This window comes from Mycobacterium simulans (assembly GCF_900232995.1).
Classification (GTDB): Bacteria; Actinomycetota; Actinomycetes; order Mycobacteriales; family Mycobacteriaceae; genus Mycobacterium; species Mycobacterium simulans.
In genome coordinates, this window is sequence record NZ_OCVX01000007.1 from 576230 (window position 1) to 620300 (window position 44071).

41 protein-coding genes and 2 pseudogenes are annotated in these 44071 nt (G+C 64.6%); 32 read left to right on the top strand and 11 right to left on the bottom strand.

The window, feature by feature from the left end; genetic code table 11:
* A partial coding sequence (locus MSIMFI_RS29845; RefSeq protein ID WP_224770449.1) for a transposase occupies positions 1 to 407 on the bottom strand: 407 nt, incomplete at its 3' end.
* A 38-nt stretch (positions 408 to 445) separates the two neighbouring features.
* Between MSIMFI_RS29845 and MSIMFI_RS24740 the strand changes: the two genes are divergently transcribed.
* Positions 446 to 3487 (top strand): acyl-CoA synthetase, encoded by a 3042-nt coding sequence (locus MSIMFI_RS24740; protein WP_191499563.1) that lies wholly within the window; start codon positions 446 to 448, stop codon positions 3485 to 3487.
* Positions 3480 to 3704, top strand: coding sequence for a Trm112 family protein (locus MSIMFI_RS24745; RefSeq protein ID WP_191499564.1), 225 nt, complete (start codon positions 3480 to 3482; stop codon positions 3702 to 3704). The genes MSIMFI_RS24740 and MSIMFI_RS24745 overlap by 8 nt, the downstream gene beginning before the upstream one ends.
* Here MSIMFI_RS24745 and MSIMFI_RS24750 read toward each other — a convergent pair.
* From MSIMFI_RS24750 to MSIMFI_RS24760, 3 genes are all read right to left on the bottom strand, one after another.
* Positions 3673 to 4293, bottom strand: coding sequence for a TetR/AcrR family transcriptional regulator (locus MSIMFI_RS24750; RefSeq protein WP_191499565.1), 621 nt, complete (start codon positions 4291 to 4293; stop codon positions 3673 to 3675). The genes MSIMFI_RS24745 and MSIMFI_RS24750 overlap by 32 nt on opposite strands.
* 169 nt (positions 4294 to 4462) lie before the next feature.
* Positions 4463 to 5293, bottom strand: a complete 831-nt coding sequence (locus tag MSIMFI_RS24755; protein WP_191499566.1) for an ABC transporter permease — start codon at positions 5291 to 5293, stop codon at positions 4463 to 4465.
* Entirely contained in the window at positions 5215 to 5991 is a 777-nt protein-coding gene (locus MSIMFI_RS24760; RefSeq protein ID WP_191499567.1) for an ABC transporter ATP-binding protein, read from the bottom strand. The genes MSIMFI_RS24755 and MSIMFI_RS24760 overlap by 79 nt, the downstream gene beginning before the upstream one ends.
* Before the next feature lie 57 nt (positions 5992 to 6048).
* On the opposite strand from MSIMFI_RS24760, the gene MSIMFI_RS24765 reads away from it, so the two are divergent.
* Both MSIMFI_RS24765 and tyrS read left to right on the top strand, forming a co-directional pair.
* Positions 6049 to 6660: a DNA-3-methyladenine glycosylase gene (locus MSIMFI_RS24765; RefSeq protein WP_191499568.1), complete on the top strand. Its 612-nt coding sequence runs from the start codon at positions 6049 to 6051 to the stop codon at positions 6658 to 6660.
* An 11-nt stretch (positions 6661 to 6671) separates the two neighbouring features.
* Positions 6672 to 7943 (top strand): tyrosine--tRNA ligase, encoded by a 1272-nt coding sequence (gene tyrS / locus MSIMFI_RS24770; protein WP_191499569.1) that lies wholly within the window; start codon positions 6672 to 6674, stop codon positions 7941 to 7943.
* Here tyrS and MSIMFI_RS24775 read toward each other — a convergent pair.
* From MSIMFI_RS24775 to MSIMFI_RS24785, 3 genes are all read right to left on the bottom strand, one after another.
* Positions 7940 to 9214 (bottom strand): YcaO-like family protein, encoded by a 1275-nt coding sequence (locus MSIMFI_RS24775; protein ID WP_191499838.1) that lies wholly within the window; start codon positions 9212 to 9214, stop codon positions 7940 to 7942. The genes tyrS and MSIMFI_RS24775 overlap by 4 nt on opposite strands.
* Positions 9215 to 9456: 242 nt before the next feature.
* A complete protein-coding gene (locus tag MSIMFI_RS24780) occupies positions 9457 to 10902 on the bottom strand; it encodes a TfuA-like protein (protein ID WP_191499570.1) in 1446 nt (481 codons plus the stop codon).
* Positions 10899 to 12161 carry a YcaO-like family protein gene (locus tag MSIMFI_RS24785; protein ID WP_191499571.1) on the bottom strand — a complete coding sequence of 421 codons (1263 nt, stop codon included), beginning with the start codon at positions 12159 to 12161 and terminating at the stop codon, positions 10899 to 10901. The genes MSIMFI_RS24780 and MSIMFI_RS24785 overlap by 4 nt, the downstream gene beginning before the upstream one ends.
* A 791-nt stretch (positions 12162 to 12952) precedes the next feature.
* On the opposite strand from MSIMFI_RS24785, the gene MSIMFI_RS24790 reads away from it, so the two are divergent.
* The 3 genes from MSIMFI_RS24790 to MSIMFI_RS29850 all read left to right on the top strand — a co-directional run bounded on the left by MSIMFI_RS24790 (position 12953) and on the right by MSIMFI_RS29850 (position 14955).
* Complete coding sequence (locus tag MSIMFI_RS24790) at positions 12953 to 13336, top strand: DUF732 domain-containing protein (protein WP_191499572.1); 384 nt, start codon at positions 12953 to 12955, stop codon at positions 13334 to 13336.
* A 371-nt stretch (positions 13337 to 13707) separates the two neighbouring features.
* Positions 13708 to 14538 (top strand): tetratricopeptide repeat protein, encoded by an 831-nt coding sequence (locus MSIMFI_RS24800; RefSeq protein WP_191499573.1) that lies wholly within the window; start codon positions 13708 to 13710, stop codon positions 14536 to 14538.
* A gap of 216 nt (positions 14539 to 14754) precedes the next feature.
* Positions 14755 to 14955: a lytic polysaccharide monooxygenase gene (locus tag MSIMFI_RS29850; RefSeq protein ID WP_396820574.1), complete on the top strand. Its 201-nt coding sequence runs from the start codon at positions 14755 to 14757 to the stop codon at positions 14953 to 14955.
* A gap of 140 nt (positions 14956 to 15095) precedes the next feature.
* Here MSIMFI_RS29850 and MSIMFI_RS28600 read toward each other — a convergent pair whose 3' ends face one another.
* Positions 15096 to 15236 carry a hypothetical protein gene (locus MSIMFI_RS28600; protein ID WP_224770456.1) on the bottom strand — a complete coding sequence of 47 codons (141 nt, stop codon included), beginning with the start codon at positions 15234 to 15236 and terminating at the stop codon, positions 15096 to 15098.
* A gap of 22 nt (positions 15237 to 15258) precedes the next feature.
* Here MSIMFI_RS28600 and MSIMFI_RS29855 point away from each other — a divergent pair.
* The 11 genes and pseudogenes from MSIMFI_RS29855 to xerD all read left to right on the top strand — a co-directional run.
* A pseudogene (locus MSIMFI_RS29855) lies at positions 15259 to 15339 on the top strand (carbohydrate-binding protein); the annotation flags it as partial.
* A 118-nt stretch (positions 15340 to 15457) separates the two neighbouring features.
* Positions 15458 to 16477, top strand: coding sequence for an HAD-IIA family hydrolase (locus tag MSIMFI_RS24810; protein WP_191499574.1), 1020 nt, complete (start codon positions 15458 to 15460; stop codon positions 16475 to 16477).
* 24 nt (positions 16478 to 16501) lie between these two features.
* Positions 16502 to 16690, top strand: coding sequence for a hypothetical protein (locus MSIMFI_RS24815; protein ID WP_186243055.1), 189 nt, complete (start codon positions 16502 to 16504; stop codon positions 16688 to 16690).
* Between the two features lie 4 nt (positions 16691 to 16694).
* The gene (locus MSIMFI_RS24820) at positions 16695 to 17504 is read left to right on the top strand and encodes a TlyA family RNA methyltransferase (RefSeq protein ID WP_191499575.1); all 810 of its coding nucleotides are present in this window, start codon (positions 16695 to 16697) and stop codon (positions 17502 to 17504) included.
* Positions 17501 to 18424 (top strand): NAD kinase, encoded by a 924-nt coding sequence (locus MSIMFI_RS24825; protein ID WP_191499576.1) that lies wholly within the window; start codon positions 17501 to 17503, stop codon positions 18422 to 18424. Before MSIMFI_RS24820 ends, MSIMFI_RS24825 begins: the two co-directional genes overlap by 4 nt.
* A gap of 14 nt (positions 18425 to 18438) precedes the next feature.
* Positions 18439 to 20196 carry a DNA repair protein RecN gene (gene recN, locus MSIMFI_RS24830; RefSeq protein ID WP_191499577.1) on the top strand — a complete coding sequence of 586 codons (1758 nt, stop codon included), beginning with the start codon at positions 18439 to 18441 and terminating at the stop codon, positions 20194 to 20196.
* Between the two features lie 163 nt (positions 20197 to 20359).
* Positions 20360 to 21541 carry a putative cytokinetic ring protein SteA gene (steA, locus tag MSIMFI_RS24835; RefSeq protein ID WP_191499578.1) on the top strand — a complete coding sequence of 394 codons (1182 nt, stop codon included), beginning with the start codon at positions 20360 to 20362 and terminating at the stop codon, positions 21539 to 21541.
* A 12-nt stretch (positions 21542 to 21553) separates the two neighbouring features.
* On the top strand, positions 21554 to 22498 hold the full coding sequence (locus MSIMFI_RS24840; RefSeq protein ID WP_191499579.1) for a copper transporter: 945 nt from the start codon (positions 21554 to 21556) through the stop codon (positions 22496 to 22498).
* A gap of 117 nt (positions 22499 to 22615) precedes the next feature.
* Positions 22616 to 24379, top strand: coding sequence for a CTP synthase (locus MSIMFI_RS24845; protein ID WP_191499580.1), 1764 nt, complete (start codon positions 22616 to 22618; stop codon positions 24377 to 24379).
* Positions 24372 to 24995 (top strand): NUDIX domain-containing protein, encoded by a 624-nt coding sequence (locus MSIMFI_RS24850; protein WP_191499581.1) that lies wholly within the window; start codon positions 24372 to 24374, stop codon positions 24993 to 24995. The genes MSIMFI_RS24845 and MSIMFI_RS24850 overlap by 8 nt, the downstream gene beginning before the upstream one ends.
* On the top strand, positions 24992 to 25933 hold the full coding sequence (xerD, locus tag MSIMFI_RS24855; protein ID WP_186243063.1) for a site-specific tyrosine recombinase XerD: 942 nt from the start codon (positions 24992 to 24994) through the stop codon (positions 25931 to 25933). The genes MSIMFI_RS24850 and xerD overlap by 4 nt, the downstream gene beginning before the upstream one ends.
* Before the next feature lie 6 nt (positions 25934 to 25939).
* On the opposite strand, the gene MSIMFI_RS24860 is transcribed toward xerD, so the two are convergent.
* A complete protein-coding gene (locus MSIMFI_RS24860) occupies positions 25940 to 26698 on the bottom strand; it encodes an O-methyltransferase (protein ID WP_191499582.1) in 759 nt (252 codons plus the stop codon).
* Positions 26699 to 26806: 108 nt separating this feature from the next.
* Between MSIMFI_RS24860 and MSIMFI_RS24865 the strand changes: the two genes are divergently transcribed.
* Genes MSIMFI_RS24865 through MSIMFI_RS24895 form a run of 7 tightly spaced genes read left to right on the top strand, consistent with a single transcriptional unit; the run spans position 26807 to position 34899 of the window.
* Positions 26807 to 28027, top strand: a complete 1221-nt coding sequence (locus tag MSIMFI_RS24865) for an inositol-3-phosphate synthase (RefSeq protein ID WP_224770421.1) — start codon at positions 26807 to 26809, stop codon at positions 28025 to 28027.
* A complete protein-coding gene (locus tag MSIMFI_RS24870) occupies positions 28024 to 28869 on the top strand; it encodes an SCO3242 family prenyltransferase (RefSeq protein ID WP_191499583.1) in 846 nt (281 codons plus the stop codon). Before MSIMFI_RS24865 ends, MSIMFI_RS24870 begins: the two co-directional genes overlap by 4 nt.
* The gene (locus tag MSIMFI_RS24875) at positions 28869 to 30311 is read left to right on the top strand and encodes a TIM barrel protein (RefSeq protein WP_191499584.1); all 1443 of its coding nucleotides are present in this window, start codon (positions 28869 to 28871) and stop codon (positions 30309 to 30311) included. The genes MSIMFI_RS24870 and MSIMFI_RS24875 overlap by 1 nt, the downstream gene beginning before the upstream one ends.
* The gene (locus MSIMFI_RS24880; protein WP_191499585.1) at positions 30308 to 31159 is read left to right on the top strand and encodes a TatD family hydrolase; all 852 of its coding nucleotides are present in this window, start codon (positions 30308 to 30310) and stop codon (positions 31157 to 31159) included. The genes MSIMFI_RS24875 and MSIMFI_RS24880 overlap by 4 nt, the downstream gene beginning before the upstream one ends.
* Complete coding sequence (eboE, locus tag MSIMFI_RS24885) at positions 31159 to 32289, top strand: metabolite traffic protein EboE (protein ID WP_191499586.1); 1131 nt, start codon at positions 31159 to 31161, stop codon at positions 32287 to 32289. The genes MSIMFI_RS24880 and eboE overlap by 1 nt, the downstream gene beginning before the upstream one ends.
* On the top strand, positions 32286 to 33671 hold the full coding sequence (locus MSIMFI_RS24890) for a nucleotide pyrophosphatase/phosphodiesterase family protein (protein WP_191499587.1): 1386 nt from the start codon (positions 32286 to 32288) through the stop codon (positions 33669 to 33671). The genes eboE and MSIMFI_RS24890 overlap by 4 nt, the downstream gene beginning before the upstream one ends.
* Before the next feature lie 10 nt (positions 33672 to 33681).
* The gene (locus tag MSIMFI_RS24895; RefSeq protein WP_191499588.1) at positions 33682 to 34899 is read left to right on the top strand and encodes a cytochrome P450; all 1218 of its coding nucleotides are present in this window, start codon (positions 33682 to 33684) and stop codon (positions 34897 to 34899) included.
* On the opposite strand, the gene MSIMFI_RS24900 is transcribed toward MSIMFI_RS24895, so the two are convergent.
* A complete protein-coding gene (locus MSIMFI_RS24900) occupies positions 34896 to 36461 on the bottom strand; it encodes a DHA2 family efflux MFS transporter permease subunit (RefSeq protein WP_191499589.1) in 1566 nt (521 codons plus the stop codon). The two genes, MSIMFI_RS24895 and MSIMFI_RS24900, sit on opposite strands and share 4 nt — an antisense overlap.
* Positions 36462 to 36917: 456 nt before the next feature.
* Between MSIMFI_RS24900 and MSIMFI_RS24905 the strand changes: the two genes are divergently transcribed.
* The 7 genes from MSIMFI_RS24905 (at position 36918) to der (ending at position 43682) form a co-directional block, all read left to right on the top strand.
* The gene (locus tag MSIMFI_RS24905) at positions 36918 to 38378 is read left to right on the top strand and encodes a SulP family inorganic anion transporter (RefSeq protein WP_191499840.1); all 1461 of its coding nucleotides are present in this window, start codon (positions 36918 to 36920) and stop codon (positions 38376 to 38378) included.
* 110 nt (positions 38379 to 38488) lie between these two features.
* Positions 38489 to 39352, top strand: coding sequence for a ParA family protein (locus MSIMFI_RS24910; protein WP_186243073.1), 864 nt, complete (start codon positions 38489 to 38491; stop codon positions 39350 to 39352).
* Positions 39349 to 40167 (top strand): segregation/condensation protein A, encoded by an 819-nt coding sequence (locus tag MSIMFI_RS24915; protein WP_224770422.1) that lies wholly within the window; start codon positions 39349 to 39351, stop codon positions 40165 to 40167. The genes MSIMFI_RS24910 and MSIMFI_RS24915 overlap by 4 nt, the downstream gene beginning before the upstream one ends.
* Positions 40164 to 40853: an SMC-Scp complex subunit ScpB gene (gene scpB / locus MSIMFI_RS24920; protein ID WP_191499591.1), complete on the top strand. Its 690-nt coding sequence runs from the start codon at positions 40164 to 40166 to the stop codon at positions 40851 to 40853. Before MSIMFI_RS24915 ends, scpB begins: the two co-directional genes overlap by 4 nt.
* Entirely contained in the window at positions 40853 to 41596 is a 744-nt protein-coding gene (locus MSIMFI_RS24925; protein WP_191499592.1) for a pseudouridine synthase, read from the top strand. Before scpB ends, MSIMFI_RS24925 begins: the two co-directional genes overlap by 1 nt.
* Positions 41593 to 42276 carry a (d)CMP kinase gene (gene cmk, locus MSIMFI_RS24930; protein WP_186243077.1) on the top strand — a complete coding sequence of 228 codons (684 nt, stop codon included), beginning with the start codon at positions 41593 to 41595 and terminating at the stop codon, positions 42274 to 42276. Before MSIMFI_RS24925 ends, cmk begins: the two co-directional genes overlap by 4 nt.
* On the top strand, positions 42276 to 43682 hold the full coding sequence (gene der / locus MSIMFI_RS24935) for a ribosome biogenesis GTPase Der (RefSeq protein ID WP_191499841.1): 1407 nt from the start codon (positions 42276 to 42278) through the stop codon (positions 43680 to 43682). Before cmk ends, der begins: the two co-directional genes overlap by 1 nt.
* Before the next feature lie 2 nt (positions 43683 to 43684).
* Here the strand turns inward: der and MSIMFI_RS24940 are convergent.
* Positions 43685 to 44071, bottom strand: a pseudogene (locus tag MSIMFI_RS24940) (hypothetical protein); the annotation flags it as partial.

A 44071-nucleotide genomic window follows, 5' to 3' on the forward strand; every position in this document is an offset into this window, starting at 1 on the left:
GCCGCCGTACCCGCGCCCAAGACCGCGCCTACCGCGTCGCCGCCGAACGCCGTCAAAACCACGCCGCTCGCATGGCCGCCCGCGCCACCCGGCGAGCCGAACTCACCAGCTACACCGGGCCCGCCCCGCCGGATCCCGACGACGACCCACCGCCATTTTGATGTGGGACGGCATGTCAGTGACAACTGAAAGTTGTTGCAAAGGGACTTGTTTAGGTTTCGGTCCTTCCCGATCCGTGCCGCCCAGGACCGCGTCACGGTGCGGACCACGGAGCTGCCCGCCTTGGTGATATGACCACGGCGGATCCTGTCGCCTGAGGATCGCTCGCTGCGCACCAGGCCGGTGAATGCCATAAAAGCTTGCGCTCGCCCGCACCGGCGCCAAACCTGATGGCACGCTTCGGCCATCAGCGGAAACGGCGTGACCAGGAATCGCCGCGAGGAGCATGTGCCATGATATCCACGCTGGTCAAGGCCAAGTCAGGGAGCATTCAGGAGCATTCGTGGATCTAAGTTTGTCGGTGGTGACACGCCCGGTCGAGCGTCTGGTGGCCACAGCCCAGAATGGTTTGGAAGTCCTCCGACTTGGGGGCCTGGAAACCGGCAGCGTCCCGTCGCCGTCTCAGGTCGTCGAGAGCGTACCGATGTACAAGCTGCGGCGGTACTTTCCACCGGACAATCGTCCTGGACAGCCGCCGGTGGGCCCGCCGGTGCTGATGGTGCACCCGATGATGATGTCGGCGGACATGTGGGACGTCACCCGTGAGGAGGGTGCGGTCGGCATCCTGCACGCCCGCGGGCTGGATGCCTGGGTCATCGACTTCGGCTCACCCGACAAGGTAGAGGGCGGAATGCGTCGCAACCTGGCTGACCACATTGTGGCCCTCAGCCAAGCCATCGACACGGTGAAGGACACCACTGGTCAGGACGTGCATATCGTCGGGTATTCGCAGGGCGGCATGTTCTGCTACCAGGCCGCCGCCTACCGGCGTTCCAAGAACATCGCCAGCGTCGTGGCGTTCGGCTCCCCGGTGGACACCCTGGCCGCGTTACCCATGGGCATCCCGGCGAACTACGGTGCCGCCATTGCCGATTTCATGGCCGATCATGTCTTCAACCGGTTGGACATCCCAAGCTGGTTGGCGCGCATGGGCTTTCAGATGATGGATCCACTCAAAACCGCCAAGGCCCGGGTCGATTTCGTGCGTCAGCTGCACGACCGTGAGGCTCTGTTGCCGCGGGAGCAGCAGCGTAGATTCCTCGAGCGCGAAGGCTGGATCGCCTGGTCCGGCCCGGCGATCTCCGAGCTGCTCAAGCAGTTCATCGCCCACAATCGAATGATGACCGGCGGCTTCGCCATCAACGGCCAGATGGTGACGCTCACCGATATCACCTGCCCGATACTGGCGTTCGTCGGCGAGGTTGACGACATCGGCCAGCCGGCCTCGGTGCGCGGCATCAGGCGGGCCGCGCCCAACACCGAAGTCTACGAATGCTTAATCCGGACAGGCCATTTCGGTCTGGTGGTGGGATCCAGGGCGGCGCAGCAAAGCTGGCCGACCGTCGCCGATTGGGTGCGCTGGATCTCCAGCGGCGCCGACAAGCCGGGAAACATCGGCCTGATGGTCGAGCAGCCGGCCGAACACACCGACAGCGGTGTGGTGTGGAGCTCCCGGGTCGCGCACGGCCTCGGAGAAGTGTCCGAGGCGGCGCTGGCACTGGCCCGTGGCGCCGCAGACGCCGTCTTCATGGCTAACAAATCCATGCGCACCCTGGCCGTCGAAACCGTCCGCACGCTGCCGCGTCTGGCCCGGCTGGGACAACTGAACGACCACACCCGGATCTCGCTCGGCCGCATCATCGACGAACAGGCACGCGATGCCCCCCAAGGCGAATTCTTGTTGTTCGACGGACGCGTGCACACCTATGAGGCCGTCAACCGGCGCATCAACAACGTGGTTCGTGGCCTGATCGAGGTCGGGGTGCGGCAGGGCGACCGGGTTGGTGTGCTGATGGAGACGCGGCCCAGTGCGCTGGTCGCCATTGCCGCGCTGTCGCGCCTTGGGGCGGTTGCCGTGTTGATGCGGGCAGGCGCCGATCTGGCCGCACAGGTGCGGCTCGGGGGAGCGACCGAGATCCTGACCGATCCCACCAACCTCGATGCGGCGCGTCAATTGCCCGGACAGGTCCTAGTTCTGGGCGGCGGTGAGTCGCGCGACCTACATCTGCCGGAGGACAGCGATGTCATCGACATGGAACAAATCGATCCGGACGCCGTCGAGTTGCCCGCCTGGTACCGGCAAAACCCGGGACTGGCGCGCGACCTTGCCTTCATCGCCTTCAGCGCGGTCGGCGGCGAGCTGGTCGCCAAGCAGATCACCAACTACCGCTGGGCGCTGTCGGCCTTCGGAACCGCCTCGACGGCCGCCCTGGACCGCAAAGACACTGTCTACTGCCTGACCCCGCTGCACCACGAGTCCGCACTGCTGGTCAGCTTGGGTGGTGCCGTCGTCGGCGGCACCCGGATCGCGCTGTCCCGCGGACTAAAGCCCGAGCGATTCGTCTCCGAGGTTCGGCAGTACGGCGTCACCGTCGTCTCCTACACCTGGGCCATGCTGCGTGACGTCCTTGACGATCCCGCTTTTGTGCTGCACGGCAACCATCCGGTGCGGCTGTTCATCGGCTCGGGTATGCCCACCGGATTATGGGAGCGCGTCGTCGACGCGTTCGCGCCCGCGCACGTCGTCGAGTTCTTCGCCACCACCGACGGACAGGCGGTGCTGGCCAACGTCTCAGGCGCCAAGATCGGCAGCAAGGGCCGTCCATTACCCGGTGCCGGCCGTGTCGAACTCGGCGCCTATGACGCGCAACACGACCTGATCCTGGAGAACGACAAGGGCTTCGTACAGGTCGCCGATGTCAACCAGATCGGAGTGTTGCTTGCGCAATCGCGCGGGCCGATCGATCCCACCGCATCGGTCAAGCGCGGTGTCTTCGCTCCCGCCGACACCTGGATATCCACCGAGTACCTGTTCCGCCGCGACGAGGACGGCGATTATTGGCTGGCGGGCAGGCGCGGATCGGAGGTCCGCACCGCGCGCGGGATGGTCTACGCCGAGCCGGTCAACGACGCGCTCGGCCTGATCAACGGTGTCGACCTCGCCGTGACGTACGGCGTCGCGGTGAAAGGTCGACAGGTGGCAGTGTCTGCGGTGACTTTGCGCCCGGGAGCCACGATCACCGCTGCCGACCTCATGGAAGCCGTTGCGGGCATGCCGGTGGGGCTGGGACCTGACGTCGTGCACGTGGTGCCGCAGCTGACGCTCAGCGCGAGCTACCGACCCACCGTGAGTGCCCTGCGGGCAGCCGGTATCCCCAAGGCGGGGCGTAACGCATGGTATTTCGATGCCGTCAGCAACGAATTCCGGCGTTTGACTCCGGCGGTACGCACCGAGCTGAGCGGCAAGCCGAAGCCCGCCGATGCTTGACGACACGCTGCTGAGCATTCTGGTGTGCCCGGCCGACCGGGGTCCGCTGCTGCTGGTCAGCGACAGCACCGGCGGTCAATCTCCTTACAACCCGCGGCTGCGCCGGGCCTATCGCATCGAGGATGGCATCCCGGTCCTGCTGATCGACGAGGCCCGTGACGTCGACGACGAGGAGCACGCACGGCTCATGGCGTCAGGCCCGGCAGATCCCCAGTGAGGTAGCGCTGCAGGTTCGGCGCGATGGTTTGCGCGATCTGTTCGGAGGGCAGCGACGCGAACGGCTCGATTTTGACGATGTAGCGCGCCATAACCACACCCATTAACTGAGACGCGACGAACTGCGTGCGGATTTTGCCCGATCCTGGGGGGGTGTCGACGCGCGAACCCACTTCCACACTGATTACCTCCTGCAGGAATGAGCGCGCCAAACTCACCTCGGAGCCCGAGATCAGCGAACGCAACGTGGCGATCAACCCGGCGCCCAATTCGGAATCCCATAGCGGCAGCAATAAAGACGGCAGCTTGTATCCGAGTTCCTCGACTGGCGTTTCCCGCATGGGCGTGATCACTTCCATCGGATCGATCGGAAGGTGAATCGCGGCGGCGAACAGCTGTTGCTTGGTGCCGAAGTAGTGGTGCACCAACGCAGCGTCCACTCCGGCCTTTGCCGCCACAGCCCGTATTGATGTGCGGTCAATGCCATTGTGCGCAAACAGCTCTCGGGCACTGGCCAGGATCCGCTCTCGGCTGTCGGAGCTTCCAACGGGTCGGCCGGGCCGCCTGCGTTCGCCGTTTACCGTCGCCACTAGAACCCTCCGTGGCGACCCGCTGCGCCCGGCTGCGCCGCGCTTGCGATCGCCACTAGGGACTCTCCGTGGCGACCCGCTGCGCCCGGCTGCGCCGCGCTTGCGATCGCCACTAGGGACTCTCCGTGGCGACCCGCTGCGCCCGGCTGCGCCGCGCTTGCGATCGCCACTAGGGCGTCCGCCGCCGTAGGGTCGCTGCGGCCAGGCAAAGCGCGGCGATCGCGAACACCAGCACGACGACGATGTCGCGCAGAGCGATGTAGGTCAGCTCTGGATGCGCACCGACTTGCTGTAAGGCCTCCAGCGCGTAGCTGGCCGGCATTACGTTGCTTATCCATTCCAGCCAGTTTGGCATCAATGGGCGCGGGACGATGATGCCGGCCAGCAGGAGCTGCGGCACCATCACCAACGGTATGAACTGGACGGCCTGAAACTCCGTGCGGGCGAACGCACTACACAGCAGGCCCAGGCCAACGCCCAACACGGCGTTGACGATTGCTATCACGAACACCCATACCGGGCTGCCCGCGGTATTGAAGCCGAGAAGCCAAAATGACACCGTACAGGCCAGGATGGCTTGCGCCGCCGCGGCGATAGAGAACGCGGTCCCGTAGGCGACGAGCAGGTCGAGCCGACGCAACGGGGTGGTCAGGATGCGCTCCAATGTTCCTGAGGCGCGTTCGCGCTGCATCGTTATCGACGTGATGATGAACATCAAGAACAGCGGGAACAGGCCCAGCAGGATCAGGCAGGCGTTGTTGAACGGCGATGGGGCGCCCGGGCGGTGCGGCGCATTTTGGAACATGAAGTACATCAGCGTGATAACGAGGATCGGCACCACCAGGATCATGGCGACGCTGCGATGATCGGCCGCCAGTTGGCGCAGGATTCGCGCGGTCGTCGCCGTGTATCCCTTGAGCCCTATCCGGCTTTGGGTCCGGCCTGTTGCGCGGTGCTGCGTTTGATGATGGACAGAAACGCTTCCTCGAGTGACGTGCATGACGTGTCCTCTCTTAGTTGGGCCGGGGTGGTGTGTGCGACGAGGCGGCCTTCGCGCATCAGCAATAGGTCGCCGCAGTGGTCGGCTTCGTCCATCACGTGACTGGAAACCAGCAGCGTGGTCCCGGTGCGTGCGAGTTCGGCGAACTGGTCCCAAAGGTCCACGCGCAGTACCGGATCCAGGCCTACGGTGGGTTCGTCGAGCACCAGCAGATCGGGTTGGCAGACCAGCGCGCAAGCCAGCGAAACCCTGGTGCGTTGACCACCGGAAAGATTGCCGCAGTAGGCGGTTCGGTGATCCGTCAGGCCCACCCGGTCGATGGCTTCGTCGGCGGCGTGGCCGTCGAAGCCATACAGGGACGCGATATAGCGGACGTTATCGATGATCCGCAGGTCGTTATAGATGGTCGGATCCTGTGGCAGGTATCCGACTCGTCGCCGCAATGCCGCGGACCCGGCTGGGTGACCGAGCACGGTGACGGTGCCCGAAGCGATGATCTGGGTGCCGACGATACAGCGCATCAGCGTGGTCTTGCCGCAGCCGGACGGACCAAGCAGGCCGGTGATGGCGCCGCGGGAAATCTCCACCGAGAAGTCGTGCAGTGCTGGGCGTTTACCGCGAATCACCCGCAGGTGCGCGATGCGGACGACCGGCGCACTTGACTGGGCGAATAATTCATCGCGTGATGAAGTCATCATGTGATGAATAGTCGGCCCTTTCGCGAAGCTTGTCAAGTGCCGGGCAGAATCTGTCCGGTGAGCGCTGAGCAACTTGTCGACGATCCGGTTGCCGCCGCGCATCGACTGCTCGGCGCCACCCTCGCCGGACGCGGCGTGCGCGCGGTGATTGTCGAGGTAGAGGCATACGGCGGTGTTCCCGACGGCCCCTGGCCGGATGCGGCGGCACACTCCTATCGCGGTCGCAACACCCGCAACGCCGTCATGTTCGGGCCACCGGGTCGGCTATACACCTACCGCAGTCACGGCATCCATGTCTGCGCCAACGTCGCGTGCGGACCCGACGGCACGGCCGCCGCCGTCTTGCTGCGGGCCTGTGCCATCGAAGGCGGTATTGACGTCGCCCGGTCCCGGCGTGGCGAGTTGATCCGGACCGCCGCACTGGGGCGCGGTCCGGGCAACCTGTGCTCGGCTTTGGGAATCACAATGGCTGACAATGGGATTGACTTGTTTGACCTGGACAGCCCGCTGACCCTGAGGCTCAACGACGCGGTCCCGGCGGTGGCAGGCCCGCGCGTCGGGATCAGTCAGGCCGCCGACCGGCCGTGGCGACTTTGGCTTGCCGACCGACCGGAGGTTTCGGCTTACCGGCGAAGTCCGCGAGCGCCGGTCCTGGGCGCCAGCGACTAGAGTCTTCCGCGATGTCTGTAAAGATCCTCGACGAGCTGGCCTGGCGCGAGTTGATCGCGCAATCCACCGACCTCGATGCGCTGGCCGCCGAAGCACAGCGCGGGCCGATGACGGTATACGCCGGCTTCGATCCCACCGCGGCGAGTCTGCATGCCGGCCATCTGGTGCCGCTGCTGGCGTTACGGCGCTTTCAACGCGCCGGTCATCGCCCCATCGTGCTTGCGGGCGGGGCCACCGGCATGATCGGTGACCCGCGCGAGGTCGGCGAGCGCAGTCTCAATGCGGCCGATACCGTCGCCGACTGGACCGAACGGATCCGCGGCCAATTGGAGCGCTTTGTCGATTTCGACAATTCGCCGACGGGCGCGATCGTCGCGAACAACCTCGACTGGACCCGCCCCCTCTCGGCTATCGAATTCCTGCGCGACATCGGAAAGCACTTCTCGGTCAACGTGATGTTGGATCGCGACACCGTCCGGCGGCGGCTGGAAGGGGAGGGGATCTCCTACACCGAGTTCAGCTACATGCTGCTGCAGGCGAACGACTACGTCGAACTGCACCGGCGGCACGGCTGCGTGTTGCAGGTCGGCGGCTCGGATCAGTGGGGCAATATCATTGCCGGGGTTCGCCTGGTGCGCCAAAAGCTCGGTGCGACAGTGCATGCGCTCACCGTCCCGTTGGTAACCGCCGCCGATGGCACCAAGTTCGGCAAGTCCACCGGCGGCGGCAGCCTGTGGCTGGACCCCGAGATGACCAGTCCGTATGCCTGGTACCAGTACTTCGTCAACACCGCGGACGCGGACGTGGTCCGCTACCTGCGGTGGTTCACCTTCCTGTCGGCCGACGAGCTGGCCGAGCTGGAACAGGCGACGGCGGAGCGCCCGCAACAACGCAAGGCCCAGCGTCGGCTCGCTGCCGAACTGACCGTCCTGGTACATGGCGAGGCCGCTGCCGAAGCCGTCGAGCATGCCAGCCGGGCGCTCTTCGGGCAGGGCGAGCTGGCTCGCCTCGACGAAGCAACGCTGGCCGCGGCATTGCGCGAGACGGCCGTCGCCGAATTCAAACCCGGAAGTCCCGATGGAATCGTGGACCTATTGGTGGCCACCGGCCTCTCGGCGAGCAAGAACGCGGCCCGGCGCACCATCAGCGAGGGCGGGGTCTCGGTCAACAACATTCGGATCGAAACCGACGAATGGGCGCCGCAGGCAACGGACTTCCTGCACGGACGCTGGCTGGTGCTGCGTCGCGGCAAGCGGAACATCGCCGGGGTGGAGCGGGTCTAGAACGCCCGGACTGACGGCGTGGTCGACTGGTAAATCGGGGATACGGCAGATGCCAACAGCCCTGGGGCGATGACTTTGACGACGGGAACACAGGCGTCGACAAAGTCGCACACGGTGGCAAGCGGTTCGGCTCCGGCTTGAGCCGCCACAGCCGTTGCCGCCGAAGCCACCAGGTGCGCCAGCGAGTTGGTGGCCTCGATGTGCCAGGCAGTGGGTTGCGCGATGGGTAGTTGCCATGTCGACCGCCGCAACGGGGCATAGCTGTGCATCCGGGCGAGGCGGTGATAGAGCAGCGGCGGCAGATCTTCGCGGGCGCCGCTGATAGCGGTCAGGCGCGATTGCGCGGCTTCGGTAATCGCCCGTGACAGCGCTACGTTCGGGTCATGGTGCAATCCGTGACCGCTGAACGGGATTTCGATCGTCGGTGAGGTCAGTGCCACGGAGAAGCAGAAGAAGCCGTCCCAGGCGTCGACGCGGGTGACGTGCAGTTCGCTTCCGGCCCGATGAATCATCTCGACCAGCTCGGCGCAGTTCGAGCCGACGACATCGTCGAGTGGCACCTCGAAAAGCGTCGATCCAGATTTGGCGGTGGCCAAAGCATGGCGCTCCATGATTTCGTACATGGCGTGCAGGGCGGCTTCGTGGTAGCTGTTTCCGGAGGCCAATCCCGTGGTGTCCATCGAAAACAGCGGCGGATCCCAGGCGTCGCGAACCGCCACGTTCACTATGACGGCCGTCCACGGCACCCAGGTTTGGCGGCCGGTCAACAACGTCGTCGCGATCTTCCAATCGAGCTTTGTGCCGGGGGGGTAGAAACGGCCGGCTGGGCGGCGCAGCTGTTGGGGGTCGTAAGTCAGTACAGGCGCGAGATCCGTTGCAGGCGTTGATAACAGATCGGCAGTGACGTTCTCGGCATGCCAGTTCTCCAGCGATTCCATAACTGCGGAGACTTGGGCGGCCCGGTACGTGGCCGCCTTTCCCTGGCTTACCGACAAGGTCAGGGAAGCCGGGCGCACCGCCTGCACGGCGGGAATCCCGATATCATCCAGCCAGGTGAGGTCGGCGACGCGAGTAATACCTGCTGGTTCCAGCAGAGGTTGGATGGCCAGCCAGGTTTGGTCGGGGGAGATGATGCGGTAGGTGCCGGTCCGGTGGCTGATTTTCGTCGGGTTGGCAGAGCCCAATGTGCGTGCGGGCCATTGGGACCAGTCGGGACCGGCAGGGGTCTCGTACGACGCGCTTACGAGACCCCTGCCGGAATTGCCATACACAGACGCTGTGCTCACTCGAACACGCTGTCCTGGCAGAACACCACGGGAACAGTTACGCCGTAAGCAGTTTCGTGCTCGGTGAACAAAAGGTCGTGGGCCATGTGATCACCTCCTTTCCGCCTCAGATGGAGCGCAGTATGTATCCTCCACCGGATGTCGGTAGCCAGCTGTCCCACAAATGGCTGACGGGCGGAGGAATCCCCAATCCCCCGATTGGGGGACAACCGTTGGTGCGCAACCAGTTACACTGCACCCAAGGTGCCGACCTCGAACGACGGCAGCTGATCGTCGGCGGCAGCCACCGCGAACAGGGTGGCGGCGTTGTAGAACGAGTCTTCGGTCATCAGGCCGCGCCGGGCCAATTCGATGCGGTCCACCGGGGTGCCCCAGCGCTTACCGAAGAGGGCCTTAAGCTGAGCCGGATCCGGCCGGCGCAAGTTCAAATGCGGCTTTTGGCGCGCTAATTCGTCACGTCTCGCCAAGGCTCGTGCCGCCAGGGCGCGCCATTCGGGTAGCCGAGAGTCGTCGCGCAGCAGGTCGAGGAAGTGTTGGATGGCAGGCAGCGACCGGGCGAAGAACAGCGTGCGGGTGACTAGTCGAGCCGAAATCGCAACGGGGTCGTCGCGCAGGGTTTCATTCTCATCGGTGGTAAGCCAATGTGACCGGACCGATTCGGGAAAGCCCGACTCGTTAATCATCCCGATGGCTATCGCATACTGATGTGCGACCGTCTCCAGTGCGCGCTCATAGGTGTCGGCTGTGACTTCGTTGACGGCACGTGAGGCGCGCTCGCGAACGCTGCCGTCCTCGCCAGGGTGCAGCAAGCTCCAGTGCCAGGCAGCGACTTGCTCCAGTGCGGGCAGATATGCCCACCGATCGTTTGCGCAAATGCTCAGCAACGCAAGCACATCGACATCGTGGACATCGATGATAGCTTCGCCGTCGCGGCCCATCACGGCGACGGGTGACGGCGGCGCCCACCGCTGCCGCCAGCGCTCCGACCAGACGGTCGGAGGCGGTCCAGACCGGACTGCGACATTTCTTGGGCCACGGACGATCTCGTTCAGCGCGAGCACCGCGTCGGAATGTTTGATATCCATCCGCAGCGCCTTCAATTGACTCGCGAGTTTGCGGCTTTCCGGCGCGCCGACAGCGTCGAGCAACCGATTCCAGGTCCGCATGGTAAAGGGCGTGCTACGGGCGAACTCGATCAGCTGGTCGGCCAACGACGCTGACAACAGACCGGATTCGACGGCCCGTGCCGCCGTTTGCCTGATATTGACCAGCGCATCGACGAAGACCGGGTAACCGTCTTGCGCGTCGCCGTGCACCATGCCGACCTCGTCGTCGGCCTCGAGGACTCCGTCTCGGTACCCCTCGAAAACCCAGCCGTAGCCCTCCATGCCGAACGGATGCAGCTCCGCCGCGCGCAATGCTCCCATGCTGGATGAACCGACCACTCGTATTCCGTCGGCCATCAGGGTCAGCAGCTCTTTGTGCCGAACCGATGCGTGCTGGAAAAAGAGTCCGTCGACGATGAGCAGCGTGTCACCCGGTAGCAAACCGTACCGGAACGCATCGCCGAATGAAATCGGTGGCACCACTTCGGCATTGGGTATCACCGTGTGGATATCCGCGGCGCTAATTGTTGGTCCTGCGGTGACGACGACGCGTCCACTGGTCGTCATGCGTGTTCCTGTAACGGGGTGCGCATCGGCGAAACAACTGACGCGGACAGGCCGGGGGCAATGACCTTCACGACCGGGACATTCGCGGCGGGGAAGTCACACACCACCGCGATCGGCTCGATGCCGGACCGGATCTCCACAGCGGTTGCCGCCGAGGTTGTCAGATCGGCCAGCGAGTTGGTGTAGTCGATATGCCATGGCGTTGATTCCCCGGTGGGCATCGACTGCATGGATCGGCGGGCCGGGGCGTAGGTGTGCATCCGCGCAAATCTTTGATAGATCGCCGAGGGCAGGTCCTCGCGGGCGCCACTGATGGCGGTCAGGCGTGACTGTGCGGCTTCGGTAATCGCTCGCGACAGTGCCACATTGGGGTCGTGGTGCAGGCCGCTGCCGCTGAACGGGATCTCCATCATTGGTGAGGTCAGCTCGGCGGCAAAGCAGTGGAATCCGTCCCAGGTGTCGATGCGGGCAATCTGCAGCTCGCTTCCGGCCTGATACACCATGTCGACCAACCCGGCGCACTCCGAACGCCTTACGTCCTCGAGGGGCACCTCGAACAGCGTCGATCCGGGCTTAGCGGTGGCCATAGCGTGGCGTTCCATGATCTCGTACAGCGCATGCAGGGTGGCCTCGTGGTAGCTGTTGCCGGAGGCCAATCCCGTGGTATCCATGCCGAACATCGGCGGTCCCCAGTGATCGCTGACCGAGACGTTCACAACCACAGCGAGCCACGGCACCCAGGTTTGGCGGCCGGTTAACAACGTCGTCGCCATCATCCAGTCAAGCTTGGCGCGAGGGTGGTAGAAGCTCCCGGCCGGGCGGCTGAGATCGGCGGGGTCGTACGTCAGACTCGAGGTGAGATCGGTTGTGGCCGTAGATAACAAGTCGGGAGTGACGCTTTCGACATGCCAGTTCTCCAAGGATTCCATGACGGCTGAGACCTGGGCGGCGCAATATGTAGTGGCTTTTCCCTGACTGACCGACAACGTCAGCGAGGCGGGGCGCACCGCCTGCACGGTGGGAATACCGAGATCATCCAGCCAGGTCAGGTCGGCGACGCGGGTGATACCGGCCGGTTCCAGAAAGGGTTGGACGGCCAGCCAGGTCTGCTCGGGAGAGATGACGCGGTGGGTTCCTGCCCGGTGCCCGATCGTCATCGGGTCGGCATGCCCTAAGACGCGTGTCGGCCAGTGCGACCAATCCGGTCCTACCACTTCGTTGATTGGTTGCAGAGTGCCCAGGCCCGCAGGTTCCGACATGGCTTCACGCTACTTAGTAAGGGCCCTGATGATGGGCCATTAAGCAAATAAAGAATCCAGCGGGATCTCATCGGGAGGGGGGAAAGGGGGACACCGATGAGACCCCGCTGGTGAGATTCGGCGGGGATCTCAGATGTGGGGGGATTGGGAGGTGAAGAGACCCCCGCCGAGCTTTGACATCGAGTGGTTAATTCACTCGGCGGCGTCGCCGGCGGGGAAGAACTGCAGCGAGTAAGCCGTCTGGGTCTCGCGAAACAGAACTTCGTGCGACATGTGCGTTGCCTTTCCGTTTGAGTTCGGCGGGGGTCTCAGACTGGGGGGAGGTGGTGAGACCCCCGCCGATGCTCGTCAGTGTGGAAATACGTCACTCAGTGGCATAGCCGGCGTGGAAGACCTGAGCCGCGAACTCCGTCTCGCTCTCGCAAAACAGCAACTCGTGGGACATGTGTCACCTCCTCACTTCGTTGTGATGGTCGAGCGGAACTGCGCTCTGGCCGGCTTCCGCTTCGATACCCATCTTGAAGCGGTTTGCGAAGCTCCTGTATCCCACGAATAGCCGATGGCGGGAGGAAATTCCCATCCTCCAGTGGCACCACAGCTGGTGTCCACCGATCGGGGGACAGCTGAGGCCCGTTGCGCTCTAGCGCCGGTTGGACGCGAAGTCTGGCGGTGAAACGCGTTAGTGTGCAAACCTTTACCGCACTGTGCTGTGAATGTGACTCTCATTCAGCACCGTTGTCACGGTGATTTGAGTGACCCAAGTGCAATAGCGGACAGATGAGAAACGAGACATGACGGCACACTCACACGGCGAGGCACGGACCTGGCAAGCGGGCCGGCAAGCGGCGGCCCTGCTGACGTTGATTGCCGGAGTGCTCGGCGCCTCGGCATCCATGGCGGCGCCGATACACGCCGACATGATGGGCAACGCATTCCTCAGTGCGTTGAACAATGCGGGAATCTCGTATGGCCAGCCGGCAAGCACGATGGCTCTGGGGCGATCGGTCTGTCCAATGGTGGTACAGCAGGGCAGCACGTTTGAGTCCGTCGCCTCCAAAATGGCAGAAGACAATGGTATGTCCCGTGAGGTCGCGGGCGCGTTCACCATCGTCGCAATAGCGACGTTTTGCCCGGCTGTGATATCGCCACTAATGCCAAACCGGCTGCAGGCCTAGCCAGCTGGCCCAGGCTGGCCGGCGTTGCCAGCGGTGCCTGCGCCGCCGGTGTCACCAAACCCGCCGGCACCGCCCGCTCCACCGGCACCGCCGAGGCCAGTATCGCCAGCGTTGCCCGTGACCCCGCAACCGCGGTCGTCCGGACGGCCGCCGCCAATTCGCCGCGCCGATCGGCGAACCAATTCCCGCCAAATCTGACGCCGTCGTTGCCATCATCTCTGGCAGAACGATTACAAACGACATGTCGGGTCCTGGTAGTAGCCCTAAACATGGGCCCTGGCCTGCAGCGCAGTGACGGCGGCAGTCGCCGCGGCATAGGTGGCCGGGCACTTGATTGTCGGCGTGCCGGACGTGCCCGTAACCTCTAGCGAGTGGTCGACGACAGGCACGGTCGCGGCGGTGAGCGACGTCCGCGACCGTCATCGGGCGGGGCGTCGCGGCGCGGCCCACAGCGCAAACGCGAGGTTCCCTGGTCGGGTCCTGGTCGGGCACGTCCAGTCCAGCCGCAAACGACGCCCGCCGACTCACCTCATCGACCGCACGAGGGTCCGGCGATCCCACCGGACATCGACGCCAGGCAACTCGCGCCCGAGATCCGGCGCGAACTGAGCACGTTGGACCGCGCGACCGCCGACGTCGTGGCTCGCCACCTGGTGGCTGCTGGCGAGTTGATCGACCACGACCCCGAAGCCGCACTGGGTCACGCGCGTGCGGCCCGGGCGCGGGCCAGCCGGATCGCCGCGGTTCGTGAAGCCGTCGGAATCGCTGCCTACCACTGTGGTGATTGGGGCCAAGCGCTCGCGGAGTTGCGCGCTGCCCGTCGGATGGGCAGCAAGTCCGAATTGCTTGCGCTGATTGCCGATTGCGAACGTGGTCTTGGCCGGCCGCAGCGTGCCATCGAACTGGCGCGCGGCTCCGAGGCGGCTCAGCTCAGCGGTGACGACGCCGACGAGTTGCGCATGGTTGCCGCCGGAGCGCGCGCGGATCTGGGGCAGTTGGAGCAGGCGCTGACGGTATTGTCTACGCCGCAGTTGGATCCAGACCGTACCGGTTCGACGGCGGCGCGGCTGTTTTATGCCTATGCCGATACCTTGCTGGCGCTGGGCCGCCGCGACGAGGCACTGCAATGGTTCCTGCGCTCGGCGGCCGCAGACATCGACGGCGTGACCGACGCCGAAGATCGAGTCAACGAGCTCGGCTGAGGTCAAATTACCCAGTAGTGAGTGCATGCAAATGCCGGTCGACCCGGCGCGACGCATAATTTGACGCAGCAGATTGTACAGCAACGTACAGATCAGACATGTCCTATACGACTGTGTCGCAAGCTATTTGTATTGCGACACGCCGTCAGACGTATTTGGTGCATTAGGGCCTTCGGTACGGCCGCCCTCGTTCCTTGTCTTCCCGTTGTTTTGCCGATGGCCAAAGCGAATGCGCATGGCTACATTTCAACTCCACCTAGCCGCCAGGCCGAGTGCGCTCAGGGTGTGGTCCAGTGTGGCCCCATCAAATACGAACCGCAGAGCGTGGAGGGGCCCAAGGGACTCCGAAGTTGCAGTGGCGGCCTTCCGCAGTTCGCCGAACTCGATGACCCGGGTCGCATACGTCGATGGGAATGACACGCCACCAAACGCGACCGTCACACACACACGGTCGATTTGAGCCAGTTCAGTGGCCGTCAGAAACTCCTAGCAATCTGGAACATTGGCGATACTCCCAACGCGTTCTATAACTGTGTCGACCTGCTTCTCGGCGGTAGTCAGCCATCGAGCACTACAAGTTCGACTCCGACCACGACAACTCCACCGACCACCACAACGACGCCGTCAGCCACGACGACGCCGCCGTCCGGCACGGCCAAAGCGTGGGCCCCGGGTACGAAATATGCGGTCGGCGACACGGTCACCTACAACGGAAAGACGTACCAGTGCTTGCAGGCCCACACTGCCTATGACCCGACCTGGACCCCGGCCACTACACCCGCACTCTGGAAAGAGATCTAAACCGCAGCGCCGGCGGGCTTGCATCCCGAAGCGATTGCGGCGCATTAATTGTGAGCATGCCGGACGGGCCGTAGTCTCTACGAGTGGTGACGACTGGCATGGCGATTCCGGGACTGACGTGAAAAGTATTGCGCAGGAATATGACTGCCTGCTGATCGATCTGGATGGCACGGTTTTTCGCGGCCGTGAACCCACCAACGGCGCGGTGCAGTCGCTCGATGACGTGCAGAGCCGCAAGTTGTTCGTCACCAACAACGCCTCCCGCAGCGCCGACGAGGTGGCCGCGCACCTGCGCGAACTGGGCTTCACCGCTACCGGCGAGGACGTTGTCACCAGCGCCCAAAGCGCCGCTCACCTGCTGGCCGCTCAGCTGTCGCCGGGTTCCAAGGTGCTGATCGTGGGCACCCATGCGCTCGCTAACGAGATCAGCGCGGTCGGGCTGTGCCCGGTGCGGCGCTACGACGACAACCCCGTTGCCGTCGTACAGGGCCTCTCTATGACCATCGGATGGCCAGATCTCGCCGAGGCGGCGCTGGCCATTCGGTCCGGCGCCCTGTGGGTGGCAGCCAACATCGACCCGACGTTGCCCACCGAGCGGGGTCTGCTGCCCGGCAACGGATCCTTGGTGGCCGCGCTGCGAACCGCCACCGGCGCCGAGCCCCAAGTGGCGGGCAAGCCGGGCCCGCAATTGATGACAGACGCGGTGGGCCGCGGTGATTTCCGGGCGCCGCTGGTTGTCGGTGACCGGCTGGACACCGACATCGAAGGCGCCAACGCCGCGGGCCTGCCCAGCCTGATGGTGCTCACCGGAGTGAATACCGCGCGAGACGCCGTGTATGCCAAGCCTGCCCAGCGGCCTACTTACATCGGCCACGATCTGCGTTGCCTGCACGAGGATGGTGAGCTGCTGAAGGTGGGACCGCAACCGGGCTGGCAAGTCGACATCGGTTCCGGCTCGGTAACGGTCAACGCGAACGGCCACTCTCGCGGCGACGACCTGTCGATCGTTCGTGCCGTTGCTAGCGCGGTATGGGGCGCCCGGCACCCCGATTCCGACCGGCGGCCACTGCGCATCGAGGCCGGTGACGACTCGGCCCGCGACGCGCTGGCCCGCTGGTCCCTGATGCGCACCGACTAGCCGGCCGCTAGCGTAGGGAGCGCAATGACTATCGATCCTGACCAGATTCGCGCGGAAATCGAAGCCCTCCTAGCCCAGTTGCCCGATCCTGGAGGTAATCCGGCCGACTCCGCTAACGGCCCGTCTCTCGCCGAGCTCGAAGACATCGCCCGTCGGCTTTCCGAGGCGCACGACGTGCTGTTGCAGGCCTTGGAGTCGGCGGAGAAGGGCTGAGCGCATGCCACGGCGTGCCCGCGTCGATGCCGAGTTGGTCCGGCGAGGTCTGGCGCGATCCCGTCAACAGGCCGCGGAGTTGATCGGTGCCGGCAAAGTACGCATCGACGGCTTGCCGGCACTCAAGCCGGCCACGGCAGTGGCCGTCACCGCGGCGCTGACGGTCGCGACCGGTGGCGAACGCACCTGGGTATCGCGCGGAGCGCACAAACTTATAGGTGCACTGGATGCCTTTGAAATCTCGGTGACAGCCCGGCGCTGCCTGGACGCGGGTGCGTCGACCGGTGGGTTCACCGAAGTCCTGCTGGACCGCGGCGCCGCCCAAGTCGTTGCCGCCGACGTTGGCTACGGCCAGCTCGCTTGGTCGCTGCGCAGCGATCCACGGGTCGTGGTCATCGAGCGGACCAACGTTCGCGAGTTGGCGCCCGAGGCGATCGGCGGGCCGGTCGACCTGGTAGTGGCTGACCTCTCATTCATCTCGCTAGCTACCGTGTTGCCCGCGCTGGTTGGTTGCGCTTTGCCAAGCGCCGATATCGTTCCCATGGTGAAGCCGCAGTTTGAGGTCGGAAAGGGCCAGGTCGGCCCGGGCGGGGTGGTCCATGATCCGCAGTTGCGGACCGACTCGGTACTTGCCGTCACGCAGCGCGCCCAAGAGCTGGGTTGGCACACCATCGGCGTCACGGCCAGCCCGCTGCCGGGCCCGTCGGGCAACGTCGAATACTTCCTGTGGTTGCGCGCCCAGACCGATCGGCAACTGGAGGGTGATGCGCTGGTGAGTGAGGTGCGGCGGGCCGTCGAGGAGGGCCCGCAGTGAGCGCGCAACGTACCGTCCTGCTGGTCGTGCACACCGGGCGGGACGAAGCCACCGAGACCGCCCGGCGTGTGGAAAAAGTCTTGGGCGACAATGGGATTGCGCTTCGCGTGCTCTCCGCGGAGGCGGTCGACAGGGGATCGCTGCACCTGGCACCTGACGATATGCGGGCCATGGGTGTCGAAATCGAGGTGGTCGACGCGGACCCTCGCGCTGCCGACGGCTGCGAACTGGTGCTGGTACTCGGCGGCGACGGTACCTTCTTGCGGGCGGCCGAGTTGGCCCGCAATGCCACCATCCCGGTGCTGGGCGTCAACCTGGGACGGATCGGCTTCTTGGCGGAAGCCGAGGCGGAGGCCATCGACGTGGTGCTCGAACACGTTGTCGCTAAGGATTACCGGGTGGAGGACCGCCTGACACTCGACGTCGTCGTCCGCCAACAAGGTCGGATCATCAAACAGGGATGGGCGCTCAACGAAGCCAGCCTGGAAAAGGGGCCGCGGCTCGGCGTGCTTGGGGTGGTCGTGGAAATCGAGGGCCGGCCGGTGTCGACGTTCGGTTGCGACGGGGTGTTGGTGTCCACGCCCACCGGATCCACGGCCTACGCATTCTCGGCCGGCGGCCCGGTACTGTGGCCCGACCTTGAGGCAATCCTGGTGGTACCCAACAACGCTCACGCGCTGTTCGGCCGGCCGATGGTCACCAGTCCCGACGCAACTATCGCGATCGAGATAGAAGCGCATGGCCATGACGCCCTGGTGTTCTGCGACGGACGTCGCGAGATGCTGGTCCCCGCCGGCAGCCGACTCGAGGTGACCCGCTGTGCTACCCCCGTGAAATGGGCGCGGCTGGACAGCGCGCCCTTCACCGACCGCTTGGTGCGCAAGTTCCGGTTGCCGGTGACCGGCTGGCGCGGGCAGTAGTCGGTGCGCACTGAATGCTGACCGAAATTCGCATCGAGTCGCTGGGCGCCATCAGCGTCGCGACGGCCGAGTTCGATCGCGGCCTGACCGTATTGACCGGCGAGACCGGTACCGGCAAGACCATGGTCGTGACCGGCCTGCACCTGCTCGGGGGTGCCCGCGCCGACGCGACCCGGGTGCGGTCCGGGGCTGATCGCGCCGTTGTCGAAGGTCGTTTCACCACAACCGATCTCGACGGCGGCGTGGCGGCCCAGCTGGACAAGATCCTGGACGCTTGTGGGGCAGCGCGCGACGAGGACGACAGCGTGATCGCGTTGCGTTCGGTCAGCCGCGACGGGCCGTCGCGTGCCTTCCTCGGCGGTCGCAGTGTCCCGGCCAAGTCGCTGAGTGGTTTCACCAACGAGCTGCTGACGTTGCACGGGCAGAACGATCAACTGCGGTTGATGCGCCCCGAGGAGCAGCGCGGTGCGGTGGACCGCTTCGCGGCGGCCGGCCCGGCGGGTGAGCGCTACCGCAAGCTGCGCGACGCGTGGCTCTCGGCCCGGCGCGACCTCGTCGACCGCCGTAACCGGGCCCGCGAGCTCGCCCAGGAGGCCGATCGCCTGCAATTCGCGCTCAAGGAAATCGACGCCGTCGACCCGCGACCGGGGGAGGACGAACAACTGGTCGCCGACATCGTTCGGCTCTCGGAGCTGGACACGCTGCGAGAAGCTGCGCTCGTTGCGCGTGAGGCGTTGTCCGGCGCGTCCGAAGACGGGTTAGCTCCCAGCGCGGCCGACGGCCTGGGGCGGGCGAAGGCCGCGCTGGAATCGACCGATGATGCCGCGCTGCGGGCGTTGGGCGCCCAAATTGGCGAGGCACTGACCGTCGTCGTCGACGCCATCGGCGAACTCGGCGACTACGTCGACGAGCTACCGGCGGATGCCAGCGCGCTGGATGCCAAACTGGCTCGCCAGGCCCAGTTGCGCACGCTGACTCGCAAGTACGCCGCAGACATTAACGGGGTGCTGCGATGGGCTCAGGAATCCCGCGAGCGGCTGGCCCAACTCGACGTCTCCGAGGAGGGTTTGGCGGCGCTGGAACGCCGTGTCAGCGAACTGGCACGTGAATTAGCCCAAGCTGCAATCGATCTCAGCAAGATTCGGCGCAAGGCAGCCAAGCGGCTGGCCCAAGAGGTCACCGCGGAGCTGGCCGCGCTGGCGATGGCCGACGCTGAGTTCACCATCGGTGTGACCACCGATCCGGCCGACCAAGAGGATCCGGTGGCGCTGATCTTGCCTTCGGGCGAGCTCGCCCGTGCCGGTGCCGACGGCATCGACGATGTTGAGTTCGGCTTCACGGCTCACCGCGGGATGACGGTGCTCCCGTTGGCCAAGAGCGCGTCCGGAGGCGAGCTGTCGCGGGTGATGCTGGCGCTGGAGGTGGTGCTGGCCACCTCGCGCAAGATTTCGGAGGGCACCACGATGGTGTTTGACGAGGTCGACGCCGGCGTCGGCGGCTGGGCCGCGGTACAGATCGGGCGTCGGCTTGCGCGGCTGGCCCGCACACACCAGGTCATCGTCGTCACACATTTGCCACAGGTCGCCGCGTACGCCGATGTGCATCTCATGGTGCACAGCACCGGAAAAAACGGTGCCAGCGGGGTGCGCCGACTGAGCAGCGACGATCGGGTCGCCGAGCTCGCCAGGATGCTGGCCGGGCTAGGTGAGTCCGACAGCGGCCGCGCCCACGCCCGCGAACTCCTCGACGCCGCCCAAAGCGACCAGATCTGAGCGCGAGCGTGCGTGTTTGTACGGCGACACGCCGCAGAACTTGTACAACTGCGCACGTTCGTGCGACATCGAACCGTTACAGATGTGACATCTTATAACTTATGGGGCTAATGTTACGGCGCGCCTCCTCGCCCTAATCCAGCTTCACCGACAGAATCGCCCCATGAAGATGTCAGCGCTTCTGTCCCGTAACACCCCCCGTCCAGGCCTGATCGGCACCGCGCGAGTCGACAAGAACATTGACCGCCTGCTGCGCCGGGTTTGTCCCGGCGACATCGTGGTCCTCGACATCCTGGATCTGGACCGCATCACCGCTGACGCACTAGTGGAAGCCGACATCGCGGCCGTCGTCAACGCATCGCCGTCGGTTTCGGGTCGGTACCCCAATCTCGGTCCCGAGGTGTTGGTCAACAACGGAGTCACCCTGATCGACGAGACGGGACCCGAGATCTTCAAAAAGGTCAAGGACGGCGCCAAGATTCGCCTGCACGAAGGTGGGGTGTACGCCGGCGACCGCCGCCTTGTCCGCGGTACCGAGCGCACCGACCACGACATCGCCGATCTGATGCGGGAGGCCAAGAGCGGACTGGCGGCCCATTTAGAGGCATTCGCCGGCAACACAATTGAGTTCATCCGCAGCGAAAGTCCGCTGCTGATCGACGGAATCGGCATTCCAGATATCGACGTCGACATGCGTCGCCGCCACGTGGTGATCGTCGCCGAAGAACCCAGCGCGGCCGATGACCTGAAATCCCTCAAACCCTTCATCAAGGAGTACCAGCCGGTGCTCGTCGGTGTCGGCGCCGGCGCGGATGTCTTACGCAAGGCGGGTTACCGTCCGCAATTGATCGTCGGTGATCCCGAGCAGATCAGCACCGAAGTCCTCAAAAGCGGTGCGCAGGTGGTGTTGCCTGCCGACGCCGACGGCCACGCCCCCGGCCTGGAACGGATCCAGGATCTCGGGGTCGGAGCGATGACGTTTCCCGCCGCCGGCTCGGCGACGGATCTGGCGCTGCTGCTGGCCGATCATCACGGCGCGGCGCTGCTCGTCACGGCCGGCCACACCGCCAACATCGAGACATTCTTCGACCGGACGCGTTCGCAGAGCAACCCGTCGACCTTCCTCACCAGGCTGCGGGTCGGGGAGAAGCTGGTGGACGCCAAGGCGGTTGCCACCCTGTACCGCAACCACATCTCGGGCGGCGCCATTGCGCTGTTGGCGCTGACCATGCTGATCGCCATCATTGTCGCGCTGTGGGTTTCCCGCACCGACGGCGTGGTGCTGCACTGGATCATCGACTACTGGAACCGTTTCACGCTCTGGGTACAGAATTTGGTGAGTTAGGGCGGTGGCTTCATGATCTCGTTACGCCAACACGCGATCTCGCTGGCCGCCGTCTTTCTGGCGCTGGCAATCGGAGTGGTGCTGGGTTCCGGTTTCTTCTCGGACACCCTGCTGTCCAGCTTGCGTAACGAGAAACGGGATCTGGCAGAGCAGATCAGCGGGCTTAACGACCAGCGCAACGCGCTCAACGAGAAGCTCAGCGCGGCAAACAATTTCGACATCCAGATGCTGGGCCGGATCGTGCATGACGCCCTGGCTGGTAAGACGGTAGTCATCTTCCGAACCCCGGATGCCAAAGACGATGATGTCGCCGCGCTGTCGAAAATCGCGGGCCAAGCGGGCGGCTCGGTAACCGGAACCGTGTCACTGACCCATGAATTCGTCGAAGCCAACTCCGCGGAGAAACTGCGGTCAGTGGTTAACTCGTCCATCCTGCCGGCCGGTACTCAGTTGAGCACCAAGCTCGTCGACCAGGGTTCGCAGGCGGGTGACCTGCTTGGCATCGCGTTGCTCATCAACACCAAGCCCGATGCGCCCACCGTTGATGACCTGCAGCGCGACACCGTGCTCGCGGCGCTGCGTGAAACCGGCTTCATCACCTACCAACCCAGCGACCACATTGCGGCGGCCAACACCGCCATCGTGATCACCGGTGGTGCACTTCCTGCCGATGCCGGCAACCAGGGCGTTAGTGTCGCGCGGTTCGCCGCGGCCCTGGCACCGCACGGCTCGGGCACGCTGCTCGCCGGCCGGGACGGTTCGGCGACCGGTAGCGCCGCCGTCGCCGTCGCTCGCGCCGACTCCGGTATGGCCGCCGCGATCAGCACTGTGGATGACGTGGACGCCGAACCCGGGCGGATCACCGCGATCCTGGGCTTGCATGACCTGATCACCGGCGCGCGCACCGGGCACTACGGCACCGGTCATGGGGCCAGTTCGGTCACTGTGCCCCAGTAGGGCGTGTTCCCCACGGCGAGGCGTCGTGGATGTTAGGGTGGGTTTCCGTGGGTCGGCAGGCCCAGCTCGAACGGCTCGACACGTCAAGCCCTGCCCGTCTTCACGGAGGTTGCCCAGTTGCGTAAGCACCCGCAAACCGACACCAAGCACCTCTTCGTCAGCGGCGGCGTCGCTTCCTCCCTCGGCAAGGGCCTGACCGCAAGCAGCCTTGGGCAGCTCCTTACCGCACGCGGGTTGCACGTGACAATGCAGAAGCTCGACCCGTACCTCAACGTCGACCCGGGCACCATGAACCCGTTTCAGCACGGCGAAGTCTTCGTCACCGAAGACGGGGCCGAGACCGACCTCGACGTCGGCCATTACGAGCGGTTCCTCGATCGCGACCTGTCCGGCTCGGCGAATGTGACTACCGGGCAAGTGTATTCGACGGTCATCGCTAAAGAACGTCGCGGCGAATACCTCGGTGACACGGTCCAGGTGATCCCGCATATCACCGACGAGATCAAGCGGCGCATCCTGGCGATGGCCCAACCGAACCCAGACGGCCAGCGTCCGGACGTGGTGATCACCGAAATCGGCGGCACCGTCGGCGACATCGAATCCCAACCATTTCTGGAGGCAGCGCGCCAGGTCCGCCATGACCTGGGTCGGGAGAACGTCTTTTTTCTGCACGTGTCGCTGGTGCCCTACCTGGCGCCGTCGGGCGAACTCAAGACCAAGCCGACGCAGCACTCCGTAGCGGCGCTGCGGAGCATCGGTATCACTCCGGACGCGCTGATCCTGCGCTGCGACCGTGACGTCCCCGAAGCGCTGAAGAACAAGATCGCCCTGATGTGCGACGTCGATATCGACGGCGTCATCTCCACCCCGGACGCGCCGTCGATCTACGACATCCCGAAAGTGTTGCACCGCGAGGAACTCGACGCGTTCGTGGTGCGCCGGCTCAACCTGCCGTTCCGCGATGTCGACTGGACCGAGTGGGACGACCTGCTGCGCAGGGTTCACGAACCGCACGATGTGGTGCGAATTGCTTTGGTAGGAAAGTATGTTGAACTGTCCGACGCCTACCTGTCGGTGAGCGAAGCGCTGCGTGCCGGCGGCTTCAAGCACCGCGCAAAGGTCGAAATCCATTGGGTGGCTTCCGACGACTGCGAGACCGCCACCGGCGCCACCGCGGCATTGGCCGATGTGCATGGGGTACTGATTCCCGGAGGGTTCGGTATCCGGGGCATTGAGGGCAAGATCGGTGCCATTTCCCACGCGCGGGCGCGCGGCTTGCCGGTGTTGGGGCTTTGCCTCGGCCTGCAATGCATCGTGATCGAGGCCGCCCGCTCGGTCGGACTCACCGAGGCCAATTCGGCCGAATTCGAACCGGACACACCGGACCCGGTTATCTCTACGATGGCGGATCAAGAACAGATCGTGGCTGGCGAGGCCGATCTCGGCGGAACCATGCGGCTGGGTGCCTATCCCGCGGTTCTGCAGCCGGATTCGGTTGTGGCCAAGGCCTATCAGCAGACGCAGGTGTCCGAGCGGCATCGGCACCGCTACGAGGTCAACAACGCCTATCGGGACAAGATCGCCGAAAGCGGCCTTCGGTTCTCCGGAACCTCGCCCGACGGACACCTGGTGGAATTCGTTGAATATCCACCCGATCGACATCCGTTCGTCGTCGGCACTCAGGCCCACCCGGAGTTGAAAAGCCGGCCCACCCGGCCGCATCCGCTGTTCGTAGCATTCGTCGGCGCGGCCATCGAATACAAAGCAGGCGAGCTGCTGCCCGTCGAGATCCCCGAGATCCCCGAGCAGCACGCGCCCAACGGTAACGAGCATCGCGAGAGCGTAGGTAAGCCGCTAGTTGAACCCGCAACTCGTGGCTGAACACGTTTTCGAGACGGTATCGTCCGAAACCCTGCATACGGGAGCGATTTTCGCGCTGCGCCGCGACGTCGTGCGGATGCCGCACGATACCACTGCGGTGCGAGAAGTTGTCGAGCACTTCGGCGCGGTCGCCATCGTGGCGTTGGACGACGACGGCAACATCCCGATGGTCTACCAGTACCGCCACGCGTTCGGTCGGCGGCTGTGGGAGCTGCCCGCCGGGCTGCTCGATGCCGCGGGGGAGCCGGCGCATCTCACCGCCGCGCGGGAGCTGCAGGAGGAGGCCGGCCTGCAGGCCGCGAATTGGCAGGTGCTCGTCGATCTGGACTCCACGCCGGGCTTCAGCGACGAATCGGTGCGGGTCTATCTGGCTACCGGGCTTAGCGAAGTGCAGCGGCCCGAGGCGCATCACGAAGAAGCCGACATGACACTGGAGTGGTGTCCACTGGCCGAGGCCGTCCGCAAGGTGCTCAGCGGCGACATCGTCAATGCCATTGCGGTAGCGGGTATTTTGGCCGCTCACGCCGTGACCGCGGGGTCGGCTCGGCCGCGCCCGGTGGATAGCCCGTGGATCGACAGGCCGACGGCATTCACAAAGCGCAAGGCCTCGCAATGACGACGCTGGCGCTGGAAACGCAGCTGCAGGGCTACCTTGACCATCTGACGATCGAGCGCGGTGTTGCCGCAAACACATTGAGCTCCTACACGCGCGATCTGCGTCGCTATTCCAAGCATCTGTCCGACCGGGGGATAAACGATCTGGCCAAGGTCGGCGAGGACGACGTCAGCGAGTTCCTGGTGGCCTTGCGTCGGGGCGATCCCGAGTCCGGGGCCGTGGCGCTGTCCGCGGTGTCCGCGGCGCGGGCCTTGATCGCGGTGCGCGGGCTGCATCGGTTCGCCGCCGCCGAGGGGCTGGCCGAACTGGACGTGGCACGGGCGGTCCGCCCGCCAACGCCGGGCCGGCGATTGCCCAAGAGCTTGACGATCGACGAGGTCCTCGCACTGCTCGAGGGCGCGGGCGGCGACAACCCGGCCGATGGCCCGTTGACGCTACGCAACCGGGCGCTTTTGGAACTGTTGTATTCGACCGGGGCGCGGATCTCCGAGGCCGTCGGCCTTGACGTCGATGACATCGACACCCACGACAGGTCGGCGCTGCTACATGGCAAGGGCGGTAAGCAGCGGTTGGTGCCGGTGGGACGCCCGGCTGTGCAGGCGCTGGACGCCTATCTGGTTCGGGGACGCCCCGATCTGGCCCGACGAGGTCGCGGCACCCCGGCTATCTTTCTCAATGCACGCGGTGGCCGGCTGTCGCGGCAAAGCGCCTGGCAGGTGTTACAGGATGCTGCCGAGTCCGCTGGCGTCACCTCGGGTGTGTCGCCGCACATGCTCCGGCATTCCTTCGCCACCCACCTGCTCGAAGGCGGCGCCGATGTCCGGGTTGTGCAGGAACTGTTGGGTCACGCCTCGGTGACCACCACCCAGATCTATACCCTCGTCACCGTCCACGCGCTGCGGGAAGTGTGGGCCGGAGCCCATCCCCGGGCCACTTAGCCTGGGCTAGCCTGGGCCCAAATACTCGGACTCCAGCACGAGGTCGGGCGCCAGTGTCTGGTATTCCAGGTGTGTCTTGTGCTCGATGGTGTTCCATAACGCGCCTTGCTGTCGGCGCATGTATGCGCGGTAGATCGGCGCTCCCGGCAGCTTGACGTTGTCGGCAACCACGATCGAGCCCGGATGTAGCCAGCCCCGCTTCATAATGCGCTGCAGGTCGGCCAGGTAGAGCTTCTTATCGTGGTCGATAAATACGAAATCTAAAGTGCCAGTGCTGAATCCGTGTTCGGTGGCCAGCGCGTCCAGGGTGCGTCCGCCGTCGCCGATGGTGCCCACCACACACGTCACCCGATCGGCAACGCCGGCATGGGCCCAGATCCGGCGGGCGTTCACGGCGTTGGCCTCGGCGAGTTCCACGGAGTACACCTTCGCGGTCGGAGCGGCTCGGGCGATCCGCAGCGCGCCGTAGCCGCAGTAGGTGCCCAATTCCAATGCCAGTGCCGGGTCGGCCCGCCGCACTGCGGCGTCGAGCAGCAGACCCTTTTCGTCGCCGATGTTGATTAGCAGCGACTTTTCGTACGAGAACTTGTCAATGGTGGCCAGCACATCGTCGATGTCGCCGGCCCGGGCGTTCTCGAGTACGTAGGCCACGGCCGCTGCTTCGCGTCCGTCACCGATCTGGCCCGTCTTGGTGATGTTGCGGGCGCCTGTGGCCAGGCGCCAGACGGACCATCGCAATGGGGCAATGTGTGCTTTGAGACTCACCGACTTCCAGCTTACGCACAGCTTTCATTGGGCCCCGGAATCGGCGGACCGCAGGTACCATCACTTGCTTAGAAAAGCTATTTCGACCGCGCCATACACTCGCGGCGTTTGCAAAAGGACCTCGCGATGGACCAGGACGGCACCCATGCTGTGAAGCGCTGCGGTCTCTGGCTTACCGGCGCCCGAGGATCGGTGGCAACGACCTCGATCGTGGGACTGTACGCACTTAGCGCGGGCGTGATCCCCGACACCGGATGCGTGACGGCGACTAACGACTTCGCCGACGCGCCACTGCCGGCATTTTCTGACTTCGTGGTGGCTGGGCGTGACCTTTCGACCACTGCTTTGGTCAAGCGTGCGGAGACGTTGGTGGAGGCGGGCCTCCTGCCGCCACGGGTGGTCGCGGCGGTGTCTGATCGACTTGCGGCCACCGATGACGAGATCGTCGGACCGTCATGCATGGCGACGGCGGAACCGGCCAGCGCCGGTGCCAGAACCCAAGCCGAGCTAGTCGACCGGCTCAGCGATGCAATGGCGTCCTTCGTTTCGCGGAACTCACTTGACGTGTTTGTCGTCATCGATGTGGCATCCACCCAACCACCGGTGGTGGACCTGCCGGAATACCAGGACCTTGAGCTGCTGATGCGGTCGCTGGCTGAGACCAACCGCATTGTGCTGCCGGCCAGCGGCCTGACCGCCATTGCTGCCATCCGCAACGGTGCCGCGTACTCCTGCTTTACCCCCTCGCCGAGCCTGGGCCTGCCCGCGCTGCACAGCCTTGCCGAGGACGCGGGCATTCTTTACGCGGGCCAGGACGCCAAGACCGGTCAAACGTTGCTGCGAACCGTGTTGGCGCCGATGTTCGCCAGTCGCGCGATGACGGTCCACTCCTGGTCCGGGACGAACCTGCTGGGCGGTGGAGATGGCGCCACGCTGGCCGATCCGGTCGCCGCCGCGTCCAAGCTCGCCAGTAAGCAACGGGGCATTCAGCAGATGCTGGGTGGCGCCGTGACCGCTCCGCTGCATATCGACTACGTCCCTGATCTTGGCGAGACGAAGGTTGCGTGGGATTACATCCACGCAACCGGATTTCTCGGCGGCCAGATCACCCTGCAAACAATCTGGTCCGCACCCGATTCTGCGTTGGCCGCGCCGCTGGTTCTCGATGTAGCGCGCCTGTTGGCGATGGGCCGGATACACGGAGCGCGTGGCGTTGTGCCGCAGCTGGGTTTCTTCTTCAAGGAACCTTGGGGTTCTGAAACGCATTCACTTGCAGCACAATACGAAGCGCTGCTGCAGTGGAGCACGTCGTTTTCGGCTGACCGGTGAAGGCCAAGGCGTACCTCGACTTGATGAGGGCGCCTGCTGCGCTCACAGTTTTGGGTGACACTGCAGTAGGCGCCATCTGGTCGAGACGCCCGCTGGTAGGACGTCGTCTTGCGCTGCCGCTGGCCTCGGCCCTGTTGTATTGGAGCGGCATGGTGCTCAATGACTGGGCGGATCGTGAGCGCGACGCGATCGAACGCCCCGAGCGGCCCATTCCTTCCGGTCAGGTGGCGCCGGGCTCGGCGCTGTCGCGCGCTGCGGCGCTGGCGGTAGCGGGTGTCGCGACGGCACCCGCGGTTGGCGGGCGTCACGGCTTGGTCGCCGCTGGTCGGATCACGTTGTGCGTCGCGGCTTATGACCTCGTCGCCAAGGACACCACCGCCGGACCGCTGGTCATGTCGGGCTGCCGGTTCCTCGACGTCATGCTTGGCGCCAGTCCGAGTTATCGCTCCGCGCTGGTTCCGGCGTCGGTCATCGGCTTGCACACCGCCGCCATCACCGTGTTGTCCCGGAGCGAGGTGACGGGTTCGGACCGCAGCGTGCCCGCCATTGTCGGGGGTATGGCCGGGGCGGTCGCCACGTCGGCGATGGTGAGCACCGCAGGGTACCGCGCGGCGCCGGCGGGGGCGGTGTACCTGTGGTCTTTTGGGCCCGGCCTGTTCAGGGCGTGGCAGCACCCCACAGCGGAGGTGATCCGCGGCGCGGTCCGTAATGGCATCGCATCAATGATCGCGGTGCAGGCGATGTTGGCCGCGCGTGCGCCACGGACCATGCTTGCCCTATCCGGGCTCGCAATCGGATTGCGGCTCAAGGTATCTGCGCCAAAACCCACCGAGGTGACGTGATGCATGTTGGCTACAACACCAATAGCTTGGCCGACCATCCGCTCGCTGATGCGCTCGCCCTGATCGCCGGCGAGGGCTATACCGCGGTCGCGTTAACGATCGGCCATCCACACGTTCGGCCATTTGATGCCGACCTGGGTTCTCAGCTGGGTGCGCTTCGGGCATTGCTGGACACCAACGGCTTGAAGGTGGCCATCGAAACCGGAGCCCGCTACCTGCTGGATCCGCGCAACAAACACAAACCGTCACTGGTGGACATTGCCGGCGAACCTCGCGTCGAATTCCTGCGGCGGGCAATCGATATCGCCGATGAACTCGGCGCCACCTGCGTGTCGCTGTGGTCGGGCTACTCCGTCAGTCACAGCGACCCCGACAGCACCCGCGACCTGCTGCTGAGCAGGCTTGCCCGAGTCGTTGACTACGCGGACCGCAAGGCGGTCACCCTGGCATTCGAGCCCGAACCCGGCATGTTCATCGAGACGGTGCAACAAGCGCGCGAGCTATGCCAGGCGCTCGGTGACCCTCCGCGGCTTGGTATCACCTTGGACGTCGGTCACTGTGTGATGACGGAGCCGACCGGCGCGGCCAGAGCGATCGTCGAGCTGGGCGATCTGCTGGTCAATGTGCATCTCGACGACATGACGCCGCTCAAGCATGAACACCTCGAGTTCGGTGACGGCGACCTCGATTTGGGCGGGGTAATGGATGCGTTGCGCGACAGCGGTTTCGATGGTGTTGCGTCCGTTGAGCTGCCGCGCCACTCGCACGACGCACCGAATGTATTGCGCAGAAGCATGTGGGCAATAAATCTGGCCAGGTTACCTGCGGCGGCCAGATCTTGGATCGATACCGCCGCAGCCGAGATTAGGCGCTCTCCCGACAAGATGGTGGAGCTGTTCCCCGGGGCGACCAGGGGGGTGGCCGGATCCAGCGCCGCCACCCTGCTTGCTCGGGAGAAGCTCTTCACCACCGTGGTGGCGGCGACCAGCGATGCGACTGCCGGTCCGCTCATCGAAAAGCTCTACCGCTGGGGCGACAGCGACGAGCGCCTGGCCGTGTTGCGCGGACTGGAGATTGCGGCGCTGGACGGGGGACTGGGGCCCATTGCATGCGCCACCGGCGTGGCGCTGGTCGAGGATGCGTTGCGGTGCAACGATCCTCGGTTGGTTGCTGCGGCGCTCGGCGGGTTTGGTGGCCGATTCCTGGCCCAGCACGCGTGGCGCCACGGAGTGATGAAGCTGGTGTTCATGGAGGTGCCGCTGCGCGCGGTGTACGGCTTAACCAACCGCGTCGACGCCGAATTGGGGCGCATGGCCAACGATTACGTCAGCGAACGATGCGCGGCCGGTCGTTCGATATCCGATGACGTCAAGATGCTGCAACGCCTGACCGCATCAGAAAGATCTGCAGTGACGGTGTCCGGGACGGAGGTTGCCAAGTGAGGATCTTCGACCCCCACATTCACATGACATCTCGCACCACCGATGACTACGAAGCGATGTACGCAGCGGGTGTGCGCGCGATCGTCGAACCGGCCTTCTGGTTAGGCCAACCGCGCACCGACGCCGCATCGTTCATCGACTATTTCGACAGCCTCATCGGGTGGGAGCGATATCGCGCCTCGCAGTTCGGCATCGCCCACAATTGCACGATCGCCCTGAATCCCAAGGAAGCCAACGATAGCCGCTGCCGGCCCATCCTTGAGCACATACCGCGCTACCTGTCGAAAACCGGCGTCGTGGCCGTCGGTGAGATTGGCTACGACTCCATGACCGCGGACGAAACCGCGGTGTTCGAAACGCAATTGGAAATGGCGGCCGAGCGAGGCCTGCCCGCGCTCGTTCATACGCCCCATCGTGACAAGCTTGGCGGAACCCTGGCCAGCATCGAAGTGGTGAAACGGGTCGGCATCGATCCCAGGTTGGTTTTGCTTGACCACCTGAACGAGGTGACGATCGAGCCCGCACGCGACAGTGGTTGCTGGATGGGCTTTTCGATCTATCCCGACACAAAGATGGACGAAGACCGTATGGTCGCCTTGATGCAGCGCTACGGCCTGGAACGGATCATCGTCAACTCCGCGGCTGACTGGGGCCGATCAGATCCGCTCAAGACAGCCAAGACGGCGGAGGCGATGCTGGCGGCCTCCCTCACCGAAGACGACGTCGACCAGGTGCTATGGCGCAATCCCGTCGAGTTTTACGGTCAGAGCGGGCAACTGCAGCTATTGACTGCGGAGCAAGAATCCGCGTTTGCCGGCAACACGATTCACCGCGGGGAGAAACGGTGATGCTGTCCTATTGCAGCAACGTCGTTGCCGCTGACACGCTGCTGGTGTTGGAACGCCAATTGCTGTCGGTATTCGCGCCGGCGCGGGAGCGCGCCGGAGTAGAGCAACTTGGTGTCGGACTGTGGTTGCCGGCCCGCACCATGGCCCGGCTGGCGGGCGATCGTCGAGCGCGCCGCCGGCTGGCCGCGATTCTTTCCGATAGTGGACTCGCGGTGACGACCCTGAACGCCTTTCCCTATGGGGATTTCCACGGCGGTTCGGTTAAACATGCGGTTTATCAACCAGATTGGACAACGCCGAAGCGGTTGCGGTATACGAGGGACTGCGCCGAGGTGCTGAGCGATGTGCTGGGCGATACCGAACACGGCAGTATCTCGACGCTGCCGTTGGGGTGGAGCGACCCATGGGACGACGTAGCCGATAGGAGAGCTCGCAACAGTCTGTCCTCGTTGAGTGATGAGTTGCGGCGCATCGAAGACGGCACCGGGCATCGGATCAGACTTGCCATCGAACCCGAACCCGGCTGCGTCATCGGATCGTGTCGCGATGCAATCGGCTGGCTCGGGAGCGCGGTCGAGGCCGGTGATGTGGACCCGCGATATGTGGGTGTGTGCCTGGATACCTGCCACCTCGCGGTGATGTACGAAGATCCCGTCGACGTCTTGTTGGGTTTGGCCGAGATAGGAATTGAAGTGGTAAAGATTCAGGCCTCCAACGCAATTCAGATCGATGACTTGGCGACCGAGGGTGTTGCGGAAGCCTTCGCCGACTTCGCCCATTCCCCGTACCTGCATCAGGTCAACGGTTTCGACGCGGCCGGTAACCAGTGGTTTCGAGATGACCTCTGCTTTGACGACGCGTCGACCCCGCGGTCGGGCAGCGCCCGGGTGCACTACCACGTGCCGTTGCACGTCAGTCCACCTGCACCGTTGGGCAACACGTCGCACATTCTTAGCGGCGTGATGGGCATGCTGCGCGACGGGACGATGGCGGGGCCCATCGACGTCGAAATCGAAACCTACACGTGGGAGGTGCTTCCGCCGTCGCTGCGCATGGGTAGTTTGGCCGACGACATCGCGGCCGAGATCCGTTGGTTGGACGAACTGGTTCGGGTTCGGGATCCGGCATGACTCAACCTGTACTGCTGGTCAATGTCGTCGGCCTGACGCAACCACTGCTGCGGCACATGCCGAATCTGTCCGCCTTGGCAGCCCAGGGGGCACTGGCGCCGCTAGCACCGGTGTTTCCGGCGGTGACCTGCTCGGTGCAATCGTCGATGGTTACCGGTCTGATGCCCAATCAGCACGGAATCGTCGGTAACGGTTGGTATTTCCGTGACCTTGGGGAGGTGCTGCTGTGGCGCCAAAGCAACAAACTGGTGGCGGGGGAGAAGGTCTGGGAAACGGCCGCCGGCCGCTTCGACGGCTACACGTCGGCCAACGTCGGCTGGTGGTATGCGATGAACGCGAGCAACGACGTCATCGTCACGCCGCGGCCGGTCTATCACCAAGATGGGCGTAAGTCGCCGGACTGCTACGTCGTCCCGCCGGAATTGCATGACATCCTGACCGAAAAGATCGGCACCTTTCCATTGTTTCAGTACTGGGGGCCAACGGCGAACATCACGTCGTCACGCTGGCTTGTGGATGCGTCCATCGAGATTATCCAGCGCTATTCGCCCACACTGCTTACCGCGTATATCCCGCACTTGGACTACGACTTTCAGCGCTATGGCCCGCGGTCGCCGCTGGCGATTGCCGCCGCGGTGGACGTCGATGCCGCCCTGGCCCCGCTGCTGGCCTTAGCGGCTGATCGCGGCATGACCACCATCGTCGTCTCCGAATACGGGATCGCGCCGGCCCACAACCCGGTGGACATCAACCGCCTGCTCAGGCGCGAAGGCTACCTCAACGTCTACACCCAACAGGGCCGGGAATACCTGGACCCGTGGACATCTCGGGGCTTCGCCGTCGCTGATCATCAAGCCGCCCACATCTACGTGCGCGACGACTCCGACATCGCCCGGGTGGCTGCGCTCGTCAAGGATCTAGACGGTGTCGACGACGTGTTGGATCGAAACAAGCAGCAGGCGTTGGCGATCGATCACCCCAGGTCGGGCGAGCTGGTGGCGATCGCCGAACCGGGCGCCTGGTTCACTTACTACTATTGGCTCGACGACGACCGCGCCCCGGAATTCGCGCCGTGCGTGGATATCCATCGCAAGCCCGGCTATGACCCCGCGGAATTGCTGATGAATCCCGATGATCGTGCGGTTAAGGCCAAAGCCGCTGCGGCCCTGGTGAAGAAGGCGGTGGGTCTTCGGTACACGATGGGGGTCATAGCACTCAACGGCGCGGCCGTTGGTGGCACCCACGGGCGACTGCCGGACTCGAAGGAAGATACGCCCGTCGTCATCACGTCGTCGCCGAACTTGTTGGCCGAATCGTCGGTGCCCATGCCAGTCACCGCCGTGCGTGACTTGGTGCTCACTGCCCACGGCTCGCGCGGATAGAGTTCATCCCATGTGTCCAACCGTGTTTGAAGCCAGCCTGCCGGAGCTCGCCTATAGGGACGCCCAAAGCCCGGAGGAGGCGCACCGGCGTATTCGGCGGGCCCGGGAGCAGAGCCCGATCGCGATGGGCTCGCTTGGCCCGGAAATCCTGAGCTACGACCTGGTGCGCACCGTGTTGTTCGATAGCCGGTTTTGTGTAGCGAAGGGTCTTTTCCTTGCGGCACAGGGCATTACATCGGGGCGCTTGTGGGACAGATTCCGCAATACACTGATGAGTCTGGACGGGACCGAACACCACCGGTTGCGACGGCTAGCTGGCCCGGCGTTCGGTCCACGCTCCGCGGCGCGGCTGGAGACGACGATCACCGAAGTGATCACCTCACTGTTGGACCCGCTGACCACGATTGGCGGATGCGATGTCGTCGACGATATCGCGCGACGTTATCCGAGTCCGGTCATCGGCGCCTTGCTCGGCGCCCCGGCACAGGACTGGCGACTCTTCTCGGACTGGGCCGACGACATCTTCCAAATGTTCACCTGGAACGCCGCAGCGAAGCAGGACGTCATTATGAAGGCTTATGACGAACTCGATGCGTACATCGTCGATATGGTCGCGCGGCGGCGCGACAACCTTGGCGACGATTTCATGTCCGACTTAATTCGCGCTGAAGACAGCGGTGACAAACTCACCCATGACGAGCTGTGCAGGTTGGTGTCGGCGCTACTGATCGCCGGGACCGACACCACCCGGAACCAGCTCGCCGCGGCGGTGCAGGTGCTTTGCGATCACCCGAAGCAATGGGCACTACTGGGCGAACATCCCGAGCTGGCGCCAAACGCTGTCGCCGAGCTTGTGCGGCACACCTCGGCCATTATTTTCGTGGTCAGGCAGGCCGTCGAGGATGTCGAGCTCGCCGGAGTCGTCATTCCGGCCGGCACGCAAGTCGTGATCAACTTCGCCGCCGCCAATCGCGACCCCGACGTGTACGACGACCCCGAGCGCCTCGACATCACCCGTGAAGTTCCCGTGCCGGCGCTGGCGTTCGGTGCCGGCATCCACAACTGCCTGGGCGCGCACCTGGCCAGGGCCGAACTCACCCAGGCGCTGACGGTCATGACACGGCGGATGCGCAACCCGCGGCGCACCGGACCCGCGCCCTGGAAACCGTTTGCGCCGGTCACCGGACCGGCCACGTTGCCCATCGAATTCGATATCGAAGTGGCTTAAGCTGCAGACGTCGACACTCGATGGGCCGGCTTCTTCGGCAGAATCGCCACCGGTATGTACGTCAACCCCACTAGCACGACGGCCACCACGAACACCACGGTGTAGGCGTGCGAAAGGTCGTGCAGCAGGTTGCCTGGGAAATTTGGGTCGAGTGCCTGGGGCGGCATTGTGGAAGGGTCAACAGGCAGCCCTCGCCGGGCGGCATCTTCGCGCAGCATCTCGATCTGGGCTGCCGCGGAAACGTTTGCGCTGCGGTTGAAGTGGCTCGTCAGTATCACTGACATCAGCGCGGTCCCGACCGAGGCAGCCACCTGTTGGTTGACGTTGACCAGCGTCGAACCCCGCGCGATCTGATGTGGGGCCAGGGTTTGCACGGCCGCCGCGGATAGCGGCATCATCGTGGCGCCCATGCCCAGACCCATGATCGTCAGCCCGGTGACCAGCGTCGGCAGGTAATCGGCTTGCTTGGCCACCCCATAGGCGAAAATGCCCATGCCCGCGGCGATCAGGGTGATGCCGACCAGCAGAATCTTGCCCGGACCACGTTTGTCCATTAACGATCCGGCAACCGGCATGGTCAGCATGGCACCGATTCCCCGGGGGACCATGCTCAACCCAGCCTGCAACGGCGTCTGATGCAGCAATTCCTGAAAGTAGCTCGGAAACAGCAGGCCGGCGCCGAAAAAGGAGGCGGCGAAAAGGAACACCGCCGCGTTGGCCAGTGTGACCACCCGATTCTTGAACAGCCGCAGATCGATCAGCGGATGATCGCTGCGGTGAAGCGCATGAAGGACGAACCCGATGATCAAGACCAACCCGATCGCCACCGGTATCCACACATGGCGATCGGCCACCGTCCCGCGACCTGGGACGACCGACACTCCATACAGGAACGTCGCCAGGCCGGGGGAGAGCAGCAGCATGCCGAGGAAGTCGAAGGTTTCCGACGGTGCCGAATGATCTTGTGGGAACACGATTGCCGCTAGGACGAATGCGATCAGCCCGATCGGCAAGTTGATCCAGAAGATCCACTCCCAGCTGTAGGCGTCGATGAGCCAGCCACCCAGGACGGGTCCGAAGATCGGGCCGAGCAGCATCGGGATGCCCAGCACCGCCAACACACGGCCCATCCGCTTGGGACCGGCCTCGCGGGTCAAGATAGTGAGGACCAGCGGCATCAGCATGCCGCCGGCGAGGCCCTGCATTACCCGAAATGCAATGAGAAGACCGATGTTTGGCGCCATCGCACACAACAGCGAGCCCAGCGTGAACGCGGCGAGCGACCCCATGAAGAGTCGCTTGGTACCGAACCGGTCTGCTGCCCAACCCGCCAGGGGGATCACCGTGGCCATGGCGAGCGTATAGCCGGTCATCGTCCAGGCGACGACGGCCTGGGTGGTTTGGAATGCGGAGACGAAGGTGCGCTGTGCGACGGTGACAACGGTCGTGTCGACAATTGTCATCATCGAGCCCAGCACACACACGCCGGCGATTCGGAGCAACCTGGCGTCGAGTTGATCGGGTGCTTGAGGTATTTGTGGATCGACAGCGCCGTAGTCCATGGCTATCAGCTCCTACGCCTGTAACGCACTCAGCCCCGCGGGAGAGCATCTCATACGCCCAGCGCCGCCATGCACGAAGTCGGCCTTGGTGATTATGTCGCACTACTGCCGTGCGGTTATGCCGTGGCCGATAAGTTGGTCGAATTGGCCGATATTGCAATGATTTACGGTGGCCATGCCGTTTTCCAGGAGCGAGCTCCCGCGCGACGGTTTTCTCGGGGATTTCCTCATGCGCACAACGACGGGGTTGGGCGGACCCGGAGGGTTCGCCAAGTCTTGTAAGTTGGTGGCGCACTGGTCAGTTGCGCAGCGCAGGCAACGTCGCCAGCGTTAGGTGTTGCCTTTTCTAGGGTCTTTACGGCATCTTTACACCAGGGAGTGCCGGTAAGTCTGGTCGGCAACTCGGCCCGCAGCGGGTCGGGTTCGGGTTCGCTTGGCTGGAAGGTGCTTGCCTTGGTGTTGGAACGAATCGCACGAGAGCTCTTGTCCGGCGTGGCCGTCGCGATTGTTGCGCTGCCCCTGGCGATCGCGTTCGGCATCACCGCCACCGGAACATCTCAGGGCGCGCTTGTCGGGCTCTACGGCGCCATCTTCGCCGGATTCTTCGCGGCTGTATTCGGTGGGACACCCGGCCAGGTGACTGGCCCCACCGGTCCCATTACGGTCGTTGCTACGGCAACCATCGCCGCCCACGGACTCGAAGCCGCCTTCGTCGCATTCATCATGGCCGGTATCTTTCAGATCCTGTTCGGGGTCTGCCGGCTGGGTTCGCTCATCCGCTACATTCCGCTTCCCGTGGTCTCCGGATTCATGGGTGGAATCGCGATCATCATCATCATGACCCAGCTGGATCAGGTGCGGCGCAGCTTCCTGCTGGTGTTGGTGACGCTTGCGCTGCTGCTGGGTTCGGGCAGGCTTGTCAAAGCGATTCCGCCGAGCCTGATAGTTCTCGTTCTTGTCACGTTGACGTTGCCCCTCGTCGAGCCGTGGGTAGCCGACGTCCGCATTGGGCCGGTCTGGATCAACAGAGCGGTCGAGTACATCGGCGCGATCCCCGAGGCGATGCCCTCTTTCGAAGCGCCGGAGGTCAGTGGTTCGCTGGTGTTGCAGCTGCTGTTGTCGGCGCTGGCGATCGCGCTTCTGGGATCCATCGACTCACTGCTGACGTCCGTCGTCATGGACAACATCACCGGCACCCGGCACCGCAGCAACAAGGAACTGATCGGCCAGGGACTCGGAAACATCGCCAGCGGGCTGTTCGGCGGGCTGGCCAGTGCCGGAGCGACCGTCCGATCGGTGGTGAACATCAGAAACGGTGGCCGGACCGCGGTTTCGGCGGCCACCCACAGTGTCGTTCTGTTCGCATTCGTTGCGGGTCTCGGTGCTGTGGTTGAGCACATCCCGCTCCCCGTGCTGTCGGGAATCTTGATACTCACCGCCGTCGGTATGTTCGATTGGAAAGCCATGCGTAAGGCACACGTGTCACCCAAGGGCGACGTCATTGTCATGTTCACGACGATGATCGTCACCGTCCTGGTCGACCTCACTGTCGGGGTGCTAGTGGGAATCGTCCTCTCGCTGATCGTCCACGCGTTCGGATCCCGGCAGCGTAAAGCGACGGTCACCCAAGACGACACCGGCACCTACCGCATCGAGGGTCCGCTGTCGTTCCTGTCGGTCGACGGCGTGTTCAAATCGCTGCGTAACGGCCACACGGAAGTATCGCTGGACCTAGAGCACGTCACCTATCTCGACACCTCTGGCACCCGCGCCCTGCTGTATTTCATCGACCACTCCGAGAAGGATGGTGTCGAGGTAAGCATCAAGCAGATCTCACCACACGTCGAGGACCAACTCACCGCGCTCGCCGACAACGTTCAACGTGACAAGCTGCGAACCATCCTCGAATCAGCCTGACACTATTGGCGGCCGATTTGCCTGCGGGTCTCCCGGCCCAGGCGTAGCTACCCGTTAGACTTTCCTGCGATGTCCACCCTGACGCCCGTCACCACCGGTCGCGGCCGGGCATGACCGATCACCTTGACGGCGGCATTGAGATCGGCCTGACCGGCCGGCCGCCGCGGTCGATTCCGGATCCCACCCCGCGCACCTCGCACGGCCCGGCCAAGGTCGTCGCGATGTGCAACCAGAAGGGCGGTGTTGGGAAAACCACTTCGACGATCAACCTGGGTGCGGCCCTCGCCGAGTGCGGCCGGCGGGTACTGCTGGTGGATCTGGACCCGCAGGGCGCCCTGTCGGCCGGCCTGGGCGTGGCGCACTACGAGCTGGACCAGACAATCCACAACCTGCTGGTGGAACCGCGGGTGTCGATCGACGACGTGCTGCTGCACACGCGCGTCAAGCACATGGACCTGGTACCCAGCAACATCGACTTATCGGCCGCCGAGATTCAGCTGGTCAACGAGGTTGGCCGGGAGCAGACGGTGGCCCGGGCACTGCACCCGGTGCTGGACCGCTATGACTATGTGCTTATCGACTGCCAGCCTTCGCTCGGCCTGCTCACGGTCAACGGGCTGGCCTGCGCCGACGGCGTTGTTATCCCAACTGAGTGCGAGTTCTTCTCGCTGCGTGGTCTGGCACTGCTCACCGACACCGTTGACAAGGTCCGTGACCGGCTTAACCCGAAGCTGGACATCAGCGGAATCCTGATTACCCGCTACGACCCGCGGACCGTCAACTCACGTGAGGTCATGGCCCGTGTCGTGGAGCGGTTCGGTGACCTAGTGTTCGACACCGTGATCACCCGCACTGTCCGTTTCCCGGAAACCAGCGTTGCGGGCGAACCCATCACCACATGGGCCCCCAAGTCGGGGGGAGCCCTGGCCTACCGCGCGCTGGCTCGCGAGTTCATCTACCGATTCGGCGTGTGAACGGCACCGCGAACGGTGAGGCGGCACCCGAAAACGGCTTTCAGGTCCGGCTGACTAACTTTGAGGGGCCGTTCGATCTGCTGCTGCAGCTGATCTTCGCGCATCGCCTCGACGTCACCGAAGTGGCGTTGCACCAGGTCACCGATGATTTCATTGCCTACACCAAGACGATCGGTTCCCGGTTGGAACTGGAGGAGACCACCGCCTTTCTGGTGGTCGCGGCGACCTTGCTCGATCTCAAAGCGGCGCGGCTGCTTCCGGCCGGGCAGGTCGATGACGAAGAAGACTTGGCCCTGCTGGAAGTAAGGGACCTACTTTTTGCGCGGCTGCTGCAATACCGGGCGTTCAAGCATGTCGCGGACATGTTTGCCGAGTTGGAAGCCACCGCGTTGCGCAGCTATCCACGCGCGGTGTCGTTGGAGGAGCGCTTCGCCGGCCTGCTTCCCGAGGTGATGCTCGGTGTCGACGCCGACCGGTTCGCCGAGATCGCCGCGATCGCGTTTACCCCGCGCCCGGTGCCCACGGTGGCCACTGGACATCTGCACGAGGAAACCGTTTCGGTTCCTGAGCAGGCCAAACACTTGCTGGCGATGCTGGAGGCGCGGGGCAGCGGGCAGTGGGCCACATTTTCTGAGCTGGTCGCCGATTGCAAGGCTTCGATCGAGATCGTTGGGCGTTTCCTGGCGCTGCTCGAACTGTATCGGTCGCGGGCGGTAGCATTCGACCAGTCAGAGCCCCTTGGCGTGCTCCAGGTTTCGTGGACCGGGGAACGGCCGACTCCCCAAGCCTTGGTAGAAGGGCAAGACCAATCATGACCGAACATGCGGATGACGATGTGGGCGGCCTGCCGGACATCGCCGAGCCCGCGGAGTTGGAGCCCGACGAACTCGGCCGCGTGCTCGAGGCGTTGCTGCTGGTGGTCGACACTCCTGTGACCGCCGAGGCGCTGGCTGCCGCCACCGAGCAGCCGGTCTATCGCGTGGCCGCGAAGCTGCGCCTGATGGCAGACGAACTTGCCGAACGCGACAGCGGAATCGAGCTTCGGGAAACCGGCGAGGGCTGGCGGCTGTACACCCGCGCCCGGTTCGCACCGTACGTCGAGAAGCTGCTGCTGGACGGCGCGCGCACCAAGCTCACGCGGGCTGCGCTGGAAACCCTGGCTGTGGTTGCCTACCGTCAGCCAGTGACGCGTGCGCGGGTGAGTGCGGTGCGCGGCGTCAATGTCGACGCTGTCATGCGTACCTTGCTGGCGCGCGGGCTGATCACCGAGGTTGGTGCCGACTCCGACACCGGCGCGGTGACATTCGCAACCACCGAACTATTCCTGGAGCGTCTGGGCTTGAATTCCTTGGCAGACCTCCCCGACATCGCTCCGCTGCTTCCCGATGTCGACACAATCGACGACCTGAGCGAATCCCTGGACACTGAGCCACGTTTCATCAAACTCAACGGTGGCCAGGCAACTGACCAGACCCTGACCTTCGATGTGGACCGCGATTGATGGTCGAGATTGAAGGCATCCGTTTGCAAAAGGTGTTGTCCCAGGCGGGGATTGCATCGCGGCGGGCCGCCGAGAAGATGATTGTCGATGGCCGAGTCGAGGTGGACGGCCAGCTGGTGACGGAGTTGGGTACTCGAGTTGATCCGAACATCTCGGTGATTCGCGTCGACGGAGCCAGGGTGGTCGTTGACGACTCGCAGGTGTACTTTGCGCTGAACAAGCCGCGCGGCATGCACTCGACCATGTCCGACGATCGCGGCCGGCCGTGCATCGGTGATCTGATCGAACGCAAGGTTCGGGGCAGCAAGAAACTGTTCCACGTCGGGAGGCTGGATGCCGACACAGAAGGGTTGATTCTGCTGACCAACGACGGCGAACTGGCACACCGCTTGATGCACCCCTCCCATGAGGTGCCCAAGACCTACCTTGCAACGGTCACTGGGGCGGTGCCGCGCGGGCTGGGCAAGAAGCTTAGGGCGGGAATCGAATTGGAGGACGGCCTGGCTAGCGTTGACGATTTCGCGGTGGTGGATGCGATTCCCGGTAAGACGTTGGTGCGGGTGACGCTCCACGAGGGACGCAATCGCATCGTACGCCGCCTGCTGGCGGCCGTGGGCTTCCCGGTGGAGGCGCTGGTGCGCACCGAAATTGGCTCGGTTTCGCTGGGCAAGCAGCGCCCGGGCAGCATCCGCGCGTTGCGTCTGGAGGAGATCGGGCAACTGTACAAGGCGGTTGGGCTGTGAGCGAGATCGTGGTCGCCGTAGACGGTCCGGCCGGTACCGGAAAGTCCTCCGTGTCAAGGGGATTGGCGCGTGAACTGGGCGCACGGTACCTTGACACCGGGGCAATGTATCGGATCGTGACGCTGGCCGTGCTGCGTGCGGGTGTTGATCCGGAAGATCCCGAAGCGGTCGAGGAGGTCGCGGCGGCGGTAAAGATGTCGGTGGGCTATGACCCCGACGAGACCAGCTGTTACCTTGCCGGGGAAGATGTTTCGGCGGAGATCCGCAGCGACGATGTGACCCTGGCGGTTTCGGCGGTGTCGTCGGTTCCTGCCGTGCGCCGCCGGCTCGTCGACATGCAACGCGCTCTGGTCGAAGGGCCGGGCAGCGTGGTCGTTGAGGGTCGCGACATCGGGACCGTGGTGTTGCCCGAGGCGCGCGTGAAGATCTTCTTGACCGCGTCGGCCGAGACCCGTGCCAAGCGCCGCAACGACCAAAATGTCGCGGCCGGTTTGGCCGACGACTACGACGGCGTGCTGGCCGATGTACGCCGGCGCGACCATCTCGATTCCACGCGCGCGGTGTCGCCGCTGCGGGCCGCCTCGGATGCGATCGTCGTCGACACCAGCGACATGACGGAGGCCGAGGTGATTGCCCACCTACTGGAGTTGGTGACGCAGCGAAACGAGGCGGCATCGTGATCCGCGCCGATGCAGACGGTACCTGGACCGACGAAAGCGATTGGGAGCTCGACGATTCCGACCTAGCAGATCTGGCTGAGTTCGGACCGGCGCCGGTGGTGGCGATCGTGGGCAGGCCAAACGTCGGCAAGTCGACGCTGGTCAACCGGATCTTGGGCCGCCGCGAGGCGGTGGTACAGGATGTCCCCGGCGTGACGCGCGACCGGGTTTCCTATGATGCGCTGTGGACTGGACGTCGATTCGTCGTGCAGGACACCGGTGGCTGGGAGCCCGACGCAAAAGGCCTGCAGCAGTTGGTCGCCGAGCAAGCGTCGGTGGCCATGCGTACTGCAGACGCGGTGATCCTGGTTGTCGATGCGACCGTCGGTGCCACCACGGCCGACGAGGCCGCCGCGCGCATCCTGTTGCGATCCGGTAAGCCGGTGTTCTTGGCAGCCAACAAGGTTGACAGCGAAAAGGGCGAAGCCGACGCGGCGGCGCTATGGTCGCTGGGGCTTGGTGAGCCACATCCGATCAGCGCGATGCATGGGCGCGGCGTGGCCGACCTGCTCGATGAGGTGCTGGCGGCGCTGCCCGAGGTCGGCGAGTCGGCGCCGGGCGGTGGCGGCCCCCGCCGGGTCGCGCTCGTCGGCAAACCCAATGTTGGGAAGAGTTCGCTACTGAACAAGCTGGCCGGTGATCAGCGCTCGGTGGTGCACGAGGTCGCCGGAACCACGGTCGACCCGGTGGACTCGCTGATCGAGCTGGGCGGCAAGGTCTGGCGATTTGTCGACACCGCGGGCTTGCGCCGCAAGGTCGGACAGGCCAGCGGGCACGAGTTCTATGCGTCGGTGCGCACGCACGGGGCAATCGATGCCGCCGAGGTGGTGATCGTGCTGATCGATGCGTCGCAGCCGCTGACCGAGCAGGACCTGCGGGTGCTGTCGATGGTCATCGAGGCTGGGCGTGCGCTGGTGCTCGCCTACAACAAGTGGGACCTGGTCGACGAGGACCGTCGCGAGCTGCTGGAGCGCGAAATCGACCGGGAACTCGTGCAGGTGCGCTGGGCGCAGCGGGTCAATGTCTCCGCCAAAACCGGTCGAGCACTGCAGAAGCTGGTGCCGGCGATGGAGAGCGCTCTGGCGTCTTGGGACACCCGGATCGCGACGGGTCCGCTGAACGCCTGGATCAAGGAGGTGGTGGCGGCGACGCCGCCGCCGGTGCGCGGCGGAAAGCAGCCGCGCATCCTGTTCGCCACCCAGGCCACCGCCCGGCCGCCGACGTTCGTGCTGTTCACCTCGGGTTTTCTCGAGGCGGGCTATCGGAGATTCCTGGAGCGGCGGCTGCGCGAGACATTCGGGTTCGAGGGCAGCCCGATCCGGATCAACGTGCGGGTGCGCGAGAAGCGGGGAAACAAGCGCCGCTGAGGTTAGCCGGCTGGGCCGTCGTTGCCGAACAACAGCCCTCCGGCACCGCCGACGCCGCCGACCCCGATTGGGGGAACTCCCGCGGCACCGCTGGGGCCGCCGGCTCCGCCGTTGCCGTTCAACCGAGCGTCGCCGCCGTTACCGCCGTTCCCGGCTCCCGAGCCGGACCCGCCGGCGCCGCCGGAGCCGCCGTTGCCCTGGAGCCACCCGCCGTTGCCGCCATTACCACCGCTACCGCCGGCGCCGCTCGGGACAGAGGGGTCGCCGCCGCAGCCAATATTTCCGGGACCGTCACCAGGTAGGACATTGCAGCACTCCCACCCGGTCATCCTTGACCGCAGTACATTAAAGAGTATCGCCGTCGCCACGGCCTGAGTTTGCCAATCCGG

What these genes read in the sequence shown, in the direction of transcription:
- MSIMFI_RS29850 (WP_396820574.1), top strand. Translation starts at nt 14,755, where the DNA reads ATGGCCAAAGCGAATGCGCATGGCTACATTTCAACTCCACCTAGCCGC.
- MSIMFI_RS24875 (WP_191499584.1), top strand. Translation starts at nt 28,869, where the DNA reads ATGCATGTTGGCTACAACACCAATAGCTTGGCCGACCATCCGCTCGCT.
- MSIMFI_RS24820 (WP_191499575.1), top strand. Translation starts at nt 16,695, where the DNA reads ATGCCACGGCGTGCCCGCGTCGATGCCGAGTTGGTCCGGCGAGGTCTG.
- MSIMFI_RS24785 (WP_191499571.1), bottom strand. Translation starts at nt 12,161, where the DNA reads ATGTCGGAACCTGCGGGCCTGGGCACTCTGCAACCAATCAACGAAGTG.
- MSIMFI_RS24925 (WP_191499592.1), top strand. Translation starts at nt 40,853, where the DNA reads ATGGTCGAGATTGAAGGCATCCGTTTGCAAAAGGTGTTGTCCCAGGCG.
- MSIMFI_RS24760 (WP_191499567.1), bottom strand. Translation starts at nt 5,991, where the DNA reads ATGATGACTTCATCACGCGATGAATTATTCGCCCAGTCAAGTGCGCCG.
- MSIMFI_RS24755 (WP_191499566.1), bottom strand. Translation starts at nt 5,293, where the DNA reads ATGCACGTCACTCGAGGAAGCGTTTCTGTCCATCATCAAACGCAGCAC.
- MSIMFI_RS24890 (WP_191499587.1), top strand. Translation starts at nt 32,286, where the DNA reads ATGACTCAACCTGTACTGCTGGTCAATGTCGTCGGCCTGACGCAACCA.
- MSIMFI_RS24910 (WP_186243073.1), top strand. Translation starts at nt 38,489, where the DNA reads ATGACCGATCACCTTGACGGCGGCATTGAGATCGGCCTGACCGGCCGG.
- recN (WP_191499577.1), top strand. Translation starts at nt 18,439, where the DNA reads ATGCTGACCGAAATTCGCATCGAGTCGCTGGGCGCCATCAGCGTCGCG.
- MSIMFI_RS24780 (WP_191499570.1), bottom strand. Translation starts at nt 10,902, where the DNA reads ATGACGACCAGTGGACGCGTCGTCGTCACCGCAGGACCAACAATTAGC.
- tyrS (WP_191499569.1), top strand. Translation starts at nt 6,672, where the DNA reads ATGTCTGTAAAGATCCTCGACGAGCTGGCCTGGCGCGAGTTGATCGCG.
- MSIMFI_RS24840 (WP_191499579.1), top strand. Translation starts at nt 21,554, where the DNA reads ATGATCTCGTTACGCCAACACGCGATCTCGCTGGCCGCCGTCTTTCTG.
- MSIMFI_RS24815 (WP_186243055.1), top strand. Translation starts at nt 16,502, where the DNA reads ATGACTATCGATCCTGACCAGATTCGCGCGGAAATCGAAGCCCTCCTA.
- MSIMFI_RS24740 (WP_191499563.1), top strand. Translation starts at nt 446, where the DNA reads ATGTGCCATGATATCCACGCTGGTCAAGGCCAAGTCAGGGAGCATTCA.
- xerD (WP_186243063.1), top strand. Translation starts at nt 24,992, where the DNA reads ATGACGACGCTGGCGCTGGAAACGCAGCTGCAGGGCTACCTTGACCAT.
- MSIMFI_RS24895 (WP_191499588.1), top strand. Translation starts at nt 33,682, where the DNA reads ATGTGTCCAACCGTGTTTGAAGCCAGCCTGCCGGAGCTCGCCTATAGG.
- MSIMFI_RS24745 (WP_191499564.1), top strand. Translation starts at nt 3,480, where the DNA reads ATGCTTGACGACACGCTGCTGAGCATTCTGGTGTGCCCGGCCGACCGG.
- steA (WP_191499578.1), top strand. Translation starts at nt 20,360, where the DNA reads ATGAAGATGTCAGCGCTTCTGTCCCGTAACACCCCCCGTCCAGGCCTG.
- scpB (WP_191499591.1), top strand. Translation starts at nt 40,164, where the DNA reads ATGACCGAACATGCGGATGACGATGTGGGCGGCCTGCCGGACATCGCC.
- eboE (WP_191499586.1), top strand. Translation starts at nt 31,159, where the DNA reads ATGCTGTCCTATTGCAGCAACGTCGTTGCCGCTGACACGCTGCTGGTG.
- MSIMFI_RS24790 (WP_191499572.1), top strand. Translation starts at nt 12,953, where the DNA reads ATGACGGCACACTCACACGGCGAGGCACGGACCTGGCAAGCGGGCCGG.
- MSIMFI_RS24900 (WP_191499589.1), bottom strand. Translation starts at nt 36,461, where the DNA reads ATGGACTACGGCGCTGTCGATCCACAAATACCTCAAGCACCCGATCAA.